This window comes from Promicromonospora thailandica (assembly GCF_024171955.1).
In the GTDB taxonomy this organism is placed as follows: Bacteria; Actinomycetota; Actinomycetes; order Actinomycetales; family Cellulomonadaceae; genus Promicromonospora; species Promicromonospora thailandica.
The window spans coordinates 54555-107743 of record NZ_JAMTCS010000017.1; the positions used below are offsets into that span (position 1 = coordinate 54555).

General features: G+C 73.4%; 50 protein-coding genes, 1 rRNA gene and 2 pseudogenes (1 of these 53 only partly in view). 20 read left to right on the forward strand and 33 right to left on the reverse strand.

The window, feature by feature from the left end; genetic code table 11:
• The 5 genes from APR03_RS23635 to lplAB all read right to left on the reverse strand — a co-directional run.
• Positions 1-499 carry the 5' portion of a glycoside hydrolase family 3 N-terminal domain-containing protein gene (locus tag APR03_RS23635; RefSeq protein WP_253839728.1) on the reverse strand. 1199 nt of this gene lie to the left of the window's left edge, so only the first 499 of its 1698 coding nucleotides appear in the window; its start codon is at positions 497-499; the stop codon falls past the left edge of the window.
• Positions 500-506: 7 nt separating this feature from the next.
• Positions 507-1337, reverse strand: coding sequence for a carbohydrate ABC transporter permease (locus tag APR03_RS23640; protein WP_253839730.1), 831 nt, complete (start codon positions 1335-1337; stop codon positions 507-509).
• Positions 1334-2323 carry a carbohydrate ABC transporter permease gene (locus APR03_RS23645; protein ID WP_253839731.1) on the reverse strand — a complete coding sequence of 330 codons (990 nt, stop codon included), beginning with the start codon at positions 2321-2323 and terminating at the stop codon, positions 1334-1336. Before APR03_RS23645 ends, APR03_RS23640 begins: the two co-directional genes overlap by 4 nt.
• Positions 2320-3615, reverse strand: coding sequence for a sugar ABC transporter substrate-binding protein (locus APR03_RS23650; RefSeq protein ID WP_372494986.1), 1296 nt, complete (start codon positions 3613-3615; stop codon positions 2320-2322). The genes APR03_RS23645 and APR03_RS23650 overlap by 4 nt, the downstream gene beginning before the upstream one ends.
• A gap of 169 nt (positions 3616-3784) precedes the next feature.
• Positions 3785-4831 (reverse strand): lipoate-protein ligase LplAB, encoded by a 1047-nt coding sequence (gene lplAB / locus APR03_RS23655; protein ID WP_253839732.1) that lies wholly within the window; start codon positions 4829-4831, stop codon positions 3785-3787.
• A gap of 178 nt (positions 4832-5009) precedes the next feature.
• On the opposite strand from lplAB, the gene APR03_RS23660 reads away from it, so the two are divergent.
• Together APR03_RS23660 and APR03_RS23665 are read left to right on the forward strand one after the other, a co-directional pair.
• Positions 5010-6140, forward strand: a complete 1131-nt coding sequence (locus tag APR03_RS23660) for an N-acetylglucosamine kinase (protein ID WP_253839733.1) — start codon at positions 5010-5012, stop codon at positions 6138-6140.
• A 104-nt stretch (positions 6141-6244) separates the two neighbouring features.
• Complete coding sequence (locus tag APR03_RS23665) at positions 6245-7150, forward strand: MurR/RpiR family transcriptional regulator (RefSeq protein WP_253839734.1); 906 nt, start codon at positions 6245-6247, stop codon at positions 7148-7150.
• A 59-nt stretch (positions 7151-7209) separates the two neighbouring features.
• On the opposite strand, the gene cimA is transcribed toward APR03_RS23665, so the two are convergent.
• Positions 7210-8841 carry a citramalate synthase gene (cimA, locus tag APR03_RS23670; protein WP_253839735.1) on the reverse strand — a complete coding sequence of 544 codons (1632 nt, stop codon included), beginning with the start codon at positions 8839-8841 and terminating at the stop codon, positions 7210-7212.
• Positions 8842-9178: 337 nt separating this feature from the next.
• Positions 9179-9754 (reverse strand): TetR/AcrR family transcriptional regulator, encoded by a 576-nt coding sequence (locus APR03_RS23675; protein WP_253839736.1) that lies wholly within the window; start codon positions 9752-9754, stop codon positions 9179-9181.
• Positions 9755-9837: 83 nt separating this feature from the next.
• On the opposite strand from APR03_RS23675, the gene APR03_RS23680 reads away from it, so the two are divergent.
• From APR03_RS23680 to APR03_RS23725, 10 genes and pseudogenes are all read left to right on the forward strand, one after another.
• The gene (locus APR03_RS23680; protein WP_253839737.1) at positions 9838-10752 is read left to right on the forward strand and encodes an aldo/keto reductase; all 915 of its coding nucleotides are present in this window, start codon (positions 9838-9840) and stop codon (positions 10750-10752) included.
• A 132-nt stretch (positions 10753-10884) separates the two neighbouring features.
• On the forward strand, positions 10885-12078 hold the full coding sequence (locus tag APR03_RS23685; protein WP_253839739.1) for an inositol-3-phosphate synthase: 1194 nt from the start codon (positions 10885-10887) through the stop codon (positions 12076-12078).
• Positions 12075-12476: pseudogene (locus APR03_RS23690) on the forward strand (hypothetical protein); the annotation flags it as partial. The gene APR03_RS23685 and the pseudogene APR03_RS23690, both read left to right, overlap by 4 nt.
• Positions 12477-12606: 130 nt before the next feature.
• Complete coding sequence (locus APR03_RS23695; RefSeq protein ID WP_253839810.1) at positions 12607-13152, forward strand: UbiA prenyltransferase family protein; 546 nt, start codon at positions 12607-12609, stop codon at positions 13150-13152.
• 80 nt (positions 13153-13232) lie between these two features.
• A pseudogene (locus tag APR03_RS23700) lies at positions 13233-14036 on the forward strand (sugar phosphate isomerase/epimerase family protein); the annotation flags it as partial.
• Positions 14033-14695 (forward strand): EboA domain-containing protein, encoded by a 663-nt coding sequence (locus APR03_RS23705; RefSeq protein WP_253839741.1) that lies wholly within the window; start codon positions 14033-14035, stop codon positions 14693-14695. The pseudogene APR03_RS23700 and the gene APR03_RS23705, both read left to right, overlap by 4 nt.
• Positions 14696-14697: 2 nt before the next feature.
• A complete protein-coding gene (locus APR03_RS23710; RefSeq protein WP_275977947.1) occupies positions 14698-15576 on the forward strand; it encodes a TatD family hydrolase in 879 nt (292 codons plus the stop codon).
• 1 nt (position 15577) lies between these two features.
• A complete protein-coding gene (gene eboE, locus APR03_RS23715) occupies positions 15578-16759 on the forward strand; it encodes a metabolite traffic protein EboE (protein WP_253839744.1) in 1182 nt (393 codons plus the stop codon).
• A complete protein-coding gene (locus tag APR03_RS23720) occupies positions 16756-18156 on the forward strand; it encodes an alkaline phosphatase family protein (RefSeq protein ID WP_253839745.1) in 1401 nt (466 codons plus the stop codon). Before eboE ends, APR03_RS23720 begins: the two co-directional genes overlap by 4 nt.
• A 93-nt stretch (positions 18157-18249) precedes the next feature.
• On the forward strand, positions 18250-18825 hold the full coding sequence (locus APR03_RS23725; RefSeq protein WP_253839746.1) for a DUF6069 family protein: 576 nt from the start codon (positions 18250-18252) through the stop codon (positions 18823-18825).
• Positions 18826-18834: 9 nt separating this feature from the next.
• Here APR03_RS23725 and APR03_RS23730 read toward each other — a convergent pair whose 3' ends face one another.
• Together APR03_RS23730 and APR03_RS23735 are read right to left on the reverse strand one after the other, a co-directional pair.
• Positions 18835-19488: a response regulator gene (locus APR03_RS23730; protein WP_253839747.1), complete on the reverse strand. Its 654-nt coding sequence runs from the start codon at positions 19486-19488 to the stop codon at positions 18835-18837.
• Positions 19485-20804 (reverse strand): sensor histidine kinase, encoded by a 1320-nt coding sequence (locus APR03_RS23735; protein ID WP_253839748.1) that lies wholly within the window; start codon positions 20802-20804, stop codon positions 19485-19487. Before APR03_RS23735 ends, APR03_RS23730 begins: the two co-directional genes overlap by 4 nt.
• Positions 20805-20921: 117 nt before the next feature.
• Between APR03_RS23735 and APR03_RS23740 the strand changes: the two genes are divergently transcribed.
• Complete coding sequence (locus APR03_RS23740; protein ID WP_253839749.1) at positions 20922-21716, forward strand: GAP family protein; 795 nt, start codon at positions 20922-20924, stop codon at positions 21714-21716.
• A gap of 272 nt (positions 21717-21988) precedes the next feature.
• On the opposite strand, the gene APR03_RS23745 is transcribed toward APR03_RS23740, so the two are convergent.
• The 3 genes from APR03_RS23745 to APR03_RS23755 all read right to left on the reverse strand — a co-directional run bounded on the left by APR03_RS23745 (position 21989) and on the right by APR03_RS23755 (position 24845).
• Positions 21989-23119 (reverse strand): branched-chain amino acid aminotransferase, encoded by a 1131-nt coding sequence (locus APR03_RS23745; RefSeq protein WP_253839751.1) that lies wholly within the window; start codon positions 23117-23119, stop codon positions 21989-21991.
• Between the two features lie 170 nt (positions 23120-23289).
• Positions 23290-24345: a 3-isopropylmalate dehydrogenase gene (locus APR03_RS23750; protein WP_253839753.1), complete on the reverse strand. Its 1056-nt coding sequence runs from the start codon at positions 24343-24345 to the stop codon at positions 23290-23292.
• 101 nt (positions 24346-24446) lie between these two features.
• A complete protein-coding gene (locus APR03_RS23755; RefSeq protein ID WP_253839755.1) occupies positions 24447-24845 on the reverse strand; it encodes a VOC family protein in 399 nt (132 codons plus the stop codon).
• A 107-nt stretch (positions 24846-24952) separates the two neighbouring features.
• On the opposite strand from APR03_RS23755, the gene APR03_RS23760 reads away from it, so the two are divergent.
• Positions 24953-25426 carry a pyridoxamine 5'-phosphate oxidase family protein gene (locus APR03_RS23760; protein ID WP_253839757.1) on the forward strand — a complete coding sequence of 158 codons (474 nt, stop codon included), beginning with the start codon at positions 24953-24955 and terminating at the stop codon, positions 25424-25426.
• 4 nt (positions 25427-25430) lie between these two features.
• On the opposite strand, the gene APR03_RS23765 is transcribed toward APR03_RS23760, so the two are convergent.
• Positions 25431-26021, reverse strand: a complete 591-nt coding sequence (locus APR03_RS23765; protein ID WP_253839759.1) for an ASCH domain-containing protein — start codon at positions 26019-26021, stop codon at positions 25431-25433.
• A gap of 198 nt (positions 26022-26219) precedes the next feature.
• Here APR03_RS23765 and APR03_RS23770 point away from each other — a divergent pair, with 198 nt between their 5' ends.
• From APR03_RS23770 to APR03_RS23785, 4 genes are all read left to right on the forward strand, one after another.
• A complete protein-coding gene (locus tag APR03_RS23770; RefSeq protein ID WP_253839761.1) occupies positions 26220-27449 on the forward strand; it encodes a quaternary amine ABC transporter ATP-binding protein in 1230 nt (409 codons plus the stop codon).
• Entirely contained in the window at positions 27442-28380 is a 939-nt protein-coding gene (locus tag APR03_RS23775; RefSeq protein WP_253839763.1) for an ABC transporter permease, read from the forward strand. The genes APR03_RS23770 and APR03_RS23775 overlap by 8 nt, the downstream gene beginning before the upstream one ends.
• Positions 28381-28404: 24 nt before the next feature.
• Complete coding sequence (locus APR03_RS23780) at positions 28405-29304, forward strand: glycine betaine ABC transporter substrate-binding protein (RefSeq protein ID WP_253839765.1); 900 nt, start codon at positions 28405-28407, stop codon at positions 29302-29304.
• 125 nt (positions 29305-29429) lie between these two features.
• On the forward strand, positions 29430-30446 hold the full coding sequence (locus APR03_RS23785; protein ID WP_253839766.1) for a DMT family transporter: 1017 nt from the start codon (positions 29430-29432) through the stop codon (positions 30444-30446).
• Positions 30447-30476: 30 nt separating this feature from the next.
• On the opposite strand, the gene ilvC is transcribed toward APR03_RS23785, so the two are convergent.
• The 10 genes from ilvC to APR03_RS23835 form a co-directional block, all read right to left on the reverse strand.
• Positions 30477-31505 carry a ketol-acid reductoisomerase gene (ilvC, locus tag APR03_RS23790; protein WP_253839767.1) on the reverse strand — a complete coding sequence of 343 codons (1029 nt, stop codon included), beginning with the start codon at positions 31503-31505 and terminating at the stop codon, positions 30477-30479.
• A 67-nt stretch (positions 31506-31572) separates the two neighbouring features.
• Entirely contained in the window at positions 31573-32097 is a 525-nt protein-coding gene (gene ilvN / locus APR03_RS23795) for an acetolactate synthase small subunit (RefSeq protein WP_253839768.1), read from the reverse strand.
• A 16-nt stretch (positions 32098-32113) separates the two neighbouring features.
• A complete protein-coding gene (locus APR03_RS23800) occupies positions 32114-33991 on the reverse strand; it encodes an acetolactate synthase large subunit (protein ID WP_253839769.1) in 1878 nt (625 codons plus the stop codon).
• A 258-nt stretch (positions 33992-34249) separates the two neighbouring features.
• Positions 34250-34978, reverse strand: coding sequence for a hypothetical protein (locus APR03_RS25075; protein ID WP_275977948.1), 729 nt, complete (start codon positions 34976-34978; stop codon positions 34250-34252).
• On the reverse strand, positions 34975-36660 hold the full coding sequence (locus APR03_RS25080; RefSeq protein ID WP_275977949.1) for an ATP-binding cassette domain-containing protein: 1686 nt from the start codon (positions 36658-36660) through the stop codon (positions 34975-34977). Before APR03_RS25080 ends, APR03_RS25075 begins: the two co-directional genes overlap by 4 nt.
• 5 nt (positions 36661-36665) lie before the next feature.
• Positions 36666-37640: an NAD-dependent epimerase/dehydratase family protein gene (locus tag APR03_RS23815; protein WP_253839770.1), complete on the reverse strand. Its 975-nt coding sequence runs from the start codon at positions 37638-37640 to the stop codon at positions 36666-36668.
• On the reverse strand, positions 37637-39349 hold the full coding sequence (locus tag APR03_RS23820; RefSeq protein ID WP_253839771.1) for a class I adenylate-forming enzyme family protein: 1713 nt from the start codon (positions 39347-39349) through the stop codon (positions 37637-37639). The genes APR03_RS23815 and APR03_RS23820 overlap by 4 nt, the downstream gene beginning before the upstream one ends.
• Positions 39346-40530 carry a cytochrome P450 gene (locus tag APR03_RS23825; protein ID WP_253839773.1) on the reverse strand — a complete coding sequence of 395 codons (1185 nt, stop codon included), beginning with the start codon at positions 40528-40530 and terminating at the stop codon, positions 39346-39348. The genes APR03_RS23820 and APR03_RS23825 overlap by 4 nt, the downstream gene beginning before the upstream one ends.
• The gene (locus APR03_RS23830; protein WP_253839775.1) at positions 40527-41309 is read right to left on the reverse strand and encodes a glycosyltransferase family 2 protein; all 783 of its coding nucleotides are present in this window, start codon (positions 41307-41309) and stop codon (positions 40527-40529) included. Before APR03_RS23830 ends, APR03_RS23825 begins: the two co-directional genes overlap by 4 nt.
• The gene (locus APR03_RS23835; protein ID WP_253839777.1) at positions 41306-42505 is read right to left on the reverse strand and encodes a 3-oxoacyl-ACP synthase III family protein; all 1200 of its coding nucleotides are present in this window, start codon (positions 42503-42505) and stop codon (positions 41306-41308) included. Before APR03_RS23835 ends, APR03_RS23830 begins: the two co-directional genes overlap by 4 nt.
• A 127-nt stretch (positions 42506-42632) precedes the next feature.
• Between APR03_RS23835 and APR03_RS23840 the strand changes: the two genes are divergently transcribed.
• On the forward strand, positions 42633-43202 hold the full coding sequence (locus tag APR03_RS23840) for a Uma2 family endonuclease (RefSeq protein WP_253839779.1): 570 nt from the start codon (positions 42633-42635) through the stop codon (positions 43200-43202).
• Between the two features lie 9 nt (positions 43203-43211).
• On the opposite strand, the gene APR03_RS23845 is transcribed toward APR03_RS23840, so the two are convergent.
• From APR03_RS23845 to ilvD, 5 genes are all read right to left on the reverse strand, one after another.
• Entirely contained in the window at positions 43212-44198 is a 987-nt protein-coding gene (locus APR03_RS23845; protein ID WP_253839781.1) for an ABC transporter ATP-binding protein, read from the reverse strand.
• The gene (locus APR03_RS23850) at positions 44195-45007 is read right to left on the reverse strand and encodes an ABC transporter permease (RefSeq protein ID WP_253839783.1); all 813 of its coding nucleotides are present in this window, start codon (positions 45005-45007) and stop codon (positions 44195-44197) included. The genes APR03_RS23845 and APR03_RS23850 overlap by 4 nt, the downstream gene beginning before the upstream one ends.
• On the reverse strand, positions 45000-45818 hold the full coding sequence (locus APR03_RS23855) for an ABC transporter permease (protein WP_253839785.1): 819 nt from the start codon (positions 45816-45818) through the stop codon (positions 45000-45002). Before APR03_RS23855 ends, APR03_RS23850 begins: the two co-directional genes overlap by 8 nt.
• A gap of 12 nt (positions 45819-45830) precedes the next feature.
• Complete coding sequence (locus APR03_RS23860; RefSeq protein ID WP_253839787.1) at positions 45831-46187, reverse strand: 4a-hydroxytetrahydrobiopterin dehydratase; 357 nt, start codon at positions 46185-46187, stop codon at positions 45831-45833.
• Positions 46188-46262: 75 nt separating this feature from the next.
• A complete protein-coding gene (gene ilvD, locus APR03_RS23865) occupies positions 46263-48125 on the reverse strand; it encodes a dihydroxy-acid dehydratase (protein ID WP_253839789.1) in 1863 nt (620 codons plus the stop codon).
• Positions 48126-48329: 204 nt separating this feature from the next.
• Here ilvD and APR03_RS23870 point away from each other — a divergent pair, with 204 nt between their 5' ends.
• A complete protein-coding gene (locus tag APR03_RS23870) occupies positions 48330-48770 on the forward strand; it encodes a CBS domain-containing protein (RefSeq protein WP_253839793.1) in 441 nt (146 codons plus the stop codon).
• On the opposite strand, the gene APR03_RS23875 is transcribed toward APR03_RS23870, so the two are convergent.
• From APR03_RS23875 to rrf, 5 genes are all read right to left on the reverse strand, one after another.
• On the reverse strand, positions 48767-49354 hold the full coding sequence (locus APR03_RS23875; protein ID WP_253839794.1) for a GNAT family N-acetyltransferase: 588 nt from the start codon (positions 49352-49354) through the stop codon (positions 48767-48769). The two genes, APR03_RS23870 and APR03_RS23875, sit on opposite strands and share 4 nt — an antisense overlap.
• Positions 49355-49379: 25 nt before the next feature.
• A complete protein-coding gene (gatB, locus tag APR03_RS23880; protein ID WP_253839797.1) occupies positions 49380-50891 on the reverse strand; it encodes an Asp-tRNA(Asn)/Glu-tRNA(Gln) amidotransferase subunit GatB in 1512 nt (503 codons plus the stop codon).
• On the reverse strand, positions 50888-52414 hold the full coding sequence (gatA, locus tag APR03_RS23885) for an Asp-tRNA(Asn)/Glu-tRNA(Gln) amidotransferase subunit GatA (protein ID WP_253839799.1): 1527 nt from the start codon (positions 52412-52414) through the stop codon (positions 50888-50890). The genes gatB and gatA overlap by 4 nt, the downstream gene beginning before the upstream one ends.
• Before the next feature lie 14 nt (positions 52415-52428).
• Entirely contained in the window at positions 52429-52725 is a 297-nt protein-coding gene (gene gatC / locus APR03_RS23890; protein ID WP_253839801.1) for an Asp-tRNA(Asn)/Glu-tRNA(Gln) amidotransferase subunit GatC, read from the reverse strand.
• A gap of 150 nt (positions 52726-52875) precedes the next feature.
• Positions 52876-52992 (reverse strand): 5S ribosomal RNA (gene rrf / locus APR03_RS23895).
• Positions 52993-53189 lie beyond the last annotated feature (197 nt).

The following is a 53189-nucleotide window of genomic DNA, read 5'->3' on the forward strand; positions in this document are numbered from 1 at the left end:
CGGCGCTGCGCACGCCCCGGGCGAACGCGATGCCGTGCCGGGCGACGACGTCGGGCGTGGTGCCGAAGGCGCGGACGCCGACCACGGGGTTGTCGGGTTCGGAGACGACGTCGAGCACGGGGCTGAGCACGAGGTCGATGCCCGTGGCGGCGAGCAGGCGGCCCAGGGCCCGGCCGGCGTCGAGGGAGACGGCGGGCCCGCCGGGGTGCGCGCCGAGCGCGGCGGCGCCGGGCAGGGACGACCCGTCGGCCGCCTCGAGGCGCGATACGTCGCCGCCCTCCTCGTCGACCGCGACCAGGAGGTCCGGTGAGACGGCGTGCAGCGCGGCGGAGAGGAGAGCGGCGGTCTCGACGTCGGGCGTGTTGCGCGCGAAGCAGACGACGCCGGCCAGGCCGGCGCGGGCGGCGTCGGCCAGCCAGGCCGGGACGTCGGTGCCGGAGGCCTCGAAGCCCGGCAGGAGCACGCCGTTGACCGCGCGGACGGTGCGTTCGTCGCTCACGTGCGGCTCACGCCTTCACCGCGCCGGACGTCAGGCCCGAGGCGAGGCGGCGCTGCACCAGGATGAAGAAGATCATCACGGGCACGGTGATGATCGTCGAGGCGGCCATGATGGCGCCCCAGTCGTTGGCGTGGACGCCGAAGAACGAGCGCAGGCCGATGGCCACGGTGTAGTTCTCGGTGGTTCCGCCGAGCATCGTCATGGCGAAGATGAACTCGTTCCATGCCGTGATGAAGCTGAAGATGCTGGTGGCGACCAGGCCGGGTGCGACGAGCGGCAGCAGCACCGAGCGGAACATGCGGCCCCAGGTGGCCCCGTCGAGGTAGGCGGCCTCCTCGAGCTCGACCGGCACCGCGGCGACGAACCCGCGCAGCATCCAGATCCCGAACGGCAGGGCGAGCGCCACGTACACGACGACGAGGCCGAGCAGCGTGCCGAGGAGCTGCAGGTCGCGCACCTGCACGAACAGCGGGATGACCAGCGCCTCCAGCGGCACCATCTGCACCACGAGCACGAGCATGAGGATCTGGGTGCGCATGCGGAACCGGAACCGCGCCACCGCGACGGAGGCCAGCAGCGCGAGCAGCGCGGAGACCAGCACGGTGGCGAGCGCCACGACCAGGGAGTTGCGCAGGTAGCCGCCGAACCCGCCCTCGCTCAGCACGAACGTGTAGTGCTCGAGCGTGGGCTCGGCGGGCCAGAAGCTGCTGGTGTGCCCGGCCTGGGCGTCCAGGGAGCTGTTCAGCATCCAGTAGACGGGGAACAGCGTGAACACGAGCAGGAGGGCGACCAGCACGCCCTTGCCGGCCTGCCGCGCCGGGGAGCGTCGTGCGCTCATCGTTCCTCCTCCGCGAGCACGGTGCGGACGTAGACGGCGGTGATCGCGAGCAGCAGCAGCGTGAGGAGCACGGCGATCGCGGAGCCGAACCCGTACCGGTTCTGCCCGAACGACTCGACGTACGACCACACCCCGAGGTTCAGCACCGATCGATTCGATCCCGCGCCGCCGGGCATGAGGTACACCTGCGCGAACACCTTGAAGTCCCAGATGGTCGACAGGATGATCACGACGGCGAAGACCTGGCGCAGCTGCGGCACGACGATCGAGAAGAACCGCCGGAACGCGCCGGCGCCGTCCATCTCGGCCGCCTCCAGCATCTCCTTGGGCACGCCGAGCAGGCCGGCGAGCACCGTGACCGCCACGAACGGGAAGCCGTGGTGGATCACGTTGAGCAGCACGATGGCGTAGAACGTCCAGCGGCCGGTGAACCAGTTGGTCGGGTCGTCCAGCAGGCCCAGGTTCATCAGGGTGTCGTTGAAGACGCCGCGGTCGGCGTCGAAGATCCACACCCACACGTAGGTGCCGGTGACGGCGGGCATGGCCCAGGCCGCCATGATGGCGCTGGAGGTGACCGTGCGCCAGAACGGGCCGAGGGAGGCGAGCAGCACCGCGACGGCCGTGCCGAACACGACCGTGCCCGCCACCGACAGCACCGCGAACCCGACGGTGTTGGGCAGCACCACGGTCCACAGCTCGGGCGCCGTGAGGATCTCGGTGTAGTTGCGCAGGCCGATCCAGTTCGGCTCGCCGGTGGTGATCTCGCGCAGGCCGTAGTCCTGCAGCGAGAAGAGGAACACCCGCACGAGCGGCCACAGCAGCAGCACCGCGAGGACGAGCAGAGCGGGGGCCAGCAGCAGCCAGGGCCGCGCGGCGGCGGCCCTGGCCCTGCCCGACCAGCCGCCCGACCAGCCGCCGGCCGCCCGGCCGGCCCCCGCGGGGGCCTGACCGGACGACCGCGGCGTGGGTGGTGCCTGCGCGGTCATCCAGCGCCGTTCAGCACGCTCGTCATCTCCTCTGCCGCCGCGGCCGACGCCGTGGCGACGTCCTGCTCCCCGGAGAGGATCGACTGCATCATGGTGCTCGTCGTGAGCTTGGCCTGCACCGCGCCGTAGGTGGGCGCCGCGGGCACGGAGGCGCCGCCGTCCACGAACTGCTCGGCGAACGGCGCCACCAGCGGGTCGGTGCTGGCGAGCGTCTCGTCCAGGAGCGACACCTGGCCCGGGAAGTACCCGGACTGCTCGGCCCACTTCTGGGCGAACTCACCGGTCGTCATCATCTCGATGAACGTCCAGGCCAGGTCCTTGTCCTCCGCGGTCTCGAACATGCTCAGGTGGGAGCCGCCCAGCACCGACGGCGCGATGCCGCCGTCCTGGCCCGGGATCGGCACCGCGGCGAACTTGCCCTCCATGTCGGCGTTGGCCTCGACGATCGCGCCCGGGGTCCACGACCCCATGACGGCCATGCCGACGTCGCCCGCGGCGAACGCGTCGAGCACGTCGGTCTCGCGCCACGTCGTCGCACCCTCGGACGAGTAGCCGCCCTCGGTGGCCAGGCCCGTCCAGAACCCGATGCCCTCCTGGGCCTCCGGGCTGTCGAGGTGCGAGGTCCAGGTGTCGCCCTCGAGCGTGGCGACCTCGCCGCCCGCACCCCACACCCACGGGTACACGGTGAACTCGGCGTCGCCCGGCACGGCCACGGCGATCTTGTCCGGGAACTCCTCCTTGAGCGCCGCCGCGGCCTCCTCGAGCTCGTCCCACGTGGTGGGCGGCTCGACGCCGGCCTGCTCGAACATCTCCGTGTTGTAGACCAGCGAGCGCACGCCGGCGTACCAGGGCATGCCGTAGAGCTGCTCGTCGTAGGTGCCCGCCTCGACCAGGCCCTCGACGAGGTCGTCGGTGACCCCGGCGCCGGACACGTGCTCGTCGAGCGGGGCCAGCGCGCCGGCGTCCGCGAACTCCGGGGTCCACGTGGTGCCCGTCTCGGCCACGTCCGGCGTCGTCCCGCCCGCGATCGAGGTCACGAACCGGTCGTGGGCGTCGCCCCACTCGACGAACTCGACGTCCAGGGTCGCGCCCGTCTCCTCCTCGAACGCGGCGGCGACCTCGTCGAAGAAGTCGTCGGCGTCGGGGTTGGTGCCCTGCATGATCCAGACGCTGAGGGCGCCGTCGCCCTCGCCGGAGTCGCCGCCGCTACCGCCGCCGCACGCTGCCGTCGTGGCGGCCAGGAGCACAGCTCCCGTGGCCGCGGCCACGGACCGCCGCATCGCTCGATTCATCGTTCGGCTTCCTTTCGCTCGGTGCCGCGAGAGTAGCCAGGTGATATTTCTGAGAAATGAACTTCCCAATACGCGGCATTGCGTGGAGATTACTGACGCAAAGATGCATCTGCTAGGGGTGTTACCAAACCGTGATTGCCCATCATGACACGGCGCGCCAGGGCCGGCCCTAGGGCACGCGCGCGGTCCATTCCGGGGTGCCGAACTTGCTCTCGACGAGCCCCGCGGCCAGGTCCCACTCGCGCTGCGTGATCTCGCCGGGCACGGTGCGGTACCGGGCGCGGAACGACGCGTCGAGCGCGTCGATCACCTCGGCCCGGCTCAGCCCGGTCTGCGAGCGCAGGGGGTCCACGCGCTTGTTGGCGCTGCGCGTGCCCTTGTCGCTGAGCTTCTCGCGGCCGATGCGCAGCACGTCGGTCATCTTGTCGGCGTCCATGTCGTAGGCCATGGTCGCGTGGTGCAGCACGGCGCCCCCGGCGAGCCGCTTCTGAGCGGCGCCGGCGATCTTGCCGGCGGGCGAGGCGATGTCGTTGAGCGGCACGTAGGTGGCGTCGATCCCGAGCCCGTGCAGCGCCCCGACCACCCAGTCGTCGAGGAACGCGTAGGAGCGTTCGAAGCTGAGCCCGTCCACCAGGGAGCCGGGCACGTACAGCGAGTAGGAGATGGTGTTGCCGGGCTCCATGAACATGGCGCCACCCCCGGAGATCCGCCGGATCACGCGGGCCCCGTGCCGCGCGGCCCCCTCGGTGTCGACCTCGTTGCGCAGCGACTGGAACGATCCGATGATCACCGCGGACTCGTCCCACTCCCAGAACCGCAGGGTGGGTCCGCGGCGGCCCGCGCCGAGCTCCTCGGTGAGCACCTGGTCGAGCGCCACGTTGAGCAGGGGCGAGACCGCGGGGGTGCGGATCACCTGGAACTCGTGGTCCTCCCAGGCGGTCGCGTGGCCCAGCGCGCGCCGGGTGGCCACGGCCACGGCGTCGGCGTCGAACCCCACGGCGGTGGCCCCGTCCAGGGCTCCGCGCACCGCCTCGGTGAGCTGCGCCTTGGAGGCGTCGGCGGGCAGGCCGTCCAGCGCCTCCCCCATGGCCTCGAGCGCCTCGTCGGGCTCGAGGAAGAAGTCCCCGCTCACCCTGGTGCCGGCCAGCCGCCCCGCGGCCAGACCGGTCTCGACACGAACCAGCTTCCCGGATGGAACCTTGTACTCTCCTCGCACGTGTTCACAGTAGGCGACGGTGCCTGCGGTGTCCGACGCCGGATCCCGCCTGAGGTACGGCAGGTGAGGTCCCGGCGTCGGGCACATCCGACTTTTGGCACAATGGCGCCGCAGAACAGACCATAATTTCCTCCTCTCTTTAGACAACCTTGCCCTGGTTTCGTGTCAGAATGACCGGGTGTCCGAACTCGCACTGGGTATAGATGAAGCGGCGGTCGACGCCTGGGTCGTCGCTCTCGACGTGGGCGGCAGCGGCTCGCGCCTGGTCGCTGAATTCGGCAACTCCGTGAACCCCGAGCGCATCAGCCTGAACGGCCGCGCCGTCAAGGTGAACCACCGGGGCAGCGACGCCCCCGCGGTCGTCGCCTCCCTGTGCCAGTCGTTCAACGCGTGGGCCGCCCGCATGGGTGTGCACGGCATGAGCGACGGCAGCACCGCGCCCGTCGCGTCCGCGGCGGTCGGCATCACGGGCCTGACCTCGCTCGTCGAGAAGCCGGTCGAGGTGCACGACATCCTCGCCCGCGAGCTGCGCACCAACCGCACCGCCGTCGCGGGCGACGCCCTGACCGCCCACCTCGGCGCGCTGCGCGGCCGCGCGGGCGCCGTCCTCTCCGTGGGTACGGGCGCCGTGGCCTTCGGCTACGACGGCGCGAGCCGCTGGCGCCGCGCCGACGGCTGGGGCCACCTGCTGGGCGACCTCGGCGCCGGTGTCTGGGTGGGCGGCGAGGCCCTGCGGGCCGCCGGCCGCTACCACGACGGTGCGAGCCGCGGCGGCTCCAAGCGCCTGCTGGACGCCGCCGTCGCCAAGTTCGGCCTCATCGAGAGCTGGCCCAACCAGTTCTACAAGAACACCCAGCGCGCCCGGCAGCTCGCCTCGATGGCCCCCGAGGTCATCATCGCGGCGGCCGAGGGCGACGCCGTCTCCATCCGCATCCTGGAGGAGGCGGGCCGGCACCTCGCCGACACGCTGTCCAGCGCGCTCGGCCGCGGCATCCCGCCGCTGGCCTCCACGACCGGCCGCCTGGTGCAGGAGGAGTCGCCGCTGACGGTGTCGCTCACCAAGCACCTCTCGGAGGACCGGCCCGAGGTCTCGCTCGTGCCGAGCGGCGGCACGCCGCTCGACGGCGCGCTGCACCTGGCGCGCAAGCTGCGCGACACGCCGCAGTCGGTGGCCGGTTTCCGCCCGTGGCTGACCGTCCGTGTCGACGGCCACCACACCAGCGGTGAGGCCGCCGAGGACACGAACGCCAACGAGATCCTCACCGCCGAGCTGTCCGCCACCGAGCTCCCGGGTGACGACTTCCAGTGACCGGCGGGCGGCCGATTCGTTCCTTCACACCCCGTTGTGCCCGAATCCCCGGTACGGGTGTATGTTCCGAGCCCTAGGCCTACCACCCGAACCCGGGAGATGCGATGACAGGTGACGTTCTCGTCCGACTCCGGCGCGCACTGCCGACGCTGCGACCCGCGGAGGCCAGAGTCGCGCAGACGGTCCTCGACGACCCGAACACGGTCGTGGCGTCGACCATCACCGAGCTCGCCGGGCACGCGGACACGTCGCAGGCGACCGTGGTCCGGTTCTGTCGCGCCGTCGGCTACGCCGGCTACCCCGAGTTCCGCATCGACCTGGCGCAGGCGACCAGCCGCCGCGAGGTCGAGATGGAGCGCTCCGGCATCGCCGAGGGCGAGATCAACCAGACCGACGACATCGAGGCCGTCGTCTCCAAGATCGCGTTCCACGAGGCGCGGACCATCGAGGAGACGGCCCGCATGATCGACACGGACGCGATCGAGCGGGTGGCCACCGCGATCTCGGAGGCCAAGCGCGTCGACGTGTACGGCGTGGGCTCCTCGAACCTCGCGGCGTCCGACCTGGCGATGAAGCTGCAGCGCATCGGCGTCTTCGTGTTCAGCTCGCCCGACCCGCACCAGCAGCTCGCCTCGTCGGCGCTGCTCGAGCCGGGCCACGTCGCCATCGGCGTGTCGCACTCGGGCCAGACGCGCGAGACCAACCAGGCCCTGGAGATCGCGCGCAAGCGCGGCGCCCTCACCGCGGCCATCACGAACTTCCCGGACGCCGCCATCGGCATGGTGTCCGACGTCGTCCTGGCCACCACCGCGCGCGAGACCAAGTTCCGCGTGGGCGCCATGTCGAGCCGCATCGCGCAGCTCACCGTGGTCGACTACCTGTTCGTCCGCGTCGCGCAGCGCACGTACGAGCGCTCCTCGGCCGCGATCCGCGCCACCTACGAGGCCGTGCGCGACCCCCAGCTCCACCAGGTCAGCAGCACCAAGATGGAGCGGCCCACGGCCGTCTGAGCTCGGCACCCGTGCCGAAGCCCCTGCCCGGATCTCCGGGCAGGGGCTTCGTCGTGGTGCTATGCGCGGGGTTCGACGCCCGACTTCAGGAGGCCGAACACGTACGCCTCCGTGACCGCCTCCCACGCCGCCTCGACGAGGTTCGGGCCGACGCCGACCGTGGACCACGACCGCTCGCCGTCGCTGGTGTCGATCAGCACGCGCGTGATCGCGTCTGTACCGAGCTCGGTGTCCAGGATCCGTACCTTGAAGTCGATCAGCTCGAACCGGGCCAGCTCGGGGTAGACCCGCGACAGCGCGCTGCGCAGCGCCTGGTCCAGCGCGTTGACGGGGCCGTTGCCCTCGCCGGTGGACACGATGCGCTCGCCGCCCGCCCGGAGCTTGACGGTCGCCTCGGCCACGGCGGCGGCGTCCGGCGCGTGGACCGACGGCGGGGCGGCGCCCGCCGGGACCGTCTCGATGATCGTGCGCCACGACTCGACCGCGAAGTACTCGGGCCGCTGCCCCAGCTCGGAGCGCAGCAGCAGCTCGAACGACGCGTCGGCGGCCTCGTAGGTGTAGCCGGCCGCCTCGTCGTCCTTCACCCGGTTGGTGACCCGCGAGAGCAGCTCGCCCTGGCCCGCGAGGTCGAAGCCCAGCTCGCGGCCCTTGAGCTCCACCGACGCGCGGCCCGCCATGTCGGAGACCAGCATGCGCATGTCGTTGCCCACGAGGGTCGGGTCGGTGTGCTGGTACATGTCCGGGTCCACGCGGATGGCGCTGGCGTGCAGGCCGCCCTTGTGCGCGAAGGCGCTGGCACCCACGTACGGCTGCCGCGCGAACGGCGAGATGTTGGTGATCTCGCTGATGGCGTGCGCGATCCGGGTGGCCTCCCGCAGTCCGTCGTCGGCCAGGAGCGTCATGCCGGACTTGAGCTCCAGGTTGGCGACCACGGTGACGAGGTCGGCGTTGCCGGTGCGCTCCCCGTAGCCGTTGACGGTGCCCTGCACGTGCGTCGCGCCCGCCTCGACGGCGGCCAGCGAGTTCGCGACGGCACAGCCGCTGTCGTTGTGCGCGTGCACGCCCAGCAGCCGGTCCGGCCCGATGCCGGTCGTGTCGCGCAGCTCGCGCACGATCTCGCCCACCCACGTGGGCAGCATGCCGCCGTTGGTGTCGCAGAGCGTGACCACCTCGGCGCCCGCCTCGAACGCGGTCACGACGGCGCTGGTCGCGTAGTCCCGGTCGTACCGGTAGCCGTCGAAGAAGTGCTCGGCGTCCAGCACCACGCGGCGCCCCTCGGCCACGAGGAACGCGACGGTGTCGCCGATCATGGCGAGGTTCTCGGCGCGCGTCGTGCGCAGCGCGCGCTCCACGTGCCGCACGTCCGACTTGGCCACGAGCGTGACGACGGGGGTGGCCGCGTCCAGGAGCGCGCGCACCTGCGGGTCGTCACCCGCCCGTACGCCCGCCCGGCGCGTGGCGCCGAACGCGGCGAGCACCGCGTTCTTCAGGGTCAGCTCGGCGGCGGCCCGGGCGAAGAAGTCGGTGTCCTTGGGGACCGCGCCCGGCCAGCCGCCCTCGATGTAGCCGACGCCGAGCTCGTCGAGCAGCGCCGCGATGGCGAGCTTGTCGGAGACGGAGAGGCTCATGCCCTCCTGCTGCGCGCCGTCGCGCAGCGTCGTGTCGTACACCTGGAACGGGGCGGTGGTCATCGAGGCTCCCAACGATGATGTGTCTGGTGACCCGGTCGGAGCCGGGCCGTCCGGCCAACAAAAAAGACCCTCCAGGGTGTGGAAGGTCTGCGCGTCCGGTGCGGTTCTCGCCGGACGCGCTACGAAATGATGATCACCTGTCGCAGGGTGGAGCTCAGGGTGAGGCACTCGGTCATGCGGGTCATGGTGCCACAGCCCGGCGGCCCGCGGAAGTCGTGACCACCCTCTGAAGCGCGCGGACCCCGTGCGCCGCGGCCGAGGCATCGACGCGGTCGAGCCAGCGCACCTCGGCCTCGGCGACGAAGACTCACGACTGGAGCGCGAGGGGTGCCCTCGGTCAGGCCGTCGGCCGCAGGCTCGCGGCGACCAGGTCGAGCAGGTGGGCGGTGCGGTCCGGCGTAGCCTCGGCGCCGGTGACCATGAGCGCCCCCACCAGCAGGGTCGTGACGTCGCCGGGGTCGACGTCACCGCGCAGCACGCCCGCACGGGCACCGGCCGTGAGGATGGACCCGAGCGCCGTGGTGACCCGCTCGCGGGTGACGGACCGGTTGATGCGGCCGCTGGCCCAGCCGGCGCGCAACGTGTCGAGCATCCCGCGCTTGGTCGCGACGAACGCCGCGTAGCGGTCCATCCACGCCCGCAGCGCCGCGTCCGGCGGCAGCTCGGCCAGCAGCTCCGCCGCCCCGGCCGCCACGGCGTCCAGCTCGGCGCCGTAGACCGCCTCGACGAGGTCCTCGCGCGTCGGGAAGTGCCGGTACAGCGTGCCGATGCCGACGCCGGCCGCGCGGGCGACCCGTTCCAGCGAGACCGTCTCCTCCGCGGTGGCGAACGCCTCCTGGGCGGCGGCGACGAGCTTGTCGCGGTTCCGGCGCGCGTCGGCGCGCGCCGGGCGGCCCGCGAGGGGCGTACTCATAACGGAGGCACCTCCGGTTGTGCTACGGTCGAAGAGCGGAGGGACCTCCGCTTCTGTCCATCATCGCACGAGGACTGGTTCCCATGACTTCCAGCACGTCACCCGACACCGGCCTGCTCGCCGGCCGCCCCGTCTTCCGCGTGGGGTATGGCGCCATGCAGCTCGAACGCCTGCGGGGCGACCGCGCCGCGGGCGTCGCCCTCCTGCGCCGCGCCGTCGAGCTCGGCGTGGACCACGTCGACACCGCGCAGTTCTACGGCGACGGGTTCGTCAACGAGCTGCTCCGCGAGGCCCTCCGGCCGCAGGACGACGTCGTGGTGGTCACCAAGGTGGGCGCCGACCCCGACCCGGCCGGCCCGCTCCCGCTGCGTCCGGCCCAGCGGCCCGCGGAGCTCCGCGCGAGCGTCGAGGACAACCTGCGGAGCCTGGGCACCGAGCAGCTCCCGGTGGTGAACCTGCGCCGCCTGGACATCCTGCCCGGCCTGGTCGCCGAAGGTGACCAGGTGGTCGACATCGAGGACCAGCTCGACGTGCTGACCACACTGCGCGACGAGGGCACGATCAGCGCGATCGGGCTCAGCAGCGTGACGGAGGACGTGCTGCGCCGGGCGCTGCCCGCGGGCATCGTGTGCGTGCAGAACGCGTACAGCCTGGTGTCGCGCACGGACGAGGCGCTGCTTCGCCTGTGTGCCGCCGAGGGGATCGCCTGGGTGCCGTTCTTCCCGCTGGGCGGCGCGTTCCCCGGCATGCCGAAGGTGACCGACGAGCCTGCCGTGCTGGCGGCGAGCGCCACGCTCGGGGTCACGCCGTCGCAGGTCGGGCTGGCCTGGCTGCTGCGGCACTCGCCGAGCACGCTGCTCATCCCGGGCACCGCCGACGTGGCGCACCTGGAGCAGAACGTGGCGGCGGCGACCGTGGCGTCGTCGGCGGAGCTCGACGCGGTGCTGCCAACGCTGGACGCCGTCCCGTCGCGTAGCGCCGGGGTCCGGTTGGGCTGACCCCGGCCTCGGATGCCACCGCCCATGTCGGGAATCTCGCTTTGTGCGAACAACCCTGAACTTTTGTTTGCTAATCGCCATAAGTCCGGATAGGTTGCTCGGGACGACGACGTCGGACCGGGGAGCACAACGATGAACGACGCCTCTGCACGCCACCACGCAGAACGCACTGGGATCTGGTTCGTCGGGGCCCGCGGCTCCGTGGCCACCACCGCCACGGTGGGCCTGGCCGCCATCGCGGGCGCGCAGGCGCCGCCGACCGGTTGCGTCACCGCGCGGGAGCCGTTCGCGTCCGCGGGCCTGCCCGAGTTCGCCGACCTCGTGGTGGGCGGCCACGACATCTCCGCCGTCACGATGACCAAGCGCGCCGAGCACCTCGTCGAGTCGGGGATGATCGCGCCGCGCCTGCTCGCCGCCACGCACGACGCCGTCGAGCGCGCCGACGCCGAGGTGCGCCCCGGCTACGCGCCGGACCACGAGGAGGGCAGCTCCCAGCAGCAGGTCGCCGAGCGCCTCGCGGCCGACATCACGTCCTTCCAGGAGCGGCACGGGCTGGCCCGCGTGGTCGTCGTCGACCTGTCCTCGACCGAGCCGCCCGTCACACCCGTGCCCGAGCACGAGGACCCCGCCGCGCTCCTGACCGCCCTGGCCGACCCCGGCCGCGCCGTGCTCCCGGCGTCGTCCGTGTCCGCGTACGCCGCGGTGCTCGCGGGGGCCGCCTACGCGTCGTTCACGCCGTCCGCGGGCATGGGCCTGCCCGCCCTCACCGCGCTGGCGCGCGACCGCGGCATCCCCGTGGCCGGGCAGGACGGCAAGACCGGCCAGACCTGGCTGCGCACCGTGCTCGCCCCGGCGTTCGCCGCGCGCGGCCTGAAGGTGCTCTCCTGGTCGGGCACGAACCTGCTGGGCGGCGGCGACGGCGCCACCCTGGCCGACCCCGACGCCGTGCGCAGCAAGCTCGCCACCAAGACCCGGGGCCTGACGGCGCTGACGGGCAGCGACACCACACCGCTGCACATCGACAACGTGCCCGACCTGGGCGACGTCAAGGTCGCCTGGGACCACGTGCACGTCGAGGGGTTCCTCGGCTCGCGGATCACCCTGCAGACCACGTGGAGCGCGCACGACTCGATGCTCGCCGCGCCCCTCGTGCTCGACCTCGCGCGCCTGCTCGCGTTCGCGCACGGAGCAGGGGTCAGCGGGCCGGTGCCCGAGCTCGGCTTCTTCTTCAAGGACCCGTGGGGCTCCGACGTGCACGACGCGGCCGCCCAGGCCGTCGCCCTCGAGAGCTGGGTGCAGCGCGTCGCGGCGCAGGCCCGCCCATGACGTCGGGCCGGGCACCCCGCTTCCAGCCCCGCTTCGACCCGCCGCTCGCCGGCACGGATGGTCGCACGGACGGTCGCACGGACGTCGTCGACCACAGCAGCTCCTGCCAGCCGGACGCCGGCGGTGGCAGCAGCCGCTGTGGTGAACAGCGCGGCAGGCGGCGCGGGACGGACCGCGTCCGGGATCTCGTCGAGCTCGTGCGGGCGCCCGCGGCGCTGTCCGTCGTCGGCGACTCGCTCGCGGGGCTCGCCGCCGCGCGGGCCGCCGCACCCGTGCCGCTGCGGGCACGGCACGCCCTGCTGCCCGTCGCCTCCGCGTGCCTCTACCTCGGCGGCATGGCGCTCAACGACTACGCCGACCGGCACGTCGACGCCACCGAACGACCCGAGCGGCCCGTCCCGTCCGGGCGGGTCACCCCGGGCGGCGCGCTCACGGTCGGGGCCGCGCTCACCGCGGGGGGGCATCGCCGCGGCGGGACTGGCGGGCGGACGCCGGGCGCTCGCCGTCGCGCTGCCGCTCGCCGCGTGCGTGTGGACGTACGACCTGGTCGCCAAGGACCACCCGACCGGGCCGTTCGTGATGGCCGCGTGCCGCGGGCTCGACGTGCTGCTCGGCGCCACGCCGGGCCCCGTGCGGTCCGCGCTCCCGGCCGCCGCCGGGCTGACGGCCCACACGCTCGGCGTCACCGTGCTCTCGCGCGGCGAGGTGCACGGCACCACGCGGCCCGTGGCCGGGGGCGTCGCCGCGGGGACCGTCGCGGGCGCCGTGGCCGCGGCGGTCACCGCCCCGGCCACCACGACGCGCACCGCGCGCTGGACGGCCGCGGCGGCCGCGGCCGCGTACGCCGCGGCGGCCCTGCCCGGCCAGGTCCGCGCGGCGGCCGAGCCGACGGCGGCCCACGCCCGCACCGCCACCCGCTCCGGCATCCAGGCCATGGTGCCCCTGCAGGCCGCCTGGGCGGCCCGCGCCGGCGGGCTGGGCACCACGGCGCTGCTCGCCGGCGTCGCCGCCGCCGGGTACGGGCTGCGCCTGCTCGGCCGGGCCCGCCGACGCGCGGGGGTGAGCATCACGTGAGGCCCCCGTTCCTGCTCGGCTACGGCACCAACGGCTTCGGCGACCACCCCCTGCACACCGCGCTCGACGTGCTCGACGACGTGGGGTACGACGCCGTCGCGCTCACGCTCGGGTTCCCGCACCTCGACCCGTTCGCGCCCGGTGCACCCACCGAGGTCGCCGCCCTGCGCGCCCACCTGGCCCGGATGCGCGGCGGCCGGGGCGCCGCCGTGGTCGTCGAGACCGGCACCCGCTACCTGCTCGACCCGCTGCACAAGCACCGGCCCACCCTCGTGGACCGGGACGCGTCCCTGCGCATCCGCTTCCTGGAGCGCGCCGTGGAGATCGCGGCCGAGCTGGACGCCCGCTGCGTCTCGTTCTTCTCCGGCATCCTGCCGGACGACGCCTCCCCCGCCGACGGCTGGGCCCGCCTGCGCGACCGCATCCCGCCGCTGGCCCGCTACGCCGGGGAACGCGGGGTGCGGCTCGCGATCGAGCCGGAGCCCGGCATGCTCGTCGAGACCGTCGACGACGCGCTGCGGCTCCTGGCCGAGGCGGGTGAGCCGCCCGAGCTGGGGATCACGGTCGACGTCGGGCACTGCCTGGTGGTCGAGCCCGGCGGCGTCGAGGGCGCGCTGCGCGCCGCCGCGCCCCACCTGAGCAACGTGCAGCTCGACGACATGCCGCGCAGCCACCACGAGCACCGGCCCTTCGGGGAGGGCGAGATCGACCTGCCCCTCGTGCTCGCCACGCTCGCCGACATCGGCTACACGGGCGTCGCGGCCGTGGAGCTGCCCCGCCACTCCCACGACGCGCCCCGGCTCGCCCTGGCCGGCCGTACCGCCCTGCTGCGGGCCTGGGCCTCCGTCACCGGTACGCCCACCAGCGAAAGGACCGTGCCATGACCGCAGAGGTACCCGCCGGCGAGGGCTGGCTCGACGCCGCGCGCGCCGACGTCGCCCGCGACCCGGACACGGTCACCCGGTCGTTCGCGCTCGCGGCCCGCCGCGTGGGCCGCGGGCCCCTGCGCCCGGACACCGACCCGGCGGGCGTCGTGCACGGCACGGTCGACGACGCCGCCCGCGCGGCCCTCGTCGTCGCCCTGGTGGACACCGTGGGCACCGGCCCGGACGGGGCAGCCCGCCTCACCGCGCTCTACCGCCAGGGCGACGGCGCGGAGCGCCGCGGCGTCCTGCGCGGCCTGGACGCGCTCACCACGCGGGGCGACGACCTCGGCGACCTCGTCCCCGCGGGCCTCGAGCTGGCCGCCGACGCGCTGCGCGCCAACGAGCCCGCGCTCGTCGCGGCCGCCGTGGGCCCGTTCGGCGCCCGGCACCTGGACCAGCACACGTGGCGGCACGCCGTGCTCAAGCTCGTGTTCCAGGGCACGAGCCTGGACGCCGTGCACGACCTGGCGGGCCGCGCCGACGCCGAGCTCGACCGCATGGCGCGCGACTTCGCCGCCGAGCGGCGGGCCGCGGGCCGCACCGTCCCCGCCGACCTCGACCGGATCACGGGCACGACCGACCGCCCCGGCGACCGGCCCAGCACCACGAAGGAGTGACGTTGCGCATCCTCGACCCGCACATCCACATGACGAGCCGCACCACCGACGACTACGAGGCCCTGTACGCCGCCGGCGTGCGCGTGGTCGTCGAGCCCGCGTTCTGGCTGGGACAGCCGCGCACCAGCGTGGGCTCCTTCACCGACTACTTCGACTCCCTGCTCGGCTGGGAGAGGTTCCGCGCCGCGCAGTTCGGCGTCCGCCACCACGCGACCATCGCACTCAACCCCAAGGAGGCGAACGACCCGCGCTGCCGCGAGGTGCTCGCCGAGGTGCCCCGCTACCTGCTCAAGGACGGCGTCGTGGCCGTGGGCGAGGTCGGGTACGACTCCATGACGCCCGAGGAGGACGAGGTGTTCGCCACCCAGCTCCAGATGGCGCGCGAGGCGGAGCTGCCCGTCCTGGTGCACACCCCGCACCGCGACAAGCTCGCCGGCACCCGCCGCACGCTCGACGTCGTCCGCGAGTCCGGCCTGGCCCCCGAACGGGTCCTCGTGGACCACCTCAACGAGACCAACGTCGCCCTCGTGCGCGACGCCGGCGGCTGGGCCGGGTTCTCCATCTACCCCGACACCAAGATGGACGAGGACCGCATGGTCGCCCTGCTCCAGGAGTACGGCACCGAACGCATGATCGTGAACTCCGCCGCCGACTGGGGACGGTCCGACCCGCTCAAGACGGTCAAGACCGCCCGCGCGATGCTCGCCGCGGGCTTCACCGAGGACGACGTCGACCAGGTGCTCTGGCGCAACCCCGTCGCGTTCTACGAGCAGTCCGGCAACCTCGTGCTCGATCCCGTGCCCGGCTTCACCGAGGGCGCCCCGCCCACCCCCGGCGTCGAGTTCGAGGGCTCGTCCGTGCTGCGCGGGGTGCGGGCCTGACATGCTCCTCTCCTACTGCACCAACGTGCACCCCGCCGAGGACCTCGACGGCGTCCTCGACCAGCTGGCCCGGTACGCCGGCCCCGTGCGCGAGGCCGCGGGCCTCGACACCCTCGGCGTCGGCCTGTGGCTGCCCGCCGAGCTCGCCCACCGCCTGGACACCTCCCCCGCCGACCGCGAGCGCCTGCGCGCCGCGCTGGCGGAGCACCGCCTCCAGGTGCACACCCTGAACGCCTTCCCGTACGGCGGCTTCCACCGCGACGTGGTCAAGCTCGCGGTCTACTCCCCCACGTGGGCCGAGCGCGCCCGCCTGGACTACGTGCTCGCGTGCGCCCGCGTGCTGGCCGACCTGCTGCCCGAGGGCACGGCGGGTTCCATCTCGACCCTGCCCCTGGCCTGGCGTGCACCCTGGACCCGGGCCGACGACGACGAGGCCACCAGGGCGTTCGCCACGCTGTCGGCGGAGCTGCGGGCGCTCGCGGAACGTACGGGCCGGACCGTGCGGGTCGCCGTCGAGCCGGAGCCCGGCTGCGTGCTGGACACGGTGGAGGACGTCGTGTCGTGGCTGGCCGCGCGGACCGGGCCGGAGTGGCCCGCGGACCGCCGGATCGACCCCGAGCACGTGGGCGTCTGCCTGGACACGTGCCACCTGGCGGTGTCGTTCGCGGACCCCGCGGGCGCCGTCCGCCGGATCACGGACGCGGGCCTGCGGGTGGTCAAGGTGCAGGCCTCGGCCGCGCTGGAGGTCGCGGACGTGTCGGCGCCGGGTGCGCGGGAGGCGGTGGGCCGGTTCGTCGAGCAGCGGTACCTGCACCAGGTGCGTGAGCTGACGGCGTCCGGCGACGTGCTCGCCTCGGACGACCTGCCGGTGGCGCTCGGCGACGCGGCCCGCCGGCCGGCGCTGCCGGGCCAGGGGCCGTGGCGCGTGCACTTCCACGTGCCGCTGCACCACGAGCCGGCGGCCCCGCTGACCGCGACGACGCAGGTGCTGCGCGACGCCGTCGACGCGGTGCGCGCCGCCCCGCACGGCGCCGAGGCGCACCTCGACGTCGAGACCTACACATGGTCCGTGCTGCCGCCCGACGTGCTGCCCTCGGGCGAGGGCGAGCTGGTGGCCGGGATCGCCGCCGAGCTGCGCTGGGCCACCGACCACCTGCTGACCACGGAAGGAATCACCGCATGAGCCCCGTCCTGCTGCTCGACGTCGTAGGACTCACCGCCCGCGCCCTGTCCCACATGCCGCGCCTGCGCCGGCTCGCGGGGTCGGGCTGGCAGTCCGAGCTCGCCACGGTGCTGCCGGCCGTGACGTGCAGCGTGCAGTCGACCCTGCTCACCGGTCTGATGCCGGCCGAGCACGGGATCGTCGGCAACGGCTGGTACTTCCGCGAGCTCGGCGACGTGTACCTGTGGCGCCAGCACAACAAGCTCGTCGCGGGCGAGAAGCTCTGGGAGGCCGCCCGCCGGCACGACGCCGGCTACACCGCGGACAACGTGTGCTGGTGGTACGCCATGGGCATGACCACCGACGTCACGGTCACGCCCCGCCCGATCTACCACGCCGACGGGCGCAAGTCGCCGGACGCGTACGTGCGGCCGCCGGCCCTGCACGACGAGCTGGTGGGCCGGTTCGGCGACTTCCCGCTGTTCACCTACTGGGGCCCGACGGCGTCCATCGCCTCGACGCGGTGGATCGTGGACGTCACGCGGCACCTGCTGCGCACCCGGACGTCGCAGCTCACCACGGCGTACCTGCCGCACCTCGACTACGACCTGCAGCGGTTCGGCCCGGAGTCGCCCGAGGCGGACCGCGCGGCCGCCGAGCTCGACGTGGTGCTGGCGCCGCTGCTCGACGACGCCGAGGCCGCGGGGATCACCGTCGTCGCCCTGGCGGAGTACGGCATCGGACCCGCGGACCGGCCGGTGGACATCAACCGCGTGCTGCGCCGCGAGGGCTACCTGCAGGTCTACACGCAGGACGGGCGCGAGCAGCTCGACCCCTGGACGTCGCGCGCGTTCGCGGTCGCCGACCACCAGGTGGCGCACGTCTACGTGGACGACCCGTCCGACGTCACCCGTGTCGCGGACCTGCTGCGCGCCCTGCCCGGCGTCGACGAGGTGCTGGACCGTGAGGCGCAGGCGAAGTACGGGCTGGACCACGAGCGGGCGGGCGAGCTCGTGGTCGTGGCCGAGCCGAAGGCCTGGTTCACGTACTACTACTGGCTCGACGACGACCGCGCGCCCGAGTTCGCGCGCGGCGTCGACATCCACCGCAAGCCCGGCTACGACCCCGCGGAGCTGTTCTTCGACCCGTCCGACCCGCTCACCAAGGCCCGGGCGGGGCTCAACCTCGTGCGCAAGAAGCTCGGCCTGCGGTACGCGATGAGCACCACGCCGCTCGACGGCTCGTACGTGCGCGGCACGCACGGCCGCCTGCCCGACTCCTCCGCGGACACCCCGCTGCTGCTGTGCTCCGACCCGCGCGTGCCGGCGTCGGTTGCCCGGTGGGTCGAGGACGACAGCGCCCAGCTCCCGGCCACGGCGGTGAAGGACATCGTCCTGACCCTCCAGGGCCTCAGCTGACACGGGGGCGGGGCGGGTCCTGTAGCCCCCTGCCGTGCGGGCACGTCCGATCCGTGGTGGAGTGGACATACAGCCCAACCGGGAGGTACCCCTATGAGTGACCCGAACCGCCCCTACGACCCCGACTACGGGGAGCAGCCGCCTCCTGCCTACGTGCCCGCACAGGCCCCGGGTACGCCGGTGCAGCCCGTGGGGCAGCCGCCCGGCGAGGGCTACACGCAGCCCGTCACCTCCGGTACCGAGAACCCGCGCCTCGGCCTCGAGGTCGGCCGCTACTGGGCGGGCGCCGCGGCGACCGTCCTGGTCGCGGCACTGATCGGGCTCGCGGCCACGTTCATCCTCGAGTCGGTGCTGGGCCTGGACGTGCACTCGCAGCTCGACCTGTCCGGCACCGGGTCCGACCTCATGGCCTGGGTCGTGGCCGGCGCGCTCTTCGCGGCGCTGGCCTCCGTGGTGCTCTACCTGTTCGTGCTCAGCACGCCGCGGCCCCGGTCGTTCTTCGGCTGGGTGGTCGTGCTGGCCACGGTGATCCTCGCGACCGTGCCGTTCGCCGACCGGGCCGACATCGTGCCCGCGATCCTGGCGGCCGTCATCTGGATCATCATCGGCTCGGCGGTGTACTCGCTGCTCACGGGCACGCTGAGCCGCACGGTGGTGCAGCGCACCTGACGCCCGGGGTCAGACCAGTCCCGCGTCCCGGGCGGCGATCGCCGCCTGGACGCGGGACGTCACGCCCAGCTTGGCGAGCACGCGCGAGACGTGGGTCTTGGCGGTCGCCTCGCTGATCACCAGCTCGGCGGCGAGCTCGGCGTTGGACAGGCCGGCGCCGAGCCCCGCGAGCACGTCGAGCTCGCGGGGCGTGAGGTCGGCCGGCAGCGCCGACGGCTCGCCGCGGGCGGCCCCGTTCCCGGTGCGGGGCCCCGCGAGCTCCGCGATGAGCCGCCGGGTCACCTCGGGCGCCACCACGCCGTCGCCGGCCGCGACGTGCCGGACGGCGTCGACCAGCGCCGCCGCCTCCGCCGTCTTCAGCAGGAAGCCCGCGGCCCCGGCGCGCAGCGCGCCGAACACGTACTCGTCCAGGTCGAACGTCGTGAGCACCAGCACCTCGGCCAGCCCCTCCGCGACGATCTCCCGGGTCGCGGTCACGCCGTCGGTGCCCGGCATGCGCACGTCCATGAGCACGACGTCGGGGCGCAGGGCGCGCGCGTTCGCCACCGCGACGGCGCCGTCACCGGCCTCGCCGACCACCTCGATGTCGCCGGCGGTCGCGAGCAGCATGCGCAGGCCTGCGCGGATCGCCGCGTGGTCGTCGGCGAGCAGCACGCGGATCATGCGCTCGTCCTTCCGGTAGCGACGCCGGGGGTGGGGACGTCGTCCGCCGCCGGGTCGGGCAGGGGCAGGAGCGCCCGGACCCGCCAGCCCGCGGCGTCGTCCGGACCAGCGGGGCCCGCCTCGAAGGACCCGCCCACGGCCTCCACCCGCTCGCGCATCGACACCAGGCCGATCCCGGTGCCGGCGGGCGCGTGGTCGGCCGCCCCGGCACGCGGCCCGGAGTCGCAGACCTCGAGCTCGAGGCGCTGCCCCGCGTCGAGGCGCAGCGCCGCGCGCGCACCGCCGTGCTTGAGCACGTTCGTCAGGCCCTCGCGCACCACCCGGTACACCGCGTGGTCCACCGCGGCGGGCAGCACGGTGGCGCCGGTCAGCACGCCCGCGGGGTCGGTGACGGTGAGGTCGAGACCGGCGAGCCGGGCCTGCTCCAGCACAGGCCCCAGCTGCGCGACGCGCGGCGCGGCCAGCAGGTCGTCGACGCCCGCGGACGCCTCGGCGCTCTGCCCCGTCTCGGCCCGCAGCACCCGGATCATCGCCTGCATGTCCTGCAGCGACGCCAGGCTCTCCGCGCGGACGGCCCGCAGCGCCGCCCGGTCCCGGTCGGCGTCCGGGGGCCCGGCCAGCGCCCCGCCGGACGTGATGGTGATGGCGGACAGGTGTGACGCCACGACGTCGTGCAGGTCGCGGGCGACGGCGGTGCGCTCGGCGCGGACGGCGTCGTGCCGGGCGGCCTCGGCGAGCCGCAGCAGCGCGGAGCCCCGCTCCCGCTCGAGCCGCTCGCGCTCATGCGCCGCTGCGGCCAGCTCGCGCCCCTGGCGCACGTTGGCGCCCCACCACATCGGCATGACCAGCAGGGTGACCGCCTGGAGGCCGCCCAGCACGGCGTACCGGACCTCACCGGTGATCTCGCCGACGACGATCATGACGGCGAGCACCACGGCCGTGACGCCCACGACGGCGACGCGCCGCGCCGCGGGGCGTCCGTGCAGGTGGACGGCGTACAGCGCCTCCCACAGGATCACGATGAGGCCGACGCTGCCGCCGAGCGCGATGTCCGCGGCGAACGCGAGCACGGCGACCCCGAGCGCGACGAGCGGCCGGGTGCGGCGCCAGACCAGGGCGGTGCAGCCCACGACGGCGGGGACGACGAACCACCAGGTCGGCGCCTCCAGGCCCGACCAGTTGATCCGGACCAGACCCAGCGCGTCGAGGGCGAGCGCGATGACCAGCAGCTTGACCGCGGTGATGACGTCGCCGCGCCGGTCCTCGGCCAGGACCGCCCGGACGAGTGGCTCGAGGCGGTCGGGCAGGCGGGGCATGGCACCATCTCAGCACGAGACCGGTCCGCGCGGATCATCCGAACGATGTACGCCGCGTGCCCGGGGTTCGGCGGTTCGGCCGATGCGCGGGCGCGTCACCGCCCGCAGGCTGTCCGCATGGACCTCTTCTCCGCCGAGCTCGCCGGGCCCGCGCTGGTCGGCGCCCTGGTCGTGCTCGCCCTCGTCGACTCCACGAGCTTCGGCACGCTGCTCATCCCGGTGTGGCTGCTGATGGCTCCCGGTCGGGTCCGTGTGGGGCGCATGCTGCTCTACCTCGGTTCGATCGCCGGGTTCTACGCCCTGGTCGGGCTCGCGATCCTGCTGGGCGCGGACGCCCTCGGCGACACGCTGACCCGGTTGTCCGAGACCCGGGGGTTCCTGATCGCGCAGCTCGTCGTGGGCGCGGGGCTGTTCGCCTGGAGCTTCAAGCTCGAACCGGTCGGCGGGCGCAAGCCGGTCGCGGCGCCCGCGGGGACGGGTGCGGACGCCGGCGCGGCCGAGGCACCGGTGCGGCCTGCGCAGTCGGCGCGGCCCGGTCGGCTCGGCCGGTGGCGGGAGCGGGCGCTGGGCAGCGAGTCGGGCGGCGGCTCCGCGCTGGCCCTGCTCGCCGTCGGCGCGGGCCTGGTCGAGGTGGCGACGATGCTGCCCTACCTCGCGGCGCTCGGCCTGATCGGCACGCAGGGCCCCGGGTGGCCGGTGTCCGGCCTCTGGGTGCTCGGGTACTGCGTGGTCATGGTGGCGCCCGCGCTGCTGCTGACCGCGGCCCGCCTGGTCGCGGCGCGGCTCGTGGAGCGGCCCCTGGGCCGGCTGGACGCCTGGCTCACGCGCAACGCCGCGAGCACCACGGCCTGGGTCGTGGGCATCGTCGGCTTCCTGGTGGCGCGCGACGCGATCGGCCGGCTCTGGGGCTGAGCCGGGGCCTGGAGGTGCACGGCCAGATCTCGGCGCACGCGGGGCACTGAGATCTGGTGGCCCGCGCATGTGCCCGCGCCCGGCCACGCCGAGATCTGGTGGCAGGCAGGCGAGATCTGGTGTCAGCGTCGAGATCTGGCAGTGCACCACCAGATCTCGGCGCTGACACCAGATCTCGACGGCGAACAGCCAGATCTCAATGCGCGCGGGCGACGGCCGCACCAGATCTCAGCGCGCAGCGGGCGGCCGGGGTGTCGACGGCGAGCCGCCGGTCAGGCGAGGCGGCGCATCCAGCCGTGCCGGTCGGCGGCGCGGCCGTACTGGATGTCGGTGAGCTCCTGGCGCAGCGCCATCGTGAGCTCGCCCGGCTTCCCGCCGTTGACCTCGTGGTCGAAGGTCGCGCCCGCCAGACGCCCCACCGGCGTCACGACGGCGGCCGTACCGCACGCGAAGAACTCCTTGATCTTCCCGGACTCCAGCCCCTCGACGACCTCCGAGAGCGCGATGCGCCGCTCCACCACCTCGTAGCCGCGGTCGGCGGCGAGCTGCAGCACGGAGGCACGCGTGATGCCCTCCAGGATGGAGCCGAGCTCGGGCGTGTGGATCTTCCCGTCGTCGGTCACGAGGAAGACGTTCATGCCGCCCAGCTCCTCGAGGTACGTGCTGGTGGCCGCGTCCAGGAAGCAGACCTGGTCGAAGCCCTCCTTCTGCGCCTCGAGCTGGGGCAGCAGGCTCGCGGCGTAGTTGCCGCCGAACTTCGCGTCCCCCGTGCCCCCGGGCGGGCCGGCCCGGTGGTACTGCTCGGACACGTAGATGGACACCGGCTGCACGCCGCCCGAGAAGTACGGGCCCACCGGCGAGGCGATCACGAGGTACTCGGCCTGCAGCGAGGGGCGCACGCCGAGGAAGACCTCGGACGCGTACATGAACGGACGCAGGTAGAGGGACGAGTCCTCGCCGCCCGGCACCCAGTCGATGTCCGTGCGGACCAGGGCGGCCAGCGAGCCGATGAAGTCGTCCACGCTCAGGGCGGGCAGCGCGAGGCGGTGCGCCGAGCGGGCGAAGCGGACGGCGTTCTGGTCCGGGCGGAACGTCCAGACCGAGCCGTCGGCGTGCTTGTACGCCTTGAGCCCCTCGAAGATCTCCTGCGCGTAGTGCAGCACCGCCGTGGCCGGGTCGAGCTGCAGCGGACCGTACTTCTCGATCCGCCGGTCCTTCCAGCCGTCCGCGCTGGACCACGAGACCCGCGCCATGTGGTCGGTGAACACCGTGCCGAACTTGGGTGCGCGGAGCGCCTCGACGCGCTCCGCCTCCGGCGTCGGCACGTCGGTGTGCCGCACGTCGAAGAGCGCCACCAGGTCCTCGAGCGGCGCGGGGAGGATGGGATCCGTCGTTGTTGTCATGTCGATGCCTTTCACCGGAATGCTGTTGTCAGTCTTCCACGCCCGGCGAGGCGGAGGGAGCGTTCCGAGCCGGGCGCCTGCCCGGGACGGTCACCCACATGCGATCGACATGCGACGGCGGCGCCCGGGCGCGGTCTGCGTGACCCCGGACGCCGCCGTCGTGCAGCGGGTCAGCCGGTCACACGGGCCGCGATGTCGCGGCCTACCTGGTCGGTCGTGCGTACGGCGGCGCCGCGCGCCGCGAGGTCCGCGGCGACGGCGTCGTGGACGCGTGCGGACTCGGCCGCGAAGCCCAGGTGGTCGAGCAGGAGGGCGACCGAGAGGATCGTCGCCGTCGGGTCGGCCTTGCCCTGGCCCGCGATGTCGGGCGCCGAGCCGTGCACGGGCTCGAACATCGACGGCGCGGTGCGGTCGGGGTTGATGTTGGCCGACGCGGCCAGGCCGATGCCGCCGGAGATCGCGGCGGCCTGGTCGGTGAGGATGTCACCGAAGAGGTTGTCGGTCACGATGACGTCGAACCGGGACGGGTTCGTCGTGAGGAAGATCGTCGCGGCGTCGACGTGCAGGTAGTCGGTCGTCACGTCGGGGAACTCGGCGTTGACGGCCTCGACCGTGCGGCGCCACAGGTGACCCGCGTGGACCAGCACGTTGTGCTTGTGCACCAGCGTCAGGTGCTTGCGCGGCCGCGCGTTCGCCCGGGCGAAGGCGTCCCGCACCACGCGCTCGACGCCGAACGCGGTGTTCACGCTGACCTCGGTCGCGATCTCCGCCGGCGTGCCGACGCGCAGCGCGCCGCCGTTGCCGACGTACGGCCCCTCGGTGCCCTCGCGCACGACGACGAAGTCGATCTCGCCCGGGTCGGCCAGGGGGCTGGAGACACCCTCGAACAGCTTGGTGGGCCGCAGGTTCACGTAGTGGTCCAGCGCGAAACGCAGCTTGAGCAGCAGGCCGCGCTCCAGCACGCCGCTCGGCACCGACGGGTCACCGATGGCGCCGAGCAGGATCGCGTCCTGCCCCTTGATCCGCTCGAGGTCCTCGTCCGTGAGGGTCTCGCCCGTCGCGTGCCACCGGCGCGCGCCGAGGTCGAACTCCGTGGTGGAGAGCTTGGTGCCGGACGGCGCCAGTGCCGCCTCGAGGACCGCGAGGCCCTGCTCCACGACCTCCGTACCGATGCCGTCTCCTGCGACGACCGCGAGGTCGATGCCGTCTGTCGTAGCCTCTGCCATGTCGGGAGCCTACGCGCGCCACAGGCCGCATGAGACGCGGGTCTCACGGAATGGACGGGGCGTGCGATCCGGGATCAACCGAGGAGCCGTGCCGCCGTCCACTACCGGTCCCGGGCCGAGAGCACGCAGAACTCGTTGCCGTCCGGGTCGGCCAGCACCGTCCACGACGCGTCGTCCGGCTGCCCCACGTCGATCACCGTGGCGCCCAGACCGACCAGGCGGGCGATCTCCGCGTCCCGGTCGTCACCCGTGTGGGGCGCGAAGTCCCAGTGCAGCCGGTTCTTGCCCGACTTCTCGTGGTCCACCCGCACGAACACCATGCCCGGCGGCACCTGGTGGAAGTCGACCTGTTCCGCCAGCTCCAGCGCCCAGGGCGGCACGACCACTGCCTCGTCGTCCAGCTCGAAGATGACCTGCCAGCCCAGGGCGTCGGCCCACCAGTGGGCCAGCTTCTTGTGGTCGGTGGACTCCACCACCGTCGAGTACCAGCGCAGCGCCATCGCCCTCACCTCTCGTCGAAGCCCGGCCACCCGGCCGAGACCCCCACCGTAGGCCGAGGCACTGACACTCCCCGATGACTCCGTACGCGGGCGGTCGTCCACTCCCCATGGAGCCTCTCGACATCGCGCACCGCGTCCTCGACGCCAACCACTTCATGGTGCTCGGCACCACCCAGCCGGACGGCACGCCGCGCGTCTCGCCGGTGTTCTACAACCACGCCGGCTACCGCGAGCTCTACTGGGTCTCGTCCCCTGAGGCGCGGCACTCCCGCAACCTCGACGCGCGGCCGCGCGTCGAGATCGTGGTCTTCGACTCGCACGTCGAGCCCGGTCCCGAGGTGGCGGCCGTCTACCTCGGCGCGACGGCGGCCCGGGTGCCCGACGCCGAGCTCGCCGCCGCCGTCGCCGTGGCGTTCGCGTCGCAGCCCGGTACCGCACGGGCCTTCGGCGTCGAGGAGCTCAGCGGTGCTGCCGACCTGAGGCTCTACCGGGCCGTCGTGGAGAGCACGGAGATCCATGTGCGCGGGAGCGACCCCGACCGAGGGACGGGCATCGACCGGCGTCTGGCCGTGTCCGGATGACGGGTCAGGGCTTGGGGTAGAGCAGCTCGAACCGCTCGCACACCAGCGGCATGTCCGGGGTGAACTCGCGGCCCTCGCCGAGCGTCCGGCGGAAGTAGGCCTCGTGGCCCGCGCGCCAGGACTCGAGCGTGCGGTCGTCCTCGCCCTCCGCGGCCGCGAAGTCCTCGTCCACCTCGTCGAACGGCACGGACTCCACGCTCGTGGTGCGGATGAGCGCCCGGGGGTGCCCCTCGCCGTCGAGGATGATGGACAGCTCACCGGGCACGGGCTGCGGCACGCCCTCGTCCTCGTAGTCCCACAGGGCCGACGACGTCGCCGTCTTGTCCCCCGCCAGGACCGCCTCGAGCAGCCGCTCGGCGAGCTCCGGCTCGTCCCCGAACGACCACGCCGGCGGCGGCACGGTCTCGTTCACCGTGTGGCCGACGACGATGCTCGCCTTCGCCATGCCGGCGTACTGCCGGGTGGCGGCCCAGAAGTCGAGGACCTCGGCGGCCAGCTCCGCGTCCTGCGCCGGGACCGCCTCGGGGTCGAAGGTCGCGGGGTCGAAGGGTGCCGGCTCGTCGCCCGCGGCCTGCGGGTTCGCGTCGTGGTTCACGGGGACATCCTGCCCTAACCACCCGCCTCGGACGAGGCCACGAGGCACATGCAGAAAACTGAACGATCCGATAACGAACGCTTACCTGGTTTGCGTGCGTGCGTCCGGACATGGTCAGGTGAACGACGGTTCACGTCCGCGAGGGCGTGCCGTCCGGGACCTCCCGGACCTGTCCCATTGCCAAGACGAGGGGTCTGCGTGCCAGCCATCGAGGCACACCACCTGTACAAAGTGTTCGGCCGCAAGGGCCGCGAGGGCGTCCGGAGACTGGAGGCGGGAACGGACGCGAAGGAGCTGACGGCCGCGGGCCTGACGCCCGCGGTGATCGACGCGTCGTTCACCGTCGACGAGGGCGAGATCTTCGTGGTCATGGGCCTGTCCGGGTCCGGCAAGTCGACGCTGATCCGCATGATCAACGGCCTGCACCCGCCCACCGCCGGGCACGTGGAGCTGTACGGCGAGAACATCACCGCCGCCACGGGGAAGGACCTGCGCCGCCTGCGCCGCGAGCGCATCAGCATGGTCTTCCAGCACTTCGCGCTCTTCCCCCACCGCACCGTGCTCGACAACGCCGCCTACGGCCTGGAGGCCCAGGGCGTGGGCAAGGCGGAGCGCCGGGCCCGGGCCCACGAGGCGCTGGAGCTGTGCGGCCTGACCGGCTGGGACGACCACCTGCCGGGCGAGCTCTCCGGCGGCATGCAGCAGCGCGTCGGCCTGGCCCGCGCGCTCGCCGCCGACACCGACATCCTGCTCATGGACGAGGCGTTCAGCGCCCTCGACCCCCTGATCCGCCGGGACATGCAGGACCAGCTCATCGAGCTGCAGCAGAAGCTCGGCAAGACGATCCTGTTCATCACGCACGACCTCAACGAGGCCATGCGCATCGGCGACCGGATCGCCATGATGCGCAACGGGCGGATCGTCCAGATCGGCACGGCCGAGGAGATCCTCACGGACCCGGCCAACGACTACGTCGCGCAGTTCGTCGCCGACGTCGACCGCACCCGGGTGCTGACCGCGTCCTCCGTCATGGAGCCGCCGGCCGCCGTCCTGCGGTCCGAGCAGGGGCCGCGCGCCGCGCACAAGCTGATGCGCGAGCACCAGCTCCCCACCCTGTTCGTCACCGGACGCGACCGCACGCTGCGCGGTTACGTCACCGAGGACGAGGTGGGCCGGAACCTTGACCGCCCGGACATCACGAGCCTCCTGCGCCCGGTGGCCGACGGCGCCCGCGTCTCCCCCGACACGTCGCTCGCCGACCTGTTCGGGCCCGCCGCCGAGACCCCCGCGATCGCGGTGGTCGACGACGCCGGCCGGCTCCTCGGCGTCGTCCCCCGCATCACGCTGCTGGCGGCGCTGAGCCAGACCGATCCCACGACCGAGCCCACGACCGAGCCCACGACCGAGACGGAGGCAGCCCGTGCCTGAGCCCACCCCCGCCCTGTCGGTCGTGCCGTCCATCCCGATCGGCACCTGGCTCGAGACCGGGTTCACCTGGTTCAAGGAGACCTTCGACGACGTCTTCGACGTCATCGGGGACGTCGTCACCGGCTCGATCGACTCGATCTCCGACCTGCTGCTCGCCCCCGACCCGCTCGTGGTCGCGATCGTGCTGGCGCTGCTCGGCTGGCTCGTGCGCAACTGGAAGCTCGGCCTGGGCTCCCTCGTGGGCCTGGTCGTCATCATCGGCATGGACATGTGGGAACCCGCGATGGAGACCCTCGCGCTGGTGGTGGTGGCGACCGTCGTGGCCCTGGTGCTCGGCATCCCGCTGGGCATCCTCGCGGCCCGCTCGCCGGTGGCCAGCCGCATCGCGAAGCCCGTCATGGACTTCATGCAGACCATGCCCGGCATGGTCTGGCTGCTGCCGGTGCTCAAGCTGTTCAGCATCGGTGTGGCCGGCGCGCTGGTCGCCACGGTGATCTTCGCGCTGCCGCCGGCCGTGCGGCTCACCGAGCTGGGCATCCGGCAGGTCGACGGCGAGGTGGTCGAGGCCGGTCAGGCCTTCGGCGCCGGACCCCGGCAGATCCTCAAGGACATCCAGCTCCCGCTGGCGATGCCGACCGTCATGGCCGGCGTGAACCAGGTGATCATGCTCGCCCTGTCGATGGCGGTCATCGCGGGCCTCGTGGGTGGCGGCGGCCTGGGCAACGAGGTGGTGGGCGCCATCTCGACCCTCAACATGTCGCTCGGCTTCAACGCCGGCATCTCCGTGGTCATCCTGGCGATCTTCCTCGACCGGCTCACCGGCGCAGTCGGCACCCGGCGGCCGGGCCGCGGTCGTCTCCGGGAGCTGCGCGACCGGTTCACGCGCCCCCGGACCTCTACCCCCACCAGTACCCCTACAGAACGCGTCTGACACATACGAAACGGAAGGAAACCGATGATCGGCACGACCGGAAAGCGGATCGGAGCGGCCACGCTGGCGCTCGGCCTCGGACTGAGCCTGGCGGCCTGCGGCTCGAGCGAGGGCAGCGGCGACGGCGCGAGCGACCAGACCATCACGCTGGGCATCATCCCCTCGTGGACGGACGGCCTGAGCACCGCCTACCTGTGGAAGAACATCCTCGAGGCGGACGGCTACACCGTGGAGATCGAGGAGATCAACGACGCCGCACCGCTGTACACGGGTCTCGCCGAGGGCGACATCGACGTGTACCCCTCCGCGTGGCCCGAGGTCACGCACAAGTCGTACATGGACGAGTACGGCGACGACATCGAGGACCTCGGCGCGTACTACGACGACGCCAAGCTGACCATCGCGGTTCCGGAGTACTCCGAGCTGCGGTCCATCGAGGACCTGGTGGGCAAGGCGGCGGACTACGACGGCACGATCGTCGGCATCGAGGCGGGCGCGGGCCTGACCAAGGCGACGCAGGAGCAGGTCATCCCGCAGTACGGGCTCGACGAGGACGGCTGGGAGCTGCAGACGTCGTCGACGCCGGCCATGCTGAACGCCCTCGACGAGGCGGTCCAGGCCGAGGAGGACATCGTCGTCACGCTGTGGCGGCCCTTCTGGGCGAACAACACGTTCCCGGTGCGCGACCTCGAGGACCCCAAGGGTGCGCTCGGCGAGCCGGAGGGCCTGCACGAGCTCGCCACCGCCGGCTTCAGCGAGGAGTTCCCGGACGTCGCCGCGATGATGTCGGCCGCGAAGCTGGACGACGAGCAGTACGGCAGCCTGGAGGACCAGGTGGTCAACCAGAACCCCGACGACCCGGCAGCCGGCGTCGAGGCCTGGATCGCGGACAACCAGGACTGGGTGGACGCGCTCACGAGCTGACCCTCCCCCGCGGCGGCGCCCGGCCTGGTTCGTCCAGGCCGGGCGCCGCTCCGCGTCCGGGCCTGTGACGAGACCGACAGGCCCGCTCTGCTGCCCGGGGCAACCGCTGTTCCTAGACTCGAGGGATGCCCACGACCGCGCCGACCGCCGTGCCTGCCGCCGCCCCGTCCGCCCCTACCGGCCCCCGGGACGGTCGGCCCGACGGCCGACCCGTGCTCGGCGTGCTCCTCGCGACGGTCGGCGGTGCGGCGGTCGCCGTGCAGAGCCGCGTCAACGGGTCGCTCGCCGACCACGTCGGCAGCGGCTACCTCGCCGCGGTCGTGTCGTTCGGGTCGGGCCTGGTGCTGCTGGGCCTCGCGCTGCTCGTCTCCCGGCGCGCCCGGGCCGGCATGCGGCGGGTCGGTGGCGCGCTGCGCGCGGGGCGGCTGCGCCCGTGGCAGGCGCTCGGAGGCGCGGCCGGCGGGTTCTTCGTCGCGACCCAGGGGCTGACCGTCGGCGCCCTGGGGGTCGCCACCTTCATCGTCGCCTTCGTGACGGGCCAGTCCGTCGGCTCGGTCGTCGTCGACCGGCTCGGCCTCGGTCCGGGCGGGGTGCGGCTGGTGACGTTCCCGCGCGCCGTCGGCCCCGTGCTCACGGTGGTGGCGGTCGCCGTCGCGGTCTCGGGCGGGCTCGGCTCGCCGTCGGCCCTGGGGCTCGCGGTGCTCCCGCTCCTGGCGGGCGTCGGGTCGGCCTGGCAGCAGGCGGTCAACGGCCACGTGCGCGCCGCCGCGGACGACGTGCTCGCCGCGACCCTCGTGAACTTCCTGGTGGGCACCGTGGTGCTGGCGGTCGCGCTCGGCGTGTCCGTGCTGGCCGAGGGGCTGCCCCACGGCACGTTCCCCGCCAACCCGCTGCTCTACGTCGGCGGGCTCATCGGCATCGCCTTCATCGCGCTGTCCGCCGCGATCGTGCACCGCATCGGGGTGCTGCTGCTCAGCCTCGGCATGATCGCCGGGCAGATCGTCGCGGCGCTGGTGCTCGACCTCGTGACGCCGGGGGCGACGCCGCCGGGTGTGGCGACCTTCGTGGGCGCGGCCCTGACGCTGGTCGGCGTGGCGGTGCCGCTCCTCGCGGAGCGCCGAGGTGGTCGCCTGGCCAGATGACTCTCGCCAGGTGACCACCTCGGCGGGGGGTCAGCGCGCGGCCGAACCCTCGACGTAGTCGGAGTCCGCCGGCTTGATCCACGAGAACATCTTGCGCAGCTCGCGGCCGGTCGCCTCGATCGGGTGCTGCTCACCCTTGGCGCGCAGCTCCTTGAACTCCGGGGCGCCCGCGTCCTGGTCCGCGATGAAGCGGGCCGCGAACGTGCCGTCCTGGATGTCGGCCAGCACGGCCTTCATGTTCTCCTTGACGCGCGGGTCGATGACGCGCGGGCCGGACACGTAGTCGCCGTACTCGGCGGTGTCCGAGACGGACCAGCGCTGCTTGGCGATGCCGCCCTCGATCATCAGGTCGACGATCAGCTTGAGCTCGTGCAGCACCTCGAAGTACGCGACCTCCGGCTGGTAGCCGGCCTCGGTCAGCGTCTCGAAGCCGTACTGGACCAGCTGCGAGGCGCCGCCGCACAGCACGGCCTGCTCGCCGAACAGGTCGGTCTCGGTCTCCTCGGTGAACGTGGTCTTGATGCCGCCGGCGCGCAGGCCGCCGATGCCCTTGGCGTACGAGAGGGCCAGGTCCCAGGCGGTGCCGGACGCGTCCTGCTCCACCGCGACGATCACCGGCACGCCACGGCCGTCGGCGAACTCGCGGCGCACGATGTGGCCCGGGCCCTTGGGGGCGACCATGAGCACGTCGTGGCCGGCCTCGGGCTTGATGTAGCCGTAGCGGATGTTGAAGCCGTGCCCGAAGACGAGGGCAGCGCCCTCCTTGAGGTTCGGCGCGATGTCGTCGGCGTACAGGTGCCGCTGCACCTGGTCCGGCGCGAGGATGACGACCACGTCGGCGTCGCGCACGGCGTCCGGCACGGTCGCGACGGCGAGGCCCTCGTTCTCGGCCTTCTCGCGGGACGCGGAGCCCTCGCGCAGGCCGACGGTCACCTGGACGCCGGAGTCGCGCAGGTTCAGGGCGTGCGCGTGACCCTGGCTGCCGTAGCCGATCACCGCAACCTTCTTCTGCTGGATGACCGACAGGTCGGCGTCGTCGTCGTAGAACAGCTCAGCCACGGTACTTGCTCCTTGGATTCGATTCACTGGTGAAACATGTCCCGGAAGGCGGGACGAGGGGTGGTCTTCAGGCGGACCGGACGGCGCGCTCGAACGCACGGTCCGTGATGGACCGGGAACCGCGGCCGACGGCCAGCATCCCGGACTTGACGATCTCACGGACACCGTACGGTTCCAGCGCCGCGAGCAGGGCGTCGAGCTTCGCCGCCGGGCCCGTGGACTCGATGACCACGGCGTCCGGCACGACGTCGACGACGCGCGCCCGGAACATCTCGACGACCTCGAGCACCCCGGTCCGGGTGGCGGCGTCGGCCCGCACCTTGACGAGCAGCAGCTCGCGGTGCACCGACGACTCGGGCTCGAGCTCGACGATCTTGATCACGTGGACCAGCTTGTTGAGCTGCTTCGTGACCTGTTCCAGGGGGTGTTCCTCGACGTCGACGACCACGGTGATGCGCGAGATCTCCTCGTGCTCGGTGGGGCCGACGGCCAGGGAGTGGATGTTGAACGCGCGCCGGGCGAACAGTCCGGCGACGCGCGTGAGCACGCCGGGCTTGTTCTCCACGAGCACGGACAGGGTGTGCCTCGACATGGGAGTCAGTCCTCGCTCAGTCTTCTCGGTCCCACGCCGGCGAGATGCCGCGTGCGTACTGGATGTCGTCGTTGCTCACGCCGGCGGCGACCATGGGCCACACCATCGCGTCGCGCGAGACGGTGAAGTCCACGACCACGGGCCGGTCGTCGATCTCGTTGGCCCGCTTGATGGCGGCGTCGACGTCGGAGGCGTGCTCCACGCGGATGCCCTCGCAGCCGTACGCGTCGGCGAGCTTCACGAAGTCGGGCACCCGCATGGTGCCGTGCCCCGTGTGCAGGTCGGTGTTGGAGTAGCGCGACTCGTAGAACAGCGTCTGCCACTGCCGCACCATGCCCAGCGAGCTGTTGTTGATCAGCGCCACCTTGATGGGGATGTCGTTGATGGTGCAGGTCGCCAGCTCCTGGTTGGTCATCTGGAAGCAGCCGTCGCCGTCCACGGCCCAGACCGTCCGGTCCGGCTGGCCCACCTTGGCGCCCATGGCAGCGGGGATCGAGTAGCCCATCGTGCCGAGGCCACCGGAGTTGATCCACGTGTTCGGGTGCTCGTAGCTGATGAACTGCGCGGCCCACATCTGGTGCTGCCCCACGCCGGCGACGTAGATCGCCTCGGGACCGGTCAGCTCGCCGAGGCGCTGGATCACGTGCTGCGGCGACAGCAGGCCGTCCGCCGTCTCGGTGTAGCCGCGCGGGTAGGTGCGGCGCCAGTCGTCGAGCTGCCGCCACCAGCCCTCGACGTCGGGCCGGCCCTGCTCCTCGTGCTCCCGGGCCAGCTCGGGCAGCAGGTCGCCGATGACCTCGCGCAGGTCGCCCACGATCGGCACGTCCGCCTCGCGGTTCTTGCCGATCTCGGCGGGGTCGATGTCCGCGTGGATGACCGTCGCCAGCGGGGCGAAGCTCGACAGCTTGCCCGTCACGCGGTCGTCGAACCGGGCGCCGAGCGCGAAGACCAGGTCCGCCTTCTGCAGGGCCGCGACCGCCGGGACCGTGCCGTGCATGCCGGGCATGCCCAGGTGCTGCGGGTGGCTGTCGGGCACCGCCCCGCGCGCCATCAGCGTGGTCACCACGGGCGCGCCGGACAGGTCCACGAGCTGGCGCAGCAGCTCGGAGGCACCCGCGCGGATCACGCCGCCGCCCACGTACAGGACGGGCCGGCGGGCGGTGGCCAGCAGCTTCGCGGCCTCGCGGATCTGCTTCGAGTGCGGCTTGGTCACGGGGTGGTAGCCCGGCAGGTTCAGCTCCTGCGGCCACGAGAACGTGGTGCGCGACTGCATCGCCGACTTCGCGATGTCCACCAGCACCGGGCCCGGGCGTCCCGTGGAGGCGATGTGGAACGCCTCCGCGATGGTGCGGGGGATCTCGGCCGGGTCGGTGATCAGGTAGGAGTGCTTGGTGATCGGCATCGTGATGCCGACGATGTCGGCCTCCTGGAACGCGTCGGTCCCGATCGCGGACGCGCCCACCTGGCCGGTGATCGCCACGAGCGGGATCGAGTCCATGTTGGCGTCCGCGATGGGCGTCACCAGGTTGGTGGCGCCGGGGCCCGACGTCGCCATGGTCACCCCGACCCGGCCGGTCGCGTGCGCGTAGCCGGACGCCGCGTGGCCGCCACCCTGCTCGTGCCGCACGAGGATGTGCCGGAGCTTGGCGGAGTCCATGAGCGGGTCGTAGGTGGGCAGGATCGCGCCGCCGGGAATGCCGAAGACGACGTCCGCCCCGACCTCCTCGAGCGAGCGGACGATCGACTGCGCGCCCGTGACCTCCTCCGGTCCGACCCGGGGCGCGGCCGTCTCGATCTCGGCCTTGCCGCCTACGCGGGACCGAAGCTCGGTGCGCACCTGGTCACGCGCCTCTGCGCGCGCGGCGATCTGTGCGGGTGTCGGTGTGCCGGTCATGCGGATCTCCTGCCGTCGCGCCCCGTCCCCGGGGCGAAAGCGAGCGTTCGTGACAACAAAAAAACCCCGGGTCCTCTGATGAGAAGGACTGCCAGGGTGAGCGCGCGGACGATGCCTGTGCTGGGCCTAGGCCGCGCGCTCAGGAAGTACTACGAGAATGATCGTCTGCACGCGCAGCACGTTACGCCGAATCCCGGCCGGTGTCATCCAGCGGGCCAAAGGTCCCACCATCCGAGACGAGGACCGGGCGCCCGCCGGCTACGGCACGTCCCTGCGGCGGAACACGACGGCCCCGAGCAGGGTCACGGCGGCGGTGCTCCCGAGCAGCGCGAGCGTGGCCTGCGCGGGCGGCAGCGCCAGGAGCGCTGGGCCGAGCCCGGACCACGCCGACGGCAGCTCCGCCGTGCCTCGGGCTGCTGCCGCGGCCGCGCGATCGGCCACGACCCCGCCGGTGACCAGCGCGAGCACCGCCCACCAGCGCCGGGCCAGCAGCCCGAGCGCCGCCCCCGCGGCCGCCGCGCACAGCGCGAGCCCGACCGTCCGGGCACCGCCCCAGGACAGCTCGCGCACGATCTCGGCCGACGGCGCGCCGAGCCCCTCCGCGCGCGCCCCCACGGCGTACGTCCCGGAGACCAGCAGCGCGTACGCGACCGCAACCCCGGGCACGACGGCGATCCCCGCGGCGGCCACCTTGCTCCAGTACACGCGGCCCCGGCGCGGCTCGACGGTCAGGACCGCGCGTGTGCCGCCCTGGGCCGCATCCCCCGTCACCAGCAGCACGCCCGCCATGAGGGCCAGCGCGACCGACCCCAGCGCCTGCACCGGGACGGTGCCCGGGCCGACCACCACGGCCGGCGTCGGCAGGTCCACGCCCGCGGCCAGCAGAGCCACGACCAGCACGACGTGCAGCAGCATCGCCGCGGCAACCCACCCGATCGCCGCCCGCCCGGCGAACCGGACCAGCTCCGACCACACCAGCCCCGTCATCGTGTCCCCTCGGCCTTGGCGTCCACGGTGTCCTTCGCGTCCGCGGCCTTCTTCGCGTCCGTGCCCGTCGTGCCTGTCGGTCCGGTGTCAGCGCCGCCCTTCTTCCGGGCGGACCTGGCGTCGGCGGCCTCCTGCTTGCGCGCCGCCTTGGCGTCGGCGGCCTCCTGCTTGCGCGCCGCCTTGGCGTCCGCGGCCTCCTGCTTCCGGGCGGCCTTGGCGTCCGCGGCCTCCTGCCGCTGGGCGATCCGCGTCTCGGCGGCCGCCTGCCGCTTGGCGACCTTGGCGTCGAACTCCGCGCGCCGCCGGGCGAGCAGCGACTGCCGCGGTGGCTCGTCGACCGCCGAGGGCTTCGCGGCCGGAGCCGGGCCCGCGGTCGCCGCCCCGGGCGCGCCCTCCTGCCGAGCCGCCTTGCCCGGGCCCTTCGACGCGGGCGGCGCAGGCTTCGGCGGCACCGCCTTCGCGTCGCCCTTCGACCCGCCCCCCGTCACCTTCCGCGCGGCCTTCGCCTCCGCCGCGCCCGCCTCCGCCGCGCCCGCCTCCGCCGCGCCCGCCTTCGCCGCGGCCTTGGCGGCCGCCCGTTCCTGCGCAGCGGCCTTCTCGGCGGCCTCCTTCTGCGCCGCCCGAGCCTGTGCCGCGGCCTGCGCAGCGACGGCCGCCTTGGCGGCCTTGCGCTGGTCGGCCGCCTTCTTCCGCTCCGCGGCCTGGCGGGCGGCACGCCGCCGCTCCGCCCGCTCCTCGGCCCGGCTGAGAGGCTTCGGCGCAGGCGGCACCACCGGGCGCAGCCGCCCGACGACCGCCCCCAGGTCCTCCCGCTGCGGCACCAGCTCGGCCGGGAAGAGCTTCTGCCTGGCCAGCGCCCGCGTGATGTCGGCCGGCTCGGTGACGGCGTCCACGTGCAGCACGTCGCCGCCGGAACGCACCGCGAAGCCTGCGGCGCGCAGCACCGTCGCACCCTTGGCGGGGTCGTCCAGCCGCACGCGCACGGTGACGGCGGCGTCGCCGAGCAGGTCGGGAACGGCGCCCTGGGCGAGGGCGCGGCCGCCGTCGAGCACCGTGACCGTGTCGGCGATCTGCTGTGCCTCCGCGAGCACACCGGTCGCGACCAGCACCGTCGTGCCCTGGTCGGCCAGGCGGCGCAGCGCCTGCCGCATCTCGCGGGTGCCGACGGCGTCGAGCCCGGCCGTCGGCTCGTCGACCACCAGGAGGTCGGGGGCGCGCAACAGCGCGGCCGCGAGCGCCAGCCGACGGGACTCGTGCGGGGAGTAGGTGCCGTAGGCGGCCTTGGCGCGGTCGGTGAGCACGACGCGGGCGAGCACCTCGTCGACGCGGGAGCGTGGCACACGGGCCGCGCCGGCGAGGAGCGCGAGGTTGCGGGCGCCGCTCAGCGTGGCCTCGAACCCGGGTTCGCCGACGACGGCGCCGATGCGGCCCGCGAGCTCGGGCAGCCCGTCGGGCACGGGCACGCCGAAGATCTTGATGGCGCCGCTGTCGGCCCGGGCCAGGCCGGTGAGCAGGCGGAGCGTCGTCGTCCGGCCGGATCCCGGCGCGCCGAGGAGGGCGTGCAGGCCGCCGGACGGGACCCGGAGGTCGAGCCGGTCGACGCCCACGGCGCGCCCGTGCAGCGTGCGGTACGTCTTGCGCAGCCCGAGCGTCTCGATGGCGGCGTCGTTCCCCGGGGTCATCGGCGCTACCAGGTCATCGCGCCGTGCAGCGACGTGGGCGCGGGGTCCACGCCGAGCCGTTCGCGCAGCACGGTGAGGTCATAGGTGCGCTCCATGGCGAGGTGGCTGATCGCGTAGCGCGACAGGCGGGGTTCGCGTCCCGTCCACCGGGCCAGACGCTCGCCGGCCCAGGCGAGCGCGCGGGCCAGCGGCACGGGGATGCCCACCACCTGCACCGGCCGGAACCGGGCGAACATGAGCAGCTCGAGGGTCTCGTCGAGGTCGACGGGGTGGGCGTCGGCCACGTTGGCCACGAGGGGCCGGCCGGCCGCGATCTCGGGCTCGACGTCGGCGACCAGGGCGGCCCGTACCGCGCGCGCGAGCGTCTCGACGTGGGTGAGGTGCTGGCGCACCCGGCCCCCGCCGGGCAGCGGCAGCCAGGCACCGACGGCGGCGGACTCGATGCGCGGCAGCAGCGTGGTGTCGCCCGGGCCGTAGACGGCGTGGGGGCGCAGCACGACGACGGGGCCGCGGTCCTCGCGCGCGGCGTCGGCCGCCAGGTAGCGCTCGGCGGCGGCCTTGGTGGACCCGTACGCGTTGAGGTAGCCGTGGGCGGGGGCCTCGGCCTCGGTGGCGGCGACGCTCGGCGTGCGCGGGTCGTAGACGCTGCCGGACGAGACGTGCACGAACCGCGCCTCCGGGAACGTCTCGCGCACGGCTCGCGTGCCCTCGACGTTGACGACCCAGGCCCGCGCGTGGCTGCCGCCGTCTCCCACGGCCGCGCCGCAGTGCACCACGGCGTCCACGTGCTCGGGGCGGTCCTCCTTGGCCAGCGGGCCGTCCCGGAGGTCCCAGAACTGGTGGGAGACCTGCGCGAGGATCTCCTCGGGCAGGCGTGGCACGCGCCGCGAGAACGCGACGACCTCGTGCCCGTGCGCCGCGAGGTCCCGGACGACAGCACCACCGACAAACCCTGACGAACCGGTCACAGCCACCTTCATGCGCGCACCCTACCGGTCGATCCACCGGTCGAGCTGCCGGTCAGGTCACCGGTCACCGGTGACACCCACTCGGCCAGCAGGCGACGGTCGGGTTTCCGGGACCGTCCGGCGAGCGGCAGGTACGCGGCCTCGACCACCAGGTCGGGCAGCGCCCCGTGGTCCAGCACACGTCCCACCTGGTCCGCCACGGCCCGGGTCAGCGGGGTGTCCGTCCGGACGGGCGGCCCGGCGGTGGGCTCCCCGGACGCCCGCTCCGCCCCGGCGGTCACCACCAGCACCACGCGCTCGTCGCCGTCCGGCACGGGCACGCCCACCAGCACGGCCTCCGCGACGCCGGGCAGGTCGCGCAGCCGGGGCTCGAACAGGCCCGGGTAGATGTTCACCGTGCCGCGGATGATCATGTCGCGGTTGCGGCCCACCAGCACGATCCGCCCGTCGGCGTCCTGGTGGGCGAGGTCACCCGTGCGGTGCTCGGTCACCGGCGGTCGGCCGGCGTCGACGTCTGCCAGGTAGCCCGCCATGAGCGACGGTCCGGTGAGCACCAGCTCGCCGACGGCGGGACCGCCGTCCCCTGCGCCCTGGTCCTGCGGGTCGACCACGCTCGTGTCCACCCGCACCCCGATCCCGTCGAGCGGGCGCCCGACGAGGTCCCCGGCCGCCGCCGCCGCGATCTTCTCGCCGGCCTCCGTCACCGCGGCGGGCAGGATCTCGGTGGCCCCGTACACCGCGAGCCACCGCGTCCCCGGAAGCACCCGGCGGGCGCGTTCGAGCAGCGCCACCGTGACGGGGGCGGCGCCCACGGCGAGCACGGCCGGCCCGACGGCGGCCCCGTCCCCCGCGTCCGCCCGTGCCTCCACGACGTCGAGCAGCGCGGTCACGTCGGCCGGCACGAGGAACGACGAGTCCGCGCCGGCGACCCCGCGCGCGAACGCCTCGGGCGCGTCCTTGGGCGACCGCGCCGGGATCTCCCACGTGCCGCCCGCCAGCACCGCCGGGAGCCCGAGGAACATCTGGTCGGTGTGCGCGCGCTGACCCGGCCGCAGGTCGCCCACCTGCCGGAACAGCCCCAGCATCCCGCCCAAGGTGCGTGCGGTGTGCACCACCGCCTTCGGGTCGGACGTCGTACCCGACGTGAACACCACGAGGGCGACGGCGTCGGGGTCCACGGCGGGCGCGGCGTCGTACCCGTCCGCGAGCGCCACGCCGCGCCCCAGGCCGGCAACCCGTCGAGCGCCCCGCGGGACGCCGGGCAGCCACGGCCCGGAGTACAGGTGCCGCACCGGGAGCCGCCCGTAGTCCGGCAGGAGCAGGCCGCGCGACCGCGCGACCCCCCGCAGCGGACCCGACGAGACCGCGTACAGGAGCGCCTCGGTGGCCGCCCAGCGCGGCCGGGCCGCCGCGATCCGCGCGGCGAACAGCTCGGGCGTCGAGCCGGGGTCCACGAAGACGACGGCGCCGCCGGCCCGCAGGATCGCGAGGCACAGGACGACGCCCTCGGGCCGGGGACGGATGCTGAACAGCACGCGGTCGCCCGGTTCGAGGCCCTGGGCGCGCAGCCCGGCCGCCGTCCGCTCGACGCGCTCCGCGAGGTCGCCGAACGTGAGCTCCTCCCGCACGCGGGAACCGTCGCGGCCGCCGAACCAGCGCAGCGCCACCGCGCGGGGCGTGCGGCGGGCGAGGTCCGGCAGGTCGTCCAGGAGATGGGTCACGCGGCGTCCTCCTCCAGGCGCAGCTCCAGCGTGCGGTAGGCCGGGACCAGCACGCCGCGCTCGGCGCGGCGCCTGCCCACCACGGGCACACGCCCGTCCGTCGCGGCGGCCGCGAGCGCGTCCAGGACCGCGTCCACCTGCGCCATCGCCAGCGGCATACCCAGGCAGAAGTGCGGGCCCGCGCCGAACCAGAGGTGGCGCACGGCGGGGTCGACGGGCCGGTCCGGGTCGAAGCCCCCGGCCGCGCGGCAGCAGTTGACCGTGGCGATCACCACGCGGTCCCCCGCGGCCACCGGTACCCCGGCCACCGACGTCGCGGACCGCACCGACCGCAGCATGGCCGGCGTGGGCACGGTGACGCGCAGCCCCTCCTCGACGGCGCGCCGCCGCAGCTCCGCGTCCGGGCCGAGCAGGCGCGCCGTCCAGGCCGTGTCGTGCGCGATGGCCACGAGCCGCGGCACGAACGACTGGATGGTCTCCGTGCCGGTCAGCACGAACGCGCCGACGGCGCCCATCGCCTCCCGCTCGGAGAGCCCCAGGTCGCGCATGCGGCCGGGCACCGTCGCGGGGTCGCCCGCCCGGTAGGCGGCGCGCGCGGGCGTGGTCAGCCGCTCCAGCACCTCGCGCGCCCGCGTCACCTGGGACCGCGTGAGCCCGTGCCGGTGCAGGCGCACCATGCCCGTGATCGTGCGGGCGGCGGTCATCGCGGAGCGCACGGCGTGGTCCGTGGGCGGCAGCCCGACCATGCCGCAGATGACGGCGCCGGCCTGCGCCGTCACCACCGCGGCGAGGTCCACCACCTCGCCGGCGGCCAGCCTGCGGGTCAGGTCGGGCAGCACGCCGTCGTCGTCCGCCCCTGCCGAGACGAGCTGCCGCACCGCCCGCGGCGAGAACAGGGGGCCGAGCGTGCGCCGCAGGGCGGCGTGCTCGGCACCCTCCATGTTGAGCAGCACGGACGGCCCCAGCACGGGGGTCCACAGGTCCGACGGCGCCCCCGGCCCCACCTTCGAGAAGTGGTCCAGGTCGAGCAGCACGTCCCGGGCGATCGCGGCGTCGCTCACCACGACGCCGACGCGCGGCACGCGCACGACCGGCCGCCGCCGCGCGGACCGGATCGCCGGGTAGGCCAGGGGGTGGGCGGCGCGCTGCACGTGCTCCTCCCAGCGCAGCGCCGCCGTCATCGGATGTCCACCACCTCGGGCCGGTACCGGTGGTCCGCGTACCAGCCCAGCGTGCGCACCAGCCCCCACGCGTGCACGCGCCGCGTCGAGGCGCGCACCCACACCTCCCGGTGCTCGGCGTACCGCGTGGTCAGCCGCCGCACGGCGTTGACCAGGGCGCGGTCCTCGTGCAGGTCCTCGATCCGGGTGCGCGGGAACCCGCCGGCCCGCTCGTACAGGGAGGCGGTGATCGCCATGTTGCAGCCCGGCGTCATCACGTACGGCCCGAGGTAGCCCTCGTCCTGGTTGCCGGGACGCACCTTGCCGAACGTGCTCGACACCCACAGCGCGAACGACAGCACGCCCTGCTGGAACCGGGAGACGGGCAGGTCGTCGTCGCGCGGCACGAGGCGGCCCGCGACGAGCTCGTCGCCCGTGGCGAACGCCGCGCGGACCGCGCGCGTCCAGCCCGGCGGGGGCAGGCAGTCCGCGTCGGTCCGGGCCAGGAGCTCGGCCCCCAGGCCGATGGCCACGCGCATGCCGGTGTCGGCGGCGGCGCCGGTCCCCTTCTGCGGCTCGTCGACCACGCGCCAGCGCAGCCGCCCCCACTCGGCGACGGCCTTGCGCACGACGTCCGCCGTGCCGTCCGTGGACCCGTTGTCCACCACGACGAGGTCGAAGTCGTCGTCCTCCTGCGCGTGCAGGGCCTCCAGCGTGCGCAGGATGCCGTGCTCGTGGGCCTCGTTCAGCGCGGGGACGACGACGGCGAGGCGCGGCCTGGGTCCACGTGCGGCGGTCACCAGCGCACCACCATGGCGCCCATGCTGATGCCCCCGGCGAGGCCGAGCAGGAGCACGACGTCACCCCGCCGCAGCCGACCCGACTCCTGGGCGGTCACGAGCTGCAGCGGCAGCGTGGCCGAGGCGATGTTGCCGTGGTCGGCCACGGTGACGATCGTGCGGTCGGCGGGCACGCCGAGCGCCTCGTGGACGTCCGCGAGGTAGCCGACGGCGACCTGGTGCACCGCGATCAGCGCGACGTCGTCCATCGTCACGCCCGCGCGCTCCAGCGCCTCGCCGACCGGGCCCGGCCCGATCGCGAGGAACGCCTCCCGCAGCCGCGAACCGTCGATCTCGAAGTAGCTGCGCTCGGGGTCGCGCGGGTTGACCGTGCCGCCGGCCGGCAGCATGCCGACGTCCCAGTGCCGGGACTCCGCGGCGAACGCGGAGCCGAGGATGCCCGACGGCGCCTCGGCCGGGTCCGCGAGGACCGCCAGCTCGGCGGCGAGCTCGTCCTCGAGGCCGGCCATCCCGGTGTCGGTGCGGGCCGTGGCCGTACCCGTGCCCGTGCCCGTGCCCGTGCCCTGGACGAGCACGGCCGCCCCGGCGTCGGACATCGTGTACCCGGGCGCGGACAGCGCATAGGTGCGCCGGTCCGGCACGTCCCAGCGCACGCCGCGCGTGGGCATCTCGCCGCTCGCCACGAGCACGCGCCCGTACCGCCCGGTGCCGATCAGCGCCTCGGCCACCTCGATCCCGTTGAGCACCGAGTTGCAGGCGTTCTTGACGTCCATCACGGGGGCGGTGACGCCGAGCTTCGCCGCGACGATGTGGCTGGTGGCGGGCTCGATCATGTCCTGCGTCGCGGACGCGAAGACCAGCAGGTCCACGTCCCGCGGCTCGAGCCCGGCGTCCGCCAGGACCGTCCGGGCGGCGACGACGGCGAGGTCGGAGGCCTGCTGGTCGTCGTCCGCCACGTGCACCGTGCGCACCCCGGTCAGGCGCGACACCATCGGCACGCGCGGGGCCACGCCCGGGTTCCGGCGGTGCAGGTCGCGCTCGGCCGCGGCGACGTCCCGGGTGCGCTCGGGCAGGTGCACGGCGACCCCCGCGATGCGGGCGACCGGGCGCGGCGCGGGGCGCCGGACTGCGGGACCGGCGACGCGCGCGGGTCGGACGGTGGCCAGGGGCGGCGCGACGGCCGGTTCGGGTAGCACGCGGCACAGGCTAGCGGGCGGCCGTTTCGGAGACGTTGACACCTAGAGGTGCTATCCTCTAGGTGTGCGATCGACAGCGGCGGCAGCGGGCCATGACACCCCGGGTGGGCGTTGCTACCGTGGTGCCATGCCCGAGCTCCCCGACTGGATGCGCCCCCCGCGCCCGGAAGGCTGGCTCGCCGAGGACCTGGACAACCTGCCGGACGCTCCCCGCCACACCGAGCTGATCGACGGAGTCCTCGTCTTCATGATGTCCCCCCAACGCAACTGGCACCGGCGCGTCATCAACGCCCTCGATCGAACCCTCGCAGCCCAGGCACCCGAAGGGTTCGAGATCAACAGTGAGATGACGGTCCGGCTGGACGACTACAACCGGCCGGAACCGGACGTCATCGCGGCGACGACCACGATCGACCGTGACGCGACGTGGTATGAGGCGAAGGACGTCGTTCTCGCCGTCGAGGTCGTCTCCCCGGAGTCTCAGCACCGCGACAACGCCGTGAAGCCGCGTAAGTACGCGGAGGCCGGCATCGGCCACTTCTGGCGGGTGGACGACGTCGACTCCGTCACGACCGTCCACGTCTACGAGCTCGACGACCTGACGCGGACCTACGTCCCGACCGGGATCTTCCGCGACACCCTCACGGTGGACGTGCCGTTCCCGGTCGAGCTGGACGTGCAGGCCCTCTACGCCTGAGCCGCGAACCTAGCGCGTGGCACGGTAGATCTCGCGGACGACGTCCTCGATGTCGGGCTCCTCGATCGACAGGTCCAGCACCTCGACACGTTCCGAGACGGCGGCGAGCACGCGCGCCGCCGTCGTGCGCTGCGGGTCGAAGGCCAGGCGCTGCCGCAGCCCGCCCGACTCGCTGCGCACGTGCTCGGTGCCGGCGACGTCCAGCAGGTCGGGGGTCTCGACCGCGAGGTCCACGACGAGCTCGCGGCGGGCCCCGACGGTGCGCGCCAGGCCGTCGAGCGTGCCGTCGAACGCCAGCCGGCCGTGGTCCACGACCAGGATCCGGTCGCAGAGGCGTTCGACGTCGCCCATGTCGTGCGTGGTCAGCAGCAGCGTGGTGCCGTGCTCGCGGCGCTGCGCCACCAGGAACTCGCGCAGCCGCTGCTTGGACAGCACGTCGAGGCCGATCGTGGGCTCGTCGAGGATGAGCAGCTCGGGCCGGTGCAGCAGGGCGGCCGCCACCTCCGCGCGCATGCGCTGGCCCAGGGAGAGCTGGCGCACCGGTGTGGCCAGGTACTCGCCCATCTCGAGCATCTCGACCAGCTCGGCGGTGCGTTCCCGCTCCTGCGCCGCGGACAGGCCGTGGATCGCCGCGAGGATGGTGAACGACTCGCGCACGGGCAGGTCCCACCAGAGCTGCGAGCGCTGCCCGAACACCACCCCGACCCGGCGGGCGAGCGCCCGTCGCTGCCGGAGCGGGTGCAGGCCCGCCGTGGTCACCCGGCCGTCGGTCGGCACGAGGATGCCCACCAGCATCTTGATCGTGGTCGACTTCCCGGCCCTGTTCGCGCCGATGTAGCCCACGGACTCCCCGGCCCGGACGGTCAGGTCGAGGTGGTCGACGGCGACGTGCCGCGTGCGCCTCAGCCTGCTGCCGCGCTGCGGGCGACCGGTGAACACCCGGGTCAGGCCCTCGGCCACGATGACGTTCTCGTTGCTGCTCCGTGCGTCGTTCATCCACCCGCTCCTCGGTAGTGCCGCAGGCCCCGGCGCCAGCACAGCCCCGCCACGACGACCGCCCACAGCGCGGCGACCGGCGCGCACCAGCCGAGCCAGGTGGGCAGCCCGGACACGCCCGGCACGCCGAGCAGCGTGGAGACCGGCAGGAAGGCGGCGAAGGCCACGGGGAAGACGGTGCCGAAGACGACGAGCAGCGCGCGCGGCCAGACGGTCGCGGGCTGGGTCGCCGCGTAGCGTCCGCCGTACACGAACGCGTTGGTCATCTCGGCGCCGTTGATCAGGAAGAACTGCAGCCCCGCCGCCGTGACGAACTGCGCCGTGAAGATGACGAACCCGCAGACCAGCGACAGCACGAGCAGGCCGACGGCGCCCACGCCCCACTCGATGTCGTTGAGCACCAGCCCGACCGTGAGCGCCGCGACGCCCACCAGGCTGCGGGCCAGGCGCCGCAGGCTGAGGTCGCTCGTGACGAGCTGGGCCAGCACCGGCTGAGGCCGCAGGAAGAACACGTCGAGCGTGCCGGCCCGCACGTAGACGGGCAGCCGGTCGCAGTGCCCGGCCACCAGGTCGGCGAGGCAGAACGCGACATCGGCCAGACCGAACACCAGGAGCACCTGTGTGAGCGTGAAGCCGCCGATCTGGTCGGTCGCGGTGTAGAGCACCCAGACCTCGGTGAACTCGATGACGCCGATGGCCAGCGCCCCGACCAGGTCCATCCGGAAGCTGGCGCGGTAGCTCGCCTGCGAGCGCGCGCGGCTTGCCAGGACGGCCCGGTAGGCGCGCAGCTGGGCCCGCACCTCAGCCACCCTGCACCTCCAGCCGGCGCCGCCCGGCCCGCGTGGCCAGGTGCCCGGCCACGAGCACCGCCGCGAGCCAGCCGAGCTGGACGGCGAGGTGCTGCCCGGCGTCCGCCCCGGTGACGCGTCCTGACAGCACGTCGATGGGCAGCTGCATCATCGAGGGGAACGGCGTGCACAGGGCGAGCGTCAGCAGCCAGTCCGGGTAGAGGTAGACGGGCGTGTACAGACCGGCGAGGAACCCGGACAGGGACATGTAGAGCACGCTGACGCCGCGGGTCTCGACCAGCCAGAGCCCGGTGGTCGCCACGAGGTAGACCGTCGCGTGCGAGACCGCGATCCCGATGAGCAGGCTGACCAGGCCGAGCGCGTACGCGGTGGCGTCGGGCGGCAGCGCCATGTGGGAGACGAGGAGGCCGATGACCACGCTGGGCAGCCCGCGGGGCAGCAGCGCGAACAGTCCCTTGCCGATGTCGGTCAGCACGTGCGCGGCCTGCACGCTCACGGGCCGCAGGAAGTCGACGGCCACGTCGCCCGTCCGGATGCGGTTCTGCAGGTCGCTGCCGCCCCAGAAGTTGACCGAGCCGAGCATGCCCTGCCCCAGCCAGACGAACGCCGCCATCGTGGCCGCGGAGTAGCCCGCCAGCTCGCCGCCGGAGCTGTCGACCGCGGCGCCCATGATCCCGCCCTTGAGCAGGCCGAAGGTCGCGTTGGCCGTCAGCCCGGCGAGCGTGGCCAGCGGGTACGCCGACTGCCCGCGGACACCGGCCACCAGGAACCGCCAGTAGGGGTTCCGGGCGGGTGAGGGGAGCGGGCGCACAAGGCCGAGAGATTACCCCCCGATCGAGCCCCCGTCATCCGGATTGTCGGACGCCGCCCACGGGCTGGGGTCGGCCTGGATGCTGAGCTCCCGGGCCGCGGCGGAGATCTCCTGGGCGAGCGCCAGGTCGCGCCGGGACAGCCCGCCGATGTCGTGGGACGTGGTCCGCACCGTGACCGAGCCGAAGCGCAGGTCGACGTCCGGGTGATGGTTCGCGGCCTCCGCGAGCACGCCGATCCGCATCACGAACCGGACCCCCGTGGCGAAGGAGCCCGTGCCGTACCGCACCACCGCGGAGCGGCCCAGCACGCGCCAGCCCGCCACACCCGGGCCCGCCGTGAACTCGGCTGCGGTGATCGCGTCACTCATCTGTCACTCCCTGCGTCGGTCGAGGCTCCACCATGGCACGAGACACCGACACCCGGGTACACCCGGGCCGGGCCGTCAGCCGCGGCGCAGGCGTGCCACGTCGCGCACGGCGCCCCGGTCGGCCGACGTCGCCAGCGCGGCGTAGGCCTGCAGCGCCGGGGAGACGTACCGGTCGCGGGCCACGGGCTGCCACGGCCGCTCGGACGACTCCATCTTGGCGCGCCGCTCGGCGAGCACCTCGTCCGGCACGTTGAGCCGGATCATGCGGGTGTCGACGTCGATCTCGATCTCGTCGCCGTCCTCGATCAGGCCGATCGTGCCGCCCGCGGCCGCCTCCGGGGAGACGTGCCCCACGGAGATGCCGCTGGACCCGCCCGAGAACCGGCCGTCCGTGATGAGCGCGACCTGCTTGCCCAGGCCCCGGCCCTTGATGAACGACGTCGGGTACAGCATCTCCTGCATGCCCGGCCCGCCGGCGGGACCCTCGTAGCGCACGACCACCACGTGCCCCGGCTTCACCTGCTTGGTCAGGATCTTCTCGACGGCGTCGTCCTGCGACTCGCACACCAGCGCCGTGCCCACGAAGTGGAACACGTCGGGGTCGACGCCCGCCGTCTTGAACACGGCGCCGTCCTCGGCGACGTTGCCGCGCAGCACGGCGAGGCCGCCCTCGACGGTGTACGCGTGCTCGACGTCGCGGATGCAGCCCGCGGCGCCGTCGGTGTCGAGGGACTCCCACCGGTTGCTCGTGGAGAACGCCTGCGTGGTGCGCACCCCGCCGGGTGCGGCGTGGAACAGCTCGAGGGCCCGCTCGGTGGCCTTGCCGCCACGGACGTCCCAGTCGTCGAGCCAGGCCCGCAGGGTGGGCGTGTGCACCGAGGTGACGTCGTGGTCCAGCAGACCGCCCCGGTCGAGCTCACCCAGCAGCGCGGGGATGCCGCCCGCCCGGTGCACGTCCTCCATGTGGTAGTCGGGGTGGTTGGGCGCCACCTTGGACAGGCACGGAACCCGCCGGCTGATGTCCTCGATGTCGGCCAGCGTGAAGTCCACCTCGGCCTCCTGCGCTGCGGCCAGGATGTGCAGCACCGTGTTGGTGGAGCCGCCCATGGCCACGTCGAGGGCCATCGCGTTGGAGAAGGCCGCCTTGGTGGCGATGCCGCGCGGCGCGGCGCTGTCGTCCTCGTCCTCGTAGTACCGGCGCGCCAGGTCGACGATCGTGCGGCCGGCCTCCAGGAACAGCTCCTTGCGGGCGGAGTGCGTGGCGAGCGTGGAGCCGTTGCCCGGCAGCGACAGGCCGAGCGCCTCGGTGAGGCAGTTCATCGAGTTCGCGGTGAACATGCCGGAGCACGAGCCGCACGTGGGGCACGCGTTCTCCTCGACGAGGCCGAGCGCCGCGTCGTCCACGTTCTCGTCGGCCGAGTAGTTGATCGCGTTGATGAGGTTCAGCGGCGTCTTCGCGACGCCGTCCGCCACGACCGCCTTGCCGGCCTCCATGGGACCGCCCGACACGAAGATCACCGGGATGTTCAGACGCAGCGCGGCGTTGAGCATGCCGGGCGTGATCTTGTCGCAGTTGGAGATGCACACCAGCGCGTCGGCGGTGTGCGCCTGCACCATGTACTCCACCGAGTCGGCGATGAGGTCGCGGCTCGGCAGGGAGTAGAGCATGCCGGCGTGGCCCATCGCGATGCCGTCGTCGACGGCGATGGTGTTGAACTCCTTGGCCACGCCGCCGGCCTCGCGGATCGCGGAGGCCACGAGGTCGCCCATGTCCTTGAGGTGTACGTGCCCCGGCACGAACTGCGTGTACGAGTTCGCGATCGCGATGATCGGCTTCCCGAAGTCCTCGGAACCCATGCCCGTGGCGCGCCAGAGCGCGCGGGCACCGGCCATGTTGCGGCCGTGGGTGGACGTCCGGGAGCGCAGGGGACGACTCATGACGGTTCAGCTCCTTCAGTGACTGCTGGAAGGCCGCGCGGGGGCCGGGCTCTGTGCGAGGCAGGCGGCCAGTGCACGCTACCTCTGGTACGCGACCGTGGACAGCCGGCGTCCACAGGGTGACCCGCGACCACCCGGTGCCGTACCGTCGGGTGCAGGGTCCGCAACGGCGCGGGCCGCGTCCACGCGACGGAGGTGCTCGGCATGCGAGTCACAGAGGCTTTGCGGCGCAAGGGTGACGCGGTGGTCACCATCCCGCGGGACCGGAGCGTCCGCGACCTGCTCGCCCTCCTGGCGCAGCACGGCATCGGGGCGGTGGTCGTGTCCGACGACGGGATACGCGTCGACGGCATCGTCAGCGAGCGGGACGTCGTCCGGCGGCTGCACGCGGACGGCGACGGCATCCTGGACGGCACCGTGGAGGAGATCATGACCGCCGCGGTGCACACCTGCGGGCCCGAGGCCACGCTCGACGAGCTCATGCCGCTCATGACGGAGCACCGCGTGCGGCACGTCCCCGTGCTCGTGGACACCCGGCTGGCGGGGATCGTGAGCATCGGGGACGTGGTCAAGCACCGGATCGCCGAGGTGCAGGCCGAGCGCGACCAGCTCACGGCCTACATCACGGGCGGGCCGGTCGCCTAGCTGTCGAGCGTCGCCCGGAACTCGTCCTCGAGGATGCTCATGACGACGGCGTCGGCCCACGTCTCGCCGTCCCGGTAGACGTCGCGCAGGCGACCCTCCTGGCGGAAGCCGATCGACTCGTACAACGCCTGGGCGCGGGGGTTGATGCTGAGCACGTCCAGGCTGACGCGGTGCAGGCCGGGGCCGGGGTCGCCCTCGGCACCGTCGAACGCGAACCGCAGCACCTCGAGCATGGCCTCGCGCCCGTACCCGCGGCCCCGGTAGTTGGGCAGGAGCTGGAGCCGCAGGTTCGCCGAGCGCGCGTGCTCGTCGAGGTCGTTGAGCACGATCTCGCCGATCAGCTCGTCGCTGACCGGCTGCCCGTCACGCATCGCAGCGGGGCAGATCGCCCAGTCGTAACGCCCCGGCCGGTCGCTGACCGTGCTGGCCCACTCGTCGATCTGCTCGCGCGTGAAGGTGGCGGTGGTACCCGTCAGGCGGGTGCCCTCCGGGTCCTGCACCGCCTCCCACAGACGCTCCGCGTCCCGCGCCTCGAGGGGACGCAACCGCATCATCTCGCCCTGCAGGCGCGGCCCGCGGGTCATCCGGCCGGCCTCACGGCCCCGGACGTCACTGGCCGATCCGATCCAGGACCAGCTCCCGGACGCGCTTCGCGTCGGCCTGACCCTTCGTCGCCTTCATGACGGCGCCGATGATCGCCCCGACCGGGCCCTGGTTGCCGCCCCGGACCTTCTCGACGACGTCCGGCTGGGCCGCCAGCGCCTCGTCGATCGCGGTGAGCAGGGCGCCGTCGTCGGACACGACCTCCAGGCCGCGCGCCACGACGACCGCCTCCGGGTCGCCCTCGCCGGCGAGCACGCCGTCGAGCACCTGCCGGGCGATCTTGTCGTTGATCCGGCCGGACTCGACGAGCGCCTGGAGCTGGGCGATCTGCGCCGGGGTGACCGACAGGTCCTCCAGCGTCACCTCGTCCTGCTTGGCACGCCGGGCCAGCTCGCCCATCCACCACTTGCGGGCACCGGCGGCGCTCGTGCCCGCGGCGACGGTCGCCTCGATCAGGTCGACGGCGCCCGCGTTGACGACGTCGCGCATCTCCGCGTCGGCGTACCCCCACTCGCCCTGGAGCCGACGGCGGCGCGCCACCGGCATCTCCGGCAGCGCGGCGCGGATCTCCTCGACCCACTCGCGGCTCGGGGCCACGGGCACCAGGTCGGGCTCGGGGAAGTAGCGGTAGTCCTCGGCGTCCGACTTCACGCGGCCCGGCGACGTCGTGCCGTCCTCCTCGTGGAAGTGGCGCGTCTCCTGGATCACCGGCAGGCCCGCGTCGAGCACACCCGCCTGGCGGGACACCTCGTAGCGCACGGCCCGCTCGATCGAGCGGAACGAGTTCACGTTCTTGGTCTCGGTGCGCGTGCCGAGCGGGGCGTCGGGGCTGGTGCGCAGCGACAGGTTCACGTCGGCGCGCACGTTGCCGCGCTCCATGCGGGCCTCCGAGACGTCGAGCGTCCGGAAGATGTCGCGCAGCGTCTGCACGTAGGCACGCGCCACCTCGGGCGCGCGGTCGCCCGCGCCCTCGATCGGCCGCGTCACGATCTCCACCAGCGGGATGCCGGCCCGGTTGTAGTCGACGAGCGAGTACTCGGCGCCGTGGATACGGCCGGTCGAGCCACCCACGTGGGTGTTCTTGCCGGCGTCCTCCTCCATGTGCGCGCGCTCGATCTCGACGCGGAACACGGTGCCGTCCTCCAGCTCGACGTCGAGCCAGCCGTCGTAGGCGATCGGCTCGTCGTACTGGGAGGTCTGGAAGTTCTTCGGCACGTCCGGGTAGAAGTAGTTCTTCCGGGCGAACCGGCAGCTCTCGGCGATGGTGCAGTTGAGCGCGAGGCCGATGCGGATCGCGTACTCGACGGCCTTGCCGTTGACCACGGGCAGCGCGCCCGGGAGCCCGAGGCTCACCGGGGTCACCTGCGTGTTCGGCTCGCCGCCGAACTCGACCTCGGCCGCGCAGAACATCTTGGTCCGCGTGCCGAGCTCCACGTGCACCTCGATGCCCAGCACCGGGTCGTAGCGGCGGACGGCGTCCTCGTAGCTGACGAGGCCGGTCGTGGTTGCGGCGGTCATCGGGCGAGCTCCGTGGTCTTGAGTTCGGGTGCCTTGTTCAGGAGGGGGCCGCCCCAGCGCGACTCGAGGGCCGCCTCGAGGGCCGCGCCCACGCGGTACATCCGGTCGTCGGCCTTGGCGGGGGCGAGGATCTGGAAACCGACGGGCAGGCCGTCGTCCGACAGGCCGTTCGGCAGCGACATGCCGGGCACGCCCGCGAGGTTGGCGGGGATGGTCGCGACGTCGTTGAGGTACATCGCCAGCGGGTCGTCGAGCTTCTCGCCGAACTTGAACGCCGTGGTGGGCGCCGTCGGCGAGACGAGCACGTCGGCCTTCGCGAAGGCGGCGGCGAAGTCCCGCTGGATCAGGGTGCGCACCTTCTGCGCGCTGCCGTAGTACGCGTCGTAGTAGCCGGCCGAGAGCGCGTAGGTGCCCAGGATGACGCGGCGCTTGACCTCGTCGCCGAAGCCGGCGCCGCGGGTGGCGCCCATGACGCGCTCCGCGGTGACCGGACCCTCGGCCGGCTCGACGCGCAGACCGAACCGCATGCCGTCGAACTTGGCCAGGTTGCTGGAGGCCTCGGCCGGCATGATCAGGTAATAGGCGTCGAGCGCGTAGCGGAAGCTGGGGCAGGAGACCTCGACGATCTCGGCGCCGAGCGCACGCAGCTGCTCGAGCGACTCGTCGAACCGCGCGGAGACGCCGGCCTGGTAGCCCTCGCCCGCGAGCTCGGTGACGACGCCGACGCGCACACCCTTGAGGTCGCCCGTGGCGCCCTGACGCGCGGCCGCGACGACGCCGGGGACCGGCTCGTCGATCGAGGTCGAGTCGTGCGGGTCGTGCCCGCCGATGAGCTCGTGCAGGAGCGCCGCGTCGAGCACGGTGCGCGTCACGGGGCCTGCCTGGTCGAGCGAGGACGCCATGGCGATCAAGCCGTAGCGCGAGACGCCGCCGTAGGTGGGCTTCACGCCGACGGTGCCGGTGACGGCGCCCGGCTGGCGGATCGAGCCACCCGTGTCGGTACCGATCGCGAGGGGGGCCTCGAAGCCCGCGACCGCGGCGGCGGAACCACCGCCGGAACCGCCGGGGATCCGGTCGAGGTCCCAGGGGTTCTTCGTGTTGCCGAACGCCGAGTGCTCGGTCGAGGAGCCCATGGCGAACTCGTCCATGTTGGTCTTGCCCAGGATCGGCAGGCCGGCGCCCTTGAGGCGCTCCACCAGGGTCGCGTCGTACGGCGGCACCCAGTTCTCGAGGATCTTCGAGCCGGCAGTGGTGGGCAGGCCCTTGGTGACCACGACGTCCTTGACGGCGATCGGCACGCCCGCGAGCGGGTGCAGCTCCTCGCCGGCGGCGCGCTTCGCGTCGACGTCGGCGGCCGTGGCCAGCGCCTCCTGCGTGGAGACGTGGAGGAACGCGTGCAGGTCGCCGTCGACGGCGGCGATGCGGTCCAGGTGGGCCTGCGTGGCCTCGACGCTGGAGAGCTCCTTGCGGGCGAGCGCGGACCCGAGGTCGGACGCGCTCAGGCGGGTGATGTCGTTCGTCATGTCGTTGCTTCCCGTCACTCTTCGCCGAGGATCTGCGGCACCGCGAACCGGCCGTTCTTCTGCTGCGGGGCACCGGCCAGGACGTCCTGGACCGGCAGGGCCAGCTCCGGCACGTCGTCTCGGAACACGTTCGTCAGCGGGAGGGGGTGGCTCGTGGCCGGCACGTCGGGGGTGGCGACCTCGCTCACGCGCGCGATCGACTCGACGATCACGTCGAGCTCACCCGCGAGGCGGTCGACCTCGTCGGGCCGCAGGTCGATCCGTGCCAGCGCGGCGACGCGCGCAACCTCGTCACGGGAGATGGTGGACATGGCCGCCAGTCTAGTCTCCGCGGGGCATCCGGAGCCCCGGAATCCCGCCCCGCGACTGTGAAATCTGTGCAACGTGCCGGGAACGACGTCAGGGGATGGACCCTGTGCACCCGTTGTGGGTGCGTGGGTCCATCCCCTGACGGAATGGTTGTCCGGCGGCGTCCTACTCTCCCACCCCGTCTCCAGGGCAGTACCATCGGCGCTATGAGGCTAAGCTTCCGGGTTCGGAATGGGACCGGGCGTTTCCCCCATGCTATGACCACCGAAACACTATCGAGAACCAGGCAACCCCCAAACCCCGTCGAACAACGACGGTGGGGTGGTGCCCGTGACTCGGGAACCGCACAGTGGACGCGAACACGCAGAAACACAAAACAATCGTTTGTTGTGAGGGTGTTGAAGTTATCGGCAGTTAGTACCGGTCAGCTCCACAAGTCTTCAGTCCTTGCTTCCACATCCGGCCT

Bases quoted from the DNA above. Each gene is read 5' to 3' on its own strand.
- gatB (WP_253839797.1), bottom strand. From the start codon at position 50,891: ATGACCGCCGCAACCACGACCGGCCTCGTCAGCTACGAGGACGCCGTC.
- cimA (WP_253839735.1), bottom strand. From the start codon at position 8,841: ATGACCACCGCCCCGTTCCAGGTGTACGACACGACGCTGCGCGACGGC.
- gatA (WP_253839799.1), bottom strand. From the start codon at position 52,414: ATGACGAACGACATCACCCGCCTGAGCGCGTCCGACCTCGGGTCCGCG.
- APR03_RS23645 (WP_253839731.1), bottom strand. From the start codon at position 2,323: ATGACCGCGCAGGCACCACCCACGCCGCGGTCGTCCGGTCAGGCCCCC.
- APR03_RS23680 (WP_253839737.1), top strand. From the start codon at position 9,838: ATGACTTCCAGCACGTCACCCGACACCGGCCTGCTCGCCGGCCGCCCC.
- APR03_RS23745 (WP_253839751.1), bottom strand. From the start codon at position 23,119: ATGACAACAACGACGGATCCCATCCTCCCCGCGCCGCTCGAGGACCTG.
- APR03_RS23845 (WP_253839781.1), bottom strand. From the start codon at position 44,198: ATGAACGACGCACGGAGCAGCAACGAGAACGTCATCGTGGCCGAGGGC.
- APR03_RS23780 (WP_253839765.1), top strand. From the start codon at position 28,405: ATGATCGGCACGACCGGAAAGCGGATCGGAGCGGCCACGCTGGCGCTC.
- APR03_RS23800 (WP_253839769.1), bottom strand. From the start codon at position 33,991: ATGACCGGCACACCGACACCCGCACAGATCGCCGCGCGCGCAGAGGCG.
- APR03_RS25080 (WP_275977949.1), bottom strand. From the start codon at position 36,660: ATGACCCCGGGGAACGACGCCGCCATCGAGACGCTCGGGCTGCGCAAG.
- APR03_RS23875 (WP_253839794.1), bottom strand. From the start codon at position 49,354: ATGACCCGCGGGCCGCGCCTGCAGGGCGAGATGATGCGGTTGCGTCCC.
- APR03_RS23740 (WP_253839749.1), top strand. From the start codon at position 20,922: ATGGACCTCTTCTCCGCCGAGCTCGCCGGGCCCGCGCTGGTCGGCGCC.
- APR03_RS23685 (WP_253839739.1), top strand. From the start codon at position 10,885: ATGAACGACGCCTCTGCACGCCACCACGCAGAACGCACTGGGATCTGG.
- gatC (WP_253839801.1), bottom strand. From the start codon at position 52,725: ATGTCCACCATCTCCCGTGACGAGGTTGCGCGCGTCGCCGCGCTGGCA.
- APR03_RS23785 (WP_253839766.1), top strand. From the start codon at position 29,430: ATGCCCACGACCGCGCCGACCGCCGTGCCTGCCGCCGCCCCGTCCGCC.
- eboE (WP_253839744.1), top strand. From the start codon at position 15,578: ATGCTCCTCTCCTACTGCACCAACGTGCACCCCGCCGAGGACCTCGAC.
- APR03_RS23640 (WP_253839730.1), bottom strand. From the start codon at position 1,337: ATGAGCGCACGACGCTCCCCGGCGCGGCAGGCCGGCAAGGGCGTGCTG.
- APR03_RS23650 (WP_372494986.1), bottom strand. From the start codon at position 3,615: ATGAATCGAGCGATGCGGCGGTCCGTGGCCGCGGCCACGGGAGCTGTG.
- APR03_RS23725 (WP_253839746.1), top strand. From the start codon at position 18,250: ATGAGTGACCCGAACCGCCCCTACGACCCCGACTACGGGGAGCAGCCG.
- APR03_RS23840 (WP_253839779.1), top strand. From the start codon at position 42,633: ATGCCCGAGCTCCCCGACTGGATGCGCCCCCCGCGCCCGGAAGGCTGG.
- APR03_RS23675 (WP_253839736.1), bottom strand. From the start codon at position 9,754: ATGAGTACGCCCCTCGCGGGCCGCCCGGCGCGCGCCGACGCGCGCCGG.
- ilvN (WP_253839768.1), bottom strand. From the start codon at position 32,097: ATGTCGAGGCACACCCTGTCCGTGCTCGTGGAGAACAAGCCCGGCGTG.
- APR03_RS23720 (WP_253839745.1), top strand. From the start codon at position 16,756: ATGAGCCCCGTCCTGCTGCTCGACGTCGTAGGACTCACCGCCCGCGCC.
- APR03_RS23705 (WP_253839741.1), top strand. From the start codon at position 14,033: ATGACCGCAGAGGTACCCGCCGGCGAGGGCTGGCTCGACGCCGCGCGC.
- APR03_RS23750 (WP_253839753.1), bottom strand. From the start codon at position 24,345: ATGGCAGAGGCTACGACAGACGGCATCGACCTCGCGGTCGTCGCAGGA.
- APR03_RS25075 (WP_275977948.1), bottom strand. From the start codon at position 34,978: ATGACGGGGCTGGTGTGGTCGGAGCTGGTCCGGTTCGCCGGGCGGGCG.
- APR03_RS23735 (WP_253839748.1), bottom strand. From the start codon at position 20,804: ATGCCCCGCCTGCCCGACCGCCTCGAGCCACTCGTCCGGGCGGTCCTG.
- APR03_RS23870 (WP_253839793.1), top strand. From the start codon at position 48,330: ATGCGAGTCACAGAGGCTTTGCGGCGCAAGGGTGACGCGGTGGTCACC.
- APR03_RS23825 (WP_253839773.1), bottom strand. From the start codon at position 40,530: ATGACGGCGGCGCTGCGCTGGGAGGAGCACGTGCAGCGCGCCGCCCAC.
- ilvD (WP_253839789.1), bottom strand. From the start codon at position 48,125: ATGAGTCGTCCCCTGCGCTCCCGGACGTCCACCCACGGCCGCAACATG.
- APR03_RS23860 (WP_253839787.1), bottom strand. From the start codon at position 46,187: ATGAGTGACGCGATCACCGCAGCCGAGTTCACGGCGGGCCCGGGTGTG.
- APR03_RS23760 (WP_253839757.1), top strand. From the start codon at position 24,953: ATGGAGCCTCTCGACATCGCGCACCGCGTCCTCGACGCCAACCACTTC.
- APR03_RS23755 (WP_253839755.1), bottom strand. From the start codon at position 24,845: ATGGCGCTGCGCTGGTACTCGACGGTGGTGGAGTCCACCGACCACAAG.
- APR03_RS23665 (WP_253839734.1), top strand. From the start codon at position 6,245: ATGACAGGTGACGTTCTCGTCCGACTCCGGCGCGCACTGCCGACGCTG.
- APR03_RS23815 (WP_253839770.1), bottom strand. From the start codon at position 37,640: ATGAAGGTGGCTGTGACCGGTTCGTCAGGGTTTGTCGGTGGTGCTGTC.
- APR03_RS23730 (WP_253839747.1), bottom strand. From the start codon at position 19,488: ATGATCCGCGTGCTGCTCGCCGACGACCACGCGGCGATCCGCGCAGGC.